61 protein-coding genes, 1 other RNA gene, 1 pseudogene and 1 other annotated feature (1 of these 64 running past the window's edge) are annotated in these 57671 nt (G+C 35.9%); of the genes and pseudogenes, 57 read left to right on the top strand and 6 right to left on the bottom strand.

Going from position 1 to position 57671, the window contains the following annotated elements; translation table 11 throughout:
- Positions 1-124: 124 nt before the first annotated feature.
- The gene (locus tag FD20_RS07325) at positions 125-796 is read right to left on the bottom strand and encodes a DUF1361 domain-containing protein (protein WP_057737363.1); all 672 of its coding nucleotides are present in this window, start codon (positions 794-796) and stop codon (positions 125-127) included.
- A gap of 161 nt (positions 797-957) precedes the next feature.
- On the opposite strand from FD20_RS07325, the gene cdaA reads away from it, so the two are divergent.
- The 15 genes from cdaA (at position 958) to FD20_RS07390 (ending at position 14827) form a co-directional block, all read left to right on the top strand.
- Positions 958-1800, top strand: a complete 843-nt coding sequence (gene cdaA / locus FD20_RS07330) for a diadenylate cyclase CdaA (protein ID WP_057737240.1) — start codon at positions 958-960, stop codon at positions 1798-1800.
- On the top strand, positions 1797-2975 hold the full coding sequence (locus tag FD20_RS07335) for a CdaR family protein (RefSeq protein ID WP_057737242.1): 1179 nt from the start codon (positions 1797-1799) through the stop codon (positions 2973-2975). The genes cdaA and FD20_RS07335 overlap by 4 nt, the downstream gene beginning before the upstream one ends.
- A gap of 33 nt (positions 2976-3008) precedes the next feature.
- The gene (gene glmM / locus FD20_RS07340) at positions 3009-4364 is read left to right on the top strand and encodes a phosphoglucosamine mutase (RefSeq protein ID WP_057737244.1); all 1356 of its coding nucleotides are present in this window, start codon (positions 3009-3011) and stop codon (positions 4362-4364) included.
- A 649-nt stretch (positions 4365-5013) separates the two neighbouring features.
- Complete coding sequence (locus FD20_RS07345; protein WP_057737246.1) at positions 5014-5325, top strand: hypothetical protein; 312 nt, start codon at positions 5014-5016, stop codon at positions 5323-5325.
- Between the two features lie 250 nt (positions 5326-5575).
- Positions 5576-6463, top strand: a complete 888-nt coding sequence (locus FD20_RS07350) for a phosphate ABC transporter substrate-binding protein PstS family protein (RefSeq protein ID WP_057737248.1) — start codon at positions 5576-5578, stop codon at positions 6461-6463.
- A gap of 17 nt (positions 6464-6480) precedes the next feature.
- Positions 6481-6648 (top strand): hypothetical protein, encoded by a 168-nt coding sequence (locus FD20_RS13315; protein ID WP_157060873.1) that lies wholly within the window; start codon positions 6481-6483, stop codon positions 6646-6648.
- A 75-nt stretch (positions 6649-6723) separates the two neighbouring features.
- Positions 6724-7641, top strand: coding sequence for a phosphate ABC transporter permease subunit PstC (gene pstC, locus FD20_RS07355; RefSeq protein ID WP_057737250.1), 918 nt, complete (start codon positions 6724-6726; stop codon positions 7639-7641).
- 1 nt (position 7642) lies between these two features.
- Positions 7643-8530 (top strand): phosphate ABC transporter permease PstA, encoded by an 888-nt coding sequence (gene pstA, locus FD20_RS07360; protein WP_057737252.1) that lies wholly within the window; start codon positions 7643-7645, stop codon positions 8528-8530.
- Positions 8531-8548: 18 nt separating this feature from the next.
- Positions 8549-9358, top strand: a complete 810-nt coding sequence (gene pstB / locus FD20_RS07365) for a phosphate ABC transporter ATP-binding protein PstB (protein ID WP_057737254.1) — start codon at positions 8549-8551, stop codon at positions 9356-9358.
- Between the two features lie 12 nt (positions 9359-9370).
- Positions 9371-10126 (top strand): phosphate ABC transporter ATP-binding protein PstB, encoded by a 756-nt coding sequence (pstB, locus tag FD20_RS07370; protein ID WP_057737256.1) that lies wholly within the window; start codon positions 9371-9373, stop codon positions 10124-10126.
- 15 nt (positions 10127-10141) lie between these two features.
- Positions 10142-10795, top strand: a complete 654-nt coding sequence (gene phoU, locus FD20_RS07375) for a phosphate signaling complex protein PhoU (protein ID WP_057737258.1) — start codon at positions 10142-10144, stop codon at positions 10793-10795.
- A 204-nt stretch (positions 10796-10999) separates the two neighbouring features.
- A complete protein-coding gene (locus FD20_RS07380; protein WP_057737260.1) occupies positions 11000-11485 on the top strand; it encodes a FeoA family protein in 486 nt (161 codons plus the stop codon).
- Positions 11482-13614, top strand: a complete 2133-nt coding sequence (gene feoB / locus FD20_RS07385; RefSeq protein ID WP_057737262.1) for a ferrous iron transport protein B — start codon at positions 11482-11484, stop codon at positions 13612-13614. Before FD20_RS07380 ends, feoB begins: the two co-directional genes overlap by 4 nt.
- Positions 13614-13784, top strand: a complete 171-nt coding sequence (locus tag FD20_RS13320) for a FeoB-associated Cys-rich membrane protein (protein ID WP_157060874.1) — start codon at positions 13614-13616, stop codon at positions 13782-13784. The genes feoB and FD20_RS13320 overlap by 1 nt, the downstream gene beginning before the upstream one ends.
- Before the next feature lie 179 nt (positions 13785-13963).
- Positions 13964-14827 (top strand): class II fructose-bisphosphate aldolase, encoded by an 864-nt coding sequence (locus FD20_RS07390; RefSeq protein ID WP_057737264.1) that lies wholly within the window; start codon positions 13964-13966, stop codon positions 14825-14827.
- A gap of 320 nt (positions 14828-15147) precedes the next feature.
- Here FD20_RS07390 and FD20_RS07395 read toward each other — a convergent pair whose 3' ends face one another.
- Entirely contained in the window at positions 15148-15669 is a 522-nt protein-coding gene (locus tag FD20_RS07395) for a DUF1836 domain-containing protein (RefSeq protein ID WP_057737266.1), read from the bottom strand.
- 205 nt (positions 15670-15874) lie between these two features.
- On the opposite strand from FD20_RS07395, the gene trhA reads away from it, so the two are divergent.
- From trhA to ssrA, 7 genes are all read left to right on the top strand, one after another.
- A complete protein-coding gene (gene trhA / locus FD20_RS07400; protein ID WP_057737268.1) occupies positions 15875-16510 on the top strand; it encodes a PAQR family membrane homeostasis protein TrhA in 636 nt (211 codons plus the stop codon).
- Positions 16511-16640: 130 nt separating this feature from the next.
- Positions 16641-17348: a ribonuclease H family protein gene (locus FD20_RS07405; RefSeq protein ID WP_057737365.1), complete on the top strand. Its 708-nt coding sequence runs from the start codon at positions 16641-16643 to the stop codon at positions 17346-17348.
- Between the two features lie 13 nt (positions 17349-17361).
- Positions 17362-18057 (top strand): NAD(P)H-dependent oxidoreductase, encoded by a 696-nt coding sequence (locus tag FD20_RS07410; RefSeq protein ID WP_057737269.1) that lies wholly within the window; start codon positions 17362-17364, stop codon positions 18055-18057.
- Positions 18047-18226, top strand: a complete 180-nt coding sequence (locus FD20_RS07415) for a hypothetical protein (protein WP_157060875.1) — start codon at positions 18047-18049, stop codon at positions 18224-18226. The genes FD20_RS07410 and FD20_RS07415 overlap by 11 nt, the downstream gene beginning before the upstream one ends.
- A gap of 246 nt (positions 18227-18472) precedes the next feature.
- Positions 18473-19933 carry an NCS2 family permease gene (locus FD20_RS07420; protein ID WP_057737273.1) on the top strand — a complete coding sequence of 487 codons (1461 nt, stop codon included), beginning with the start codon at positions 18473-18475 and terminating at the stop codon, positions 19931-19933.
- A 188-nt stretch (positions 19934-20121) separates the two neighbouring features.
- Positions 20122-21549 (top strand): L,D-transpeptidase, encoded by a 1428-nt coding sequence (locus FD20_RS07425; RefSeq protein WP_057737274.1) that lies wholly within the window; start codon positions 20122-20124, stop codon positions 21547-21549.
- A 64-nt stretch (positions 21550-21613) separates the two neighbouring features.
- Positions 21614-21981: a transfer-messenger RNA gene (ssrA, locus tag FD20_RS12970) on the top strand.
- Between the two features lie 116 nt (positions 21982-22097).
- Here the strand turns inward: ssrA and FD20_RS07430 are convergent.
- On the bottom strand, positions 22098-24260 hold the full coding sequence (locus tag FD20_RS07430; RefSeq protein ID WP_057737276.1) for an LTA synthase family protein: 2163 nt from the start codon (positions 24258-24260) through the stop codon (positions 22098-22100).
- A 227-nt stretch (positions 24261-24487) separates the two neighbouring features.
- Here FD20_RS07430 and FD20_RS07435 point away from each other — a divergent pair, with 227 nt between their 5' ends.
- The 16 genes and pseudogenes from FD20_RS07435 to FD20_RS07510 all read left to right on the top strand — a co-directional run bounded on the left by FD20_RS07435 (position 24488) and on the right by FD20_RS07510 (position 39198).
- On the top strand, positions 24488-25663 hold the full coding sequence (locus FD20_RS07435; protein WP_057737278.1) for an RsmD family RNA methyltransferase: 1176 nt from the start codon (positions 24488-24490) through the stop codon (positions 25661-25663).
- Between the two features lie 92 nt (positions 25664-25755).
- Positions 25756-26616, top strand: a complete 861-nt coding sequence (locus FD20_RS07440) for a GRP family sugar transporter (protein WP_057737280.1) — start codon at positions 25756-25758, stop codon at positions 26614-26616.
- Between the two features lie 219 nt (positions 26617-26835).
- On the top strand, positions 26836-28185 hold the full coding sequence (locus FD20_RS07445; protein ID WP_057737282.1) for a glucose-6-phosphate isomerase: 1350 nt from the start codon (positions 26836-26838) through the stop codon (positions 28183-28185).
- Positions 28186-28481: 296 nt separating this feature from the next.
- A pseudogene (locus FD20_RS07450) lies at positions 28482-29413 on the top strand (alpha/beta hydrolase).
- Positions 29414-29445: 32 nt separating this feature from the next.
- Positions 29446-30282 carry a histidinol-phosphatase HisJ gene (gene hisJ / locus FD20_RS07455; protein WP_057737284.1) on the top strand — a complete coding sequence of 279 codons (837 nt, stop codon included), beginning with the start codon at positions 29446-29448 and terminating at the stop codon, positions 30280-30282.
- 70 nt (positions 30283-30352) lie between these two features.
- Positions 30353-30590 (top strand) — a binding site (T-box leader).
- A gap of 45 nt (positions 30591-30635) precedes the next feature.
- Positions 30636-31808, top strand: a complete 1173-nt coding sequence (locus FD20_RS07460) for an ATP phosphoribosyltransferase regulatory subunit (RefSeq protein WP_057737286.1) — start codon at positions 30636-30638, stop codon at positions 31806-31808.
- Positions 31783-32439: an ATP phosphoribosyltransferase gene (hisG, locus tag FD20_RS07465; RefSeq protein ID WP_057737288.1), complete on the top strand. Its 657-nt coding sequence runs from the start codon at positions 31783-31785 to the stop codon at positions 32437-32439. The genes FD20_RS07460 and hisG overlap by 26 nt, the downstream gene beginning before the upstream one ends.
- Positions 32436-33722 carry a histidinol dehydrogenase gene (gene hisD, locus FD20_RS07470; RefSeq protein WP_057737290.1) on the top strand — a complete coding sequence of 429 codons (1287 nt, stop codon included), beginning with the start codon at positions 32436-32438 and terminating at the stop codon, positions 33720-33722. The genes hisG and hisD overlap by 4 nt, the downstream gene beginning before the upstream one ends.
- Entirely contained in the window at positions 33723-34307 is a 585-nt protein-coding gene (gene hisB / locus FD20_RS07475) for an imidazoleglycerol-phosphate dehydratase HisB (RefSeq protein ID WP_057737292.1), read from the top strand.
- A 2-nt stretch (positions 34308-34309) separates the two neighbouring features.
- A complete protein-coding gene (hisH, locus tag FD20_RS07480; RefSeq protein WP_057737294.1) occupies positions 34310-34921 on the top strand; it encodes an imidazole glycerol phosphate synthase subunit HisH in 612 nt (203 codons plus the stop codon).
- A complete protein-coding gene (gene hisA, locus FD20_RS07485) occupies positions 34918-35643 on the top strand; it encodes a 1-(5-phosphoribosyl)-5-[(5-phosphoribosylamino)methylideneamino]imidazole-4-carboxamide isomerase (RefSeq protein WP_057737296.1) in 726 nt (241 codons plus the stop codon). Before hisH ends, hisA begins: the two co-directional genes overlap by 4 nt.
- On the top strand, positions 35633-36391 hold the full coding sequence (gene hisF / locus FD20_RS07490; protein WP_057737298.1) for an imidazole glycerol phosphate synthase subunit HisF: 759 nt from the start codon (positions 35633-35635) through the stop codon (positions 36389-36391). The genes hisA and hisF overlap by 11 nt, the downstream gene beginning before the upstream one ends.
- A complete protein-coding gene (gene hisI, locus FD20_RS07495) occupies positions 36388-36699 on the top strand; it encodes a phosphoribosyl-AMP cyclohydrolase (RefSeq protein WP_057737300.1) in 312 nt (103 codons plus the stop codon). The genes hisF and hisI overlap by 4 nt, the downstream gene beginning before the upstream one ends.
- 20 nt (positions 36700-36719) lie before the next feature.
- Positions 36720-37040, top strand: coding sequence for a phosphoribosyl-ATP diphosphatase (gene hisE / locus FD20_RS07500; protein ID WP_057737302.1), 321 nt, complete (start codon positions 36720-36722; stop codon positions 37038-37040).
- Positions 37041-37060: 20 nt separating this feature from the next.
- The gene (hisC, locus tag FD20_RS07505; RefSeq protein WP_057737304.1) at positions 37061-38137 is read left to right on the top strand and encodes a histidinol-phosphate transaminase; all 1077 of its coding nucleotides are present in this window, start codon (positions 37061-37063) and stop codon (positions 38135-38137) included.
- An 89-nt stretch (positions 38138-38226) separates the two neighbouring features.
- Entirely contained in the window at positions 38227-39198 is a 972-nt protein-coding gene (locus tag FD20_RS07510) for a Gfo/Idh/MocA family protein (RefSeq protein ID WP_057737306.1), read from the top strand.
- A gap of 237 nt (positions 39199-39435) precedes the next feature.
- On the opposite strand, the gene FD20_RS07515 is transcribed toward FD20_RS07510, so the two are convergent.
- Positions 39436-40170, bottom strand: a complete 735-nt coding sequence (locus tag FD20_RS07515; RefSeq protein ID WP_057737308.1) for an MIP/aquaporin family protein — start codon at positions 40168-40170, stop codon at positions 39436-39438.
- Between the two features lie 147 nt (positions 40171-40317).
- Between FD20_RS07515 and cbpB the strand changes: the two genes are divergently transcribed.
- The 3 genes from cbpB (at position 40318) to FD20_RS07530 (ending at position 42823) form a co-directional block, all read left to right on the top strand.
- A complete protein-coding gene (gene cbpB / locus FD20_RS07520; RefSeq protein WP_057737310.1) occupies positions 40318-40824 on the top strand; it encodes a cyclic-di-AMP-binding protein CbpB in 507 nt (168 codons plus the stop codon).
- A gap of 24 nt (positions 40825-40848) precedes the next feature.
- Positions 40849-41556: a 2,3,4,5-tetrahydropyridine-2,6-dicarboxylate N-acetyltransferase gene (gene dapD / locus FD20_RS07525; RefSeq protein ID WP_057737312.1), complete on the top strand. Its 708-nt coding sequence runs from the start codon at positions 40849-40851 to the stop codon at positions 41554-41556.
- A gap of 112 nt (positions 41557-41668) precedes the next feature.
- Positions 41669-42823, top strand: a complete 1155-nt coding sequence (locus FD20_RS07530; RefSeq protein ID WP_057737367.1) for an N-acetyldiaminopimelate deacetylase — start codon at positions 41669-41671, stop codon at positions 42821-42823.
- Between the two features lie 271 nt (positions 42824-43094).
- Here the strand turns inward: FD20_RS07530 and FD20_RS07535 are convergent, their stop codons facing one another.
- A complete protein-coding gene (locus tag FD20_RS07535) occupies positions 43095-44006 on the bottom strand; it encodes a mechanosensitive ion channel family protein (RefSeq protein ID WP_057737314.1) in 912 nt (303 codons plus the stop codon).
- Positions 44007-44167: 161 nt separating this feature from the next.
- Here FD20_RS07535 and FD20_RS07540 point away from each other — a divergent pair, with 161 nt between their 5' ends.
- Both FD20_RS07540 and FD20_RS07545 read left to right on the top strand, forming a co-directional pair.
- Complete coding sequence (locus tag FD20_RS07540) at positions 44168-44575, top strand: DUF948 domain-containing protein (RefSeq protein WP_057737316.1); 408 nt, start codon at positions 44168-44170, stop codon at positions 44573-44575.
- Between the two features lie 25 nt (positions 44576-44600).
- Positions 44601-45065, top strand: coding sequence for a hypothetical protein (locus FD20_RS07545; RefSeq protein ID WP_057737318.1), 465 nt, complete (start codon positions 44601-44603; stop codon positions 45063-45065).
- Positions 45066-45248: 183 nt separating this feature from the next.
- On the opposite strand, the gene FD20_RS07550 is transcribed toward FD20_RS07545, so the two are convergent.
- On the bottom strand, positions 45249-46352 hold the full coding sequence (locus tag FD20_RS07550) for a M24 family metallopeptidase (protein ID WP_057737320.1): 1104 nt from the start codon (positions 46350-46352) through the stop codon (positions 45249-45251).
- Positions 46353-46532: 180 nt separating this feature from the next.
- Here FD20_RS07550 and ccpA point away from each other — a divergent pair, with 180 nt between their 5' ends.
- The 14 genes from ccpA to FD20_RS07620 all read left to right on the top strand — a co-directional run.
- The gene (gene ccpA, locus FD20_RS07555; RefSeq protein WP_057737370.1) at positions 46533-47534 is read left to right on the top strand and encodes a catabolite control protein A; all 1002 of its coding nucleotides are present in this window, start codon (positions 46533-46535) and stop codon (positions 47532-47534) included.
- A gap of 180 nt (positions 47535-47714) precedes the next feature.
- Complete coding sequence (locus FD20_RS07560; RefSeq protein ID WP_057737322.1) at positions 47715-48215, top strand: VanZ family protein; 501 nt, start codon at positions 47715-47717, stop codon at positions 48213-48215.
- A gap of 97 nt (positions 48216-48312) precedes the next feature.
- Positions 48313-49041, top strand: coding sequence for a YebC/PmpR family DNA-binding transcriptional regulator (locus FD20_RS07565; protein ID WP_057737324.1), 729 nt, complete (start codon positions 48313-48315; stop codon positions 49039-49041).
- A 165-nt stretch (positions 49042-49206) separates the two neighbouring features.
- On the top strand, positions 49207-50127 hold the full coding sequence (gene rbsK, locus FD20_RS07570) for a ribokinase (RefSeq protein WP_057737326.1): 921 nt from the start codon (positions 49207-49209) through the stop codon (positions 50125-50127).
- A 431-nt stretch (positions 50128-50558) separates the two neighbouring features.
- Positions 50559-51545, top strand: coding sequence for a competence type IV pilus ATPase ComGA (gene comGA / locus FD20_RS07575; protein WP_057737327.1), 987 nt, complete (start codon positions 50559-50561; stop codon positions 51543-51545).
- Positions 51490-52554 carry a competence type IV pilus assembly protein ComGB gene (comGB, locus tag FD20_RS07580; protein WP_235807735.1) on the top strand — a complete coding sequence of 355 codons (1065 nt, stop codon included), beginning with the start codon at positions 51490-51492 and terminating at the stop codon, positions 52552-52554. The genes comGA and comGB overlap by 56 nt, the downstream gene beginning before the upstream one ends.
- Complete coding sequence (gene comGC, locus FD20_RS07585; protein WP_057737332.1) at positions 52551-52871, top strand: competence type IV pilus major pilin ComGC; 321 nt, start codon at positions 52551-52553, stop codon at positions 52869-52871. The genes comGB and comGC overlap by 4 nt, the downstream gene beginning before the upstream one ends.
- Entirely contained in the window at positions 52861-53280 is a 420-nt protein-coding gene (locus FD20_RS07590; RefSeq protein WP_057737334.1) for a hypothetical protein, read from the top strand. Before comGC ends, FD20_RS07590 begins: the two co-directional genes overlap by 11 nt.
- Positions 53267-53560, top strand: coding sequence for a hypothetical protein (locus tag FD20_RS07595; RefSeq protein ID WP_057737336.1), 294 nt, complete (start codon positions 53267-53269; stop codon positions 53558-53560). The genes FD20_RS07590 and FD20_RS07595 overlap by 14 nt, the downstream gene beginning before the upstream one ends.
- Complete coding sequence (locus tag FD20_RS07600) at positions 53535-53987, top strand: competence type IV pilus minor pilin ComGF (protein ID WP_057737338.1); 453 nt, start codon at positions 53535-53537, stop codon at positions 53985-53987. The genes FD20_RS07595 and FD20_RS07600 overlap by 26 nt, the downstream gene beginning before the upstream one ends.
- Complete coding sequence (locus tag FD20_RS07605) at positions 53984-54313, top strand: hypothetical protein (RefSeq protein WP_057737339.1); 330 nt, start codon at positions 53984-53986, stop codon at positions 54311-54313. The genes FD20_RS07600 and FD20_RS07605 overlap by 4 nt, the downstream gene beginning before the upstream one ends.
- A 53-nt stretch (positions 54314-54366) precedes the next feature.
- Positions 54367-55377: a class I SAM-dependent methyltransferase gene (locus tag FD20_RS07610; RefSeq protein WP_057737341.1), complete on the top strand. Its 1011-nt coding sequence runs from the start codon at positions 54367-54369 to the stop codon at positions 55375-55377.
- Positions 55378-55396: 19 nt separating this feature from the next.
- Positions 55397-56596 (top strand): acetate/propionate family kinase, encoded by a 1200-nt coding sequence (locus FD20_RS07615; RefSeq protein ID WP_083489080.1) that lies wholly within the window; start codon positions 55397-55399, stop codon positions 56594-56596.
- 375 nt (positions 56597-56971) lie between these two features.
- Positions 56972-57671: the 5' portion of an amino acid permease gene (locus tag FD20_RS07620; RefSeq protein WP_057737343.1), read on the top strand. It continues 668 nt past the right edge of the window; 700 of the gene's 1368 nt are visible here — the first part of the coding sequence; it begins with the start codon at positions 56972-56974; its stop codon lies off the right edge, out of view.

A 57671-nucleotide genomic window follows, 5' to 3' on the forward strand; every position in this document is an offset into this window, starting at 1 on the left:
AAAATTCGGTTTCTCGTCCTATTTGCTTATACAGAGGCTAGTTATGTCACAGCCTCATTTTGATAAACTCTTTTTTGTACTTTTGCTTCAAGGGAAGATGTAAATTGAAAATTACTAATTTATATTAAACAGTCTTTTCTTCGTTGTTTAGTGAAAAGCGTGAGATGTAGATTGCTCCCCATAATATAATTTGGATAATGAACATAAAGGCGACAAAAACCAGCATCCGTGGACTCCACATAATCACTAATTGGTGAACCACCCATTGTGGGTTGAAGAAAAGGTATGCCGTGTGTAATCTTAAAAAACGTCCAACATATACACCTACAGAGGCAATAATTGTCAGAATAAGAATAAGAGCAGGTTTATAGAATCTTTTTTTTAGTTGAAAACGTATCAGAATTATATTAGTGATGTGTTCTAGACTCCATATACCCATTACCGAACAAGCAATCGCACTAGAAAGCAAGTTCGTGAAGTTCAACCATAAATGCAGGTTGAATTCCATTAGTCCAGTAGTGTGATTGTACGGATTCAGCATAGCTAAATGAAAAAGATCAGTCAAAACATATGGTGCATTTGGGTAGAATAGCAGCCACAGGACGAAGAAAGAATAAAAAAAGAGTTTTGATCGTTGAGGGGTGATATGCATTGCCAATTCAATTGGAATATAGCCTAGAAAGGTATTCAGCAATAAGAAACTGTATACACCGCTTTCAGAATACACTGTCGCGTATATATATATCATAAATGAAATAAAACTCATACGTACTATCCATTGGTATTTTTTTAACATAGTATCACCCATTTCTTTTATGACTACATTGTAACAAATTGAATGTTGCAATCCGAGCGTTAAATGCAAAATTTGCCACTATTTTAATTTTTATTTTTGTAGAAAGAGAATATAAAGATATCGTGATATACTTAGATTATAATCTTTAGGAGGTAAAATTAATGTCCGTAAACTGGGCCGAGTTAGTTTCTTGGAAGAACGCAATTAATATTTTAGATATTTTAGTTGTTTGGTATGTAATATATAAGTTAATGATGCTTTTGAAGGGGACCAAAGCGGTCCAACTTTTCAAGGGTGTTATTATGATTGTCATAATCAAATTTGTCAGTTGGTATGTCGGTTTGGAGACCGTGTCTTGGATAATGAACCAAGTAATAAATTGGGGAATTATTGCGATTATTGTAATCTTTCAACCAGAAATCAGACGCGGCTTGGAACATTTGGGGCGCGGTTCATTATTTCTACACAATAAGAAGCAAAATGAAGATGGTAAGAAAATGATTGCTGCACTTGATCAGGCAATTAAATATATGTCAAAGCGAAGAATCGGTGCTTTAATAACAATTCAAATGAATACGGGATTAGAAGATTACATTGAAACAGGTATTCGGCTTGATGCTGATATTACTGGTGCACTGCTAATCAATATTTTTATTCCCAATACTCCTCTGCATGATGGTGCAGTTATTATTAAGAATAACAAAATTGCTGTTGCAGCTGCTTACCTTCCTTTGTCTGAGAGTAATTTAATTCCTAAGGCACTGGGAACTAGACATCGGGCCGCAGTAGGGATTAGTGAGGTAACAGATGCTTTAACGATTGTTGTTTCTGAAGAAACTGGTGGGGTCACCATTACAAAAAATAATGAGTTACTGCGTGATTTAACGCGCGAGGATTATATTAAATTGCTGGAAAAAGAATTGATTATCTCTCCAGAATCAGGAAAAAGCAATCGTTTCGTAACGCTCTTTGAGGAAGTATTCAAAGGGGGAAAAGGGAGATGAACCTTAACAAGTTATTGGACAATCGTATTGTGTATCAGGTTTTGGCACTGGGATTTGCTATTTTATTGTTTGCGTATGTCAATTCAGATAAATTAAATACGACGCGCAATAATACAAACAGTACTGATACAACAATGATGTCAGCAGATAGAAGTGAGACTCTAAATGTTGACCTGAAATTAAACGTGGATAGTGATAAATATTTTGTGACAGGATATCCATCAAAGGTTAAAGTTAAGCTTAGTGGTCCAAGTGCATTAGTAACAACAACTGCTAACACTAGAAACTTTAGTGTCTATGCAGATTTGACTAAACTCAAACCTGGGACACACACTGTTAAGCTAAAACAATCTGGAATAAACAAAGATTTGAATTATGAGGTCAGTCCGCAATCGATAAAAGTTACGATTAGTCGACGTAAAACAGCAAGTTTTCCAGTTCAGTTCAAATATGACTCAAGCAGACTTGCAAGTGAGTATAGTGTTGGTAAACCTTCAAGTGATCAGCAAGTAGTAAGTGTAACAGGAGCAAAAGAAGATATTAATAATATTGCCGAAGTTGTTGCTGCAATTGAGATTCCTCAAGGAACACGGCAAGCAATTACACGGCAAGTTTTGTTGCAAGCTGTCGATAATAGCGGTAAAATTCTCAACGTAGTCATTACTCCACAGACAGTAAGAGTTAAATTACCTGTTTACAGCACCAGTTCGTCTAAAAAAGTGACACTTAACTTTGTTTCAAGCGGTGACGGTGCTAGCGGAAAAAGTTACAAATTTTCAAGTAATGTGAAAGAGGTAACTTTGCAAGGAACCAAGTCTGCTTTATCAGGTATAAGCAAGTTGGAAGTACCGGTCTCAATCGACAATGTAAGTACAACTACAACAAAAACGGTAACTCTTGAGAGTTCCAACAATGGTGTAACAAAAATTACACCTCAAACGGTCAAAGTGGAGATTGAAGTTAGTGATTCAAATAGTGATGATGATGAATCAACGTCTAATGAAACGAGTTCTGCATCAACGGCGAGCAGTGATGACACAGTTTCTGATAGCTCAAGTCAAGAAGAAAGCAGTACTGATAATAGCAGTTCATCGAGCAGATCAGATAGTTCAAGTACCTCTACAAGCAGTTCATCAAGTACTTCGAGCAGTATAAGTAGTCAAGATAGTGAGTAAATAGAAAATAGTATTGGAAATGAGGATCAAATAATGAAATATTTTGGAACTGATGGTGTAAGAGGAATAGCAAATGAGGGGCTTAGTCCGGAGTTAGCTTTTAAGCTGGGCCGGTGTGGCGGATATGTTTTAACAGAACATGCAAAAAGTGATTCTAAACCTCCTCGTGTTTTGGTAGCTCGTGATACACGAATTTCAGGACAAATGTTAGAACAAGCATTAATTGCTGGTCTTTTGTCAGTAGGTATTGAAGTTTTCTCTCTCGGTGTTATCACAACACCAGGTGTTGCTTATTTGATTCGTGTTCAAGATGCAGATGCAGGTGTAATGATTTCTGCATCACATAATCCTGTTCAGGATAATGGAATTAAATTTTTTGGTGGTGATGGCTACAAACTCTCTGATGAAAAGGAAGAAGAAATAGAACAGCTTTTGGAGAGCAAAAAGGATACGCTACCTCGTCCATCTGCAGAAGGCCTAGGGGTGTTGAATGATTACCACGAGGGAGTACTTAAATATACTCAATTTCTAGAACAAACTATTCCTGATGATTTAGAGGGACTGCATATTGCTGTCGATGGCGCTAACGGTGCAACTAGTGGAATTGTTGCACGTTTATTTGCTGATTTGGGGGCAGAATTTGATACGATGGCTATAAGTCCTGATGGTCTTAACATCAACAAGAATGTAGGATCTACGCATCCAGAAGGTCTCTCACAATTTGTCGTTGAAAGCAGGGCTCAATTAGGAGTGGCTTTTGATGGCGATGGCGATAGATGTATTGCCGTTGATGAGTTAGGAAATATTATTGATGGCGATAAATTAATGTTTATCTGTGGAAAATATTTGAGCCAACGTGGTCGTCTTAAAAAAGATACGATCGTTACAACGGTTATGAGTAACATTGGGCTTTATAAAGCAATGGAAGCAAACGAACTCAAATCAGTTAAAACGCAAGTGGGCGACCGTTATGTGGTCGAGGAAATGAGAAAAAGTGGCTATAATGTTGGAGGAGAGCAATCAGGACATGTTGTTTTCTTAGATTTTAATACTACTGGTGATGGGATGCTTACAGCATTGCAATTAATGAATGTTGTCAAGCAGACTGGAAAAAAGCTTTCGGAGTTAGCTGCTGAAGTTACGACATATCCTCAAGAACTAGTTAATGTTGAAGTTACTGATAAAAAAGCAGCTATGAAGAATGAAACAATTCAAACAGCTATAAAAAATGTTGAGGCTAAAATGGGAAATGATGGTCGTGTCTTAGTTCGACCAAGTGGTACTGAAAACTTACTACGTGTTATGGCTGAAGCACCCACCAAAGAACAGGTTCACGAATATGTAATGGAAATAGTTAAAGTTGTTAAAGACCAACTAGGAATTGACTAAGTTACGAATATTTTCATTGCTGAAAAGTTTAACAAAATAATTAAAGCAATAAAAAGAGAACGGCTCAAACTTGAGTCAGTTCTCTTTTTTGTGAAGTTGCAAAACAGGAGGATAGCCATTAGTGAATAATGACACGTATAAAAAAATTAATAACGCGAAAAATAATATAAAGGCTGAAAAAAACTAGAAAAAAGAACATTAAACTCCAAATTATAGGGAGATACCAGTACGATGTTTGAAGCAATAAGAAGATGGTATCAAAGTTTTGCATAGTGTTTTCATAGTGATCTATAAATAAAAAAATAGGTGTCAGAACACAAATAATAACACTTAGTAGAAAGCTTAGAATTAATTGTTTTTTATTGACCAAGTCGGATCCGCCTCACTTTTAATACTACTTCTATTATAAATGAACCGAAGGACAATTTAAACAAAATCGTTAAAGTTATTGACAGCGCTATCTGAAAGCGTTATTATGAATAAGTAAGGTAATTGTTTTTTTACCTTTTAATCAATTCTCTTTCTCTCTTATGCTAGGAGGTATTATGGGGCAATCCCCATGATACTTCCTTTTTTCTTGTTATCCTCCAATTGACAGGTTAAAGCGGAATTAATTATACTGAAGAGCGAAGAAGAAGGAGTGCTCAGAATGGCAAAAAGTCATGAAAGATTAGATTTGATTGAAGAGATAAGAAGAAATGATGGGACGAGATATTTCGAAATATCCAATATGGTTCAAAATGGACGAGCTGAATTAGCAGTACAAAGAGGCTTTATAAAAAGTGTTAGAATTTTACAGTTGAATATTCCACGATCCAGTAGTGTAATCGAGTACGAAAAATATATAAATGAACACTTCGAAATGCCTGCGGAAGATTTTGATCATTTTGAAGAATGGGGGAAGACGGAAAAAATCAAGCAAACGCTTGATCAAATTCTGCGAGAAAATCATATCGCATGACCAAGATATTTTACGAGGATTAAAAGACATAAAATTAGTGTCTGCGCCGCATATCGACTTATGGATACAATTGCATGAAATACGTTAATTGTATAGTATAAAATAAAAAAAGAACTGAGCCACAATAATTTGGCGCAGTTCTTTTTTTGATTTGCAGATTTTCTTTACATAACCGTTACAAAAAAACGTATTCGTTCTTTACAAACAAATATTAGAATACAAATGTAGTTAGGAAAGGAAGAAAAAATAAATGAAAAATCTTACAAAAATTACCGCATTAATTATTGCGAGTTCAGCTTTACTTGTGGGGTGTGGAAAATCAGGTTCGGGCAGCTCTGCTTCTTCCAGTTCTGAAACATCTGGGAAGATAACAGTTGTAGGTTCAACAGCATTGCAGCCTTTAGTAGAAAAAGCAGCTGAAAACTATCAGACGGATAATTCAAAAATAAGCATCACCGTGCAAGGTGGAGGATCAGGAACAGGATTGAGCCAAGTCCAATCAGGTGCCGTTACTATTGGTAATTCAGATATTTTTGCAGAACAGCAAAGCGGAATAAAAGCGGATAAATTAGTAGATCATAAAGTGGCTGTTGTTGGAATGGCACCTGTTGTTAACAAAAATGCTGGAGTTAAAAATGTTACGATGAGTCAGCTGCGGGATATTTTTACTGGAAAAATTACTAATTGGAAAGAAGTCGGTGGAAAAGATGAAAGCATAGTTTTAATTAATCGTCCTGAAGGGAGCGGGACGCGAGCAACCTTTGAAGCTGCAGTTATGAATGGTGAATCAGCAAAGAAATCACAGGAACAGGATTCAAATGGAACAGTGCAAAAAATGGTTGCGCAAACACCTGGAGCTATTAGTTACTTGGCATTTTCTTATGTGAAATCTACGATTCAAGAGCTGTCAATCGATGGAGTGAAACCAACAGATGAAAATGTAACTAACGACAAATGGAAAATCTGGTCATATGAACATATGTATACAAAAGGTCAGCCAAACAAAGTAACGAAAAAGTTTTTGAAATATATGAAGTCTGACAAGGTCCAAAAAGGATTGGTTAAAGATTTGGGATATATTTCAATCAGTCAAATGAAAGTTCAAAAAGATGCTAATAATAAAGTCACCTCAAATTAAATGAAAAGGTGATTTAAATGACAATTGTATTATCAATAATACAGATTGTTCTGCTCATATTAGCGGCAATTGGTTTAGCTGCCTATATTCATCAAATAAAGTTGTGGTCACAATTTATTGAGGTTAGCAGCATAATTATTATTGTTGTGGCAACTTCGTACTTGATTTGGAAGGTAATTAATTAAAATATCAATGGGGGCGAACAAACGAATTAATATTCGTTTGATTTACTCCCAAATTTTGATAGAAAGGTGTTTTTTATGGATCCTATTAAGAAAAAAATCCAAAGTAATTCAAGAGAAACACGGCAGGATCTTTTTGGGAAAATTGTCACATACACGTGTATTGCACTAATCGTTTTGGTTGTGCTATCAATTTTTGTATTCGTAGCTTCAAAAGGAATGGCAACGTTTTTTGTAAATAAAGCTAATTTTTGGGATTTCTTATCAGGGAAAAATTGGAATCCTACAATGCTTGATTCAAAGGGGAGTCCTATGTTAGGAGCATTGCCAATGATAACAGGATCATTTGGGGTCACGATCCTGGCTGTTTTGTTTGCAACTCCTTTTGCGATTGGGACTGCACTATATATGACAGAAATTGCTTCAGGTAAAGGTGAGCGTATTTTGCAGAGTGTTATTGAATTGTTAGTCGGAATACCGTCTGTTGTTTATGGCTTTATCGGTCTATCAGTTATTGTTCCCTTTGTCAGAAATTATATCGGTGGTTCTGGATATGGAATTTTATCAGGTTCTTTTGTTTTGTTTGTGATGGTTTTACCCACTGTAACATCAATGACTGTTGATAGTTTACGTGCAGTGCCTCGCTTTTATAAGGAAGCCTCGCTTGCATTAGGGGCAACAAAATGGCAAACAATCTACAAAGTTATTTTGCGATCTTCAACTTCAGGAATTTTAACAGCAATTATTTTCGGAATGGCCAGAGCATTCGGTGAAGCTTTAGCAGTTCAAATGGTAATCGGAAATGCCGCTATTATGCCGACTAGTTTACTTTCTTCGGCTTCGACACTTACTAGTGTGTTGACGATGGGAATTGGAAATACGGTCATGGGAACAGTCGCTAATAATGCTTTGTGGTCACTTGCATTGATATTGTTGCTGATGTCTTTATTCTTTAATATTGTAGTACGTTTAATCGGTCGAAAAGGGAGAATGTAAAATGAAGACAAAATTGCAAAATAAAATCGCGCTTAATATCATCAGAATTATTGCGGCGCTAGTCGTTCTTATTTTACTTTTCTTATTGGGAGATATTTTAATTTCAGGTGTACCACATATTTCATGGCACTTTTTAACCTCAGCATCGCAGTCTTTTGAGAGCGGCGGTGGAATTGGAGTTCAATTGTTTAATTCTATTTATCTGCTCTTGTTGACTTTAATTATCTCTTTTCCAATTTCTTTAGGTGCCGGTATTTTTCTGTCTGAGTATGCGCCTAAAAATTTATTTACGTCAATTGTGCGGATGGCGATCGAAGTGCTGAGTTCTTTACCATCCGTGGTAGTCGGATTATTTGGATTTTTGCTTTTCGTTGTACAATTCCAGATGGGATTTTCGATTTTGTCAGGGGCCATTGCATTGACTTTTTTCAATTTGCCTTTATTAACTAGAAATATTGAAGAGTCCTTAAGAGCAGTTCCTGATTTGCAGCGCGAAGCGGGCATGTCATTGGGATTGTCTAAATGGAGAACAGTGATGCGAGTTATTCTTCCTGAGGCGCTTCCAGGAATTGTTACAGGTGTGGTATTAGGTGCCGGCCGTGTCTTTGGTGAAGCGGCAGCCTTAATTTATACAGCTGGTCAAAGTGCGACTAACATCGATTTTGGAAATTGGAATCCTTTCAATGCTGCAAGTCCATTGAATCTAATGCGTCCAGCGGAAACTTTAGCTGTTCACATTTGGAAAATCAACTCAGAAGGGGTTATGCCTGATGCTAGTGCTGTTTCAGCGGGTGCATCTGCTGTTCTGATTATAGTTGTGCTTTTATTTAATATATTTGCACGAATCATAGGCAATAGCCTATATCGAAAATTAACGGCTACTAAATAAAATAGGGGGCTATAATTAATGAGCATTGAGAAATATAATTTTAGCGAAAAGAACATTTTGCAATTTGACACTTCCAAGCATCAGCTTGCAATAGTTACACAAGGATTGCAAGTCTACTATGGTGATAAACATGCATTAATTGATGGGGATCTTGAATTTGAACGTTATAGGATAACATCATTGATAGGTGCGTCTGGCTCAGGAAAGTCAACTTATTTGCGTTCATTGAATAGAATGAATGATAATGTAGCTAAGGTGGAAGGAAAAATCTTATACCGCGGTTTAGATGTTAACTCCTCCATGATCAATGTTTATGAAATGCGCAAGCATATCGGAATGGTTTTCCAACGACCTAATCCATTTTCAAAATCAATAAAATCCAATATAACATTTGCGCTTAAGGAGCAAGGCTTAAAGGATAAGAAAAAATTAGATGAAATTGTAGAATTAAGCCTTAAAGATGCTGCATTGTGGGACGAGGTTAAAGATGATTTGGATAAAAGTGCTTGGTCACTCTCTGGTGGACAGCAGCAGCGGCTATGTATAGCGCGGACAATAGCTATGAAACCTGATATTCTTCTGTTGGATGAACCAGCTAGTGCGTTGGACCCAATCTCGACAAGTAAAATTGAGGAAACTTTGGTCGAATTAAAAAAACGTTACACGATTATAATCGTTACTCATAATATGCAACAGGCTTCACGCATAAGTGATTATACTGCCTTTTTTCATATGGGTCATATCTTAGAATACGGCAAAACAAAAAATGTTTTTACGACCCCACAGATCAAGGCAACAAACGATTATATTTCTGGAAACTTTGGCTAGGAGGAACAAATTATGGATGAGTTTATCACAACAAACGATGTACACCTCTATTATGGAAAAAAGGAAGCTTTAAAAGGGATCAATCTTTCATTTCCAGCAAAGGGGATTAATGCATTGATTGGTCCTTCCGGTTGCGGTAAATCAACGTATTTGCGTGTATTAAATCGAATGAATGATTTAATTCCACAAGTGACGATGACGGGAAGTGTCAAAATAAACGGGGTGGATATTTATAGCCCTAAAACTGACACAGTTGATCTTCGTAAAAAAGTGGGGATGGTTTTTCAGCAGCCTAATCCGTTCCCCTTTTCAATATATGAGAATGTGACTTATGGATTACGTATTGCAGGTATAAAAGATAAGCAGGTTTTGGATGAAAGAGTTGAACGTAGTTTAAAACAAGCTGCTGTTTGGGATGAAGTTAAGGATGATCTTCATAAGAGTGCATTATCACTTTCTGGCGGACAACAGCAGCGTGTGTGTATTGCACGTGTCCTCGCGGTTCAACCAGATGTGATTTTGCTAGATGAGCCCACAAGTGCGCTTGATCCAGTTTCGAGTGGATTGATTGAAGATATGCTGCTAACGATACGTGATAGATATACAATTATTATTGTGACACACAACTTACAGCAAGCATCGCGTATTTCAGATAGAACTGCCTTTTTTTTAAATGGTGAATTAATTGAAGCGGGCAAAACCAAAAGTGTATTCTTAAATCCGCAGCATCAAGCAACAGATGATTATATAAGTGGACGGTTTGGATAATAGAGGAGTGATTTTATGCGTAAAATTCTAGAAAGACAATTAGAAAATTTGCACAAAGATTTTGCTAATATGGGATCTGATGCTGCATCTGCAATTCAAAATGCGATAGAGGCTTTTGAAAGTAATGATGAGAATCTCATCCACAAAGTCATTGATAATGATCAAAATATCAATGAACAGGAAATATATTTGGAACGAAAAGCTGCACAAGTTATTGCACTCCAGCAACCAGTCGCTAGTGATTTGAGAATTTTGATAACTATTTTAAAAGCTAGCTCAGATTTAGAACGGATCGGCGATCATGCGATCAGTATTGCACGCGCAGGGTTAAGGATTAAAAAAGAGGAAAAAAATGCATTAATTGAAGAAATAATTAGCGATATGAGTCATCATGCGTATGAGATGCTTAAACAAATAATAAAAGCCTATGTAGAAAATGATGAAAAATTGGCACGAAAAATCGCTTTGTCTGATAAAAAAACTGATGAATACTTAAAGAAAATCAGAAAAGAATCGTTTAGTTCAATGCAAAATGATTCAAAATTTATTAGTTCAGGGACTGAGTACATTGTAGTTGCCAGCCATATAGAACGAATTGGCGATTATGTCACGAATGTCGCAGAATGGATTGTTTATACAAATACTGGAAGAATTACTGAATTAGGTTAGGATATGTTTCTTCTCTAATAGGCTTAGCTAAAATGCTAATATTACAGCATTTTAATTATGTTTTTATAAAAATTAAAAATCAAATAGAAAACATTGTGCGCGAGGCTATTGGCTTTAGCGCATTTTTTGTGTTGAATTTATTAAAATTATGTGATATTTTTAGATAAATGAGAGTGATTCTCAACTATATGGAAGTGATGTAAAATGGAATCTTTGGCTAAGATAAGTAATAAGGGCCAATATGTTATTGTTGATGTTTTAGGGGAGCATAGATTGGCAAAAAGGTTAGCAGAAATGGGAGTCGCCCCCAATGGTGTTTTGACAGTCATAACCGTTTCAAAAAATGAAAGTGGCATGGTGATTTATCTGCGTGGTCAAAGATTGGCAGTAAGTTATTCAATGGCGCAAAGTATCATGGTAAAAGGGATTAATGAAAAAGATAACGAAAAGTTGGTTTCGCTATCGCGTGTTAAAGTCGGAAATTCTGGAATTGTGAATAAAATTATTGGTAATAAAGCACTGCGAAAAAGATTGATGGATATGGGACTTACAAAAAATACGGTTATTAAAATTCATCAAATTGCTCCTTTAGGAGATCCGATTGAATTGATCGTCCGCAATTACAAATTGAGTATCAGGAGAAATGAGGCTGATTTTGTATTGGTCAGCGAGATGGAGGTAGCAGAATGACAGTAATTGCCCTTGCAGGAAATCCTAATAGCGGTAAAACGACTCTTTACAATCGACTGACTGGGTCAAATCAGTATGTCGGTAATTGGCCAGGTGTGACGGTTGAGCGCAAAGAAGGAAAGTTGAAAAACGATAAATCAGTTACTGTGCAGGATCTTCCTGGAATCTATTCTCTTTCGCCATATACAGCTGAAGAGGTTGTCACGCGAAAATATTTATTGGATGAGACTCCAAGTCTGATAGTTGATACTGTAGATGCAACTAACATTGAAAGAAATCTTTACCTAACACTCCAATTGATGGAAACCGGGGTACCATTGGTATTGGCTTTGAATATGATCGATGTTCTAAAAAAGAATGGTCGTAAAGTAAATGTTAAGAAACTCTCTTATATGTTATCTGTTCCTGTTGTGGGAGTTAGTGCGTTAAAAAAGACCAATGTTGATAAACTAGAAAATGAAATTAAACGGTCATTAAGCAAAGAAGAAAAGTACCCGATTCCTGAGTATGATGAACGTCTTGAATCTGCACTGGAAATGATTTGCAATGATATCCAAGGACTTGTTCCACCGGAGAGTATTCGCTGGTATGCTATTAAGTTTTTTGAGCGTGATGAGCGAGTTTGGAATGAAATAAAGCTTGATGCTACGCGAAAAGAAGATATTGAACGTGTTATTGAGACAGCAGAAAAACTTTTTGAAGACAATAGCGACAGCATCATTGTTAATGCTAGGTATGAGTACATTGCACGAATTATCGAGATGTGTGTTATTGATGAAAAAGATTTTACAATGAGCATGAGTGACCGGGTAGATGAAATTGTAACGAATCGCTGGCTTGCTTTCCCAATTTTTATGGGGGTCATGTGGGCTGTATATTATTTGTCCATTCAAACCATTGGTACCATGGGAAGCGACTGGGTCAACGATATTTTATTTGGAGAATGGATACCAAATTTTGCAGATGGTCTTTTAAAGAGCTGGAATGTTGCTCCTTGGATGAATGGGTTGGTTGTTGAAGGCATTATTGGTGGTATTGGGTCTGTTTTGGGTTTTGTTCCACAGATAATGATGCTTTTTCTTTGTTTAGGTATTTTAGAGGATTGTGGATATATGGCCAGAATAGCCTTTGTAATGGATCGTATTTTCCATCGATTTAATCTTTCGGGCAAATCATTTATTCCAATGCTGATTTCTACTGGTTGTGGTGTTCCAGGAATAATGTCGACAAGGACAATTGAAAATGATAAAGACAGACGGATGACTATTATGTTAACAACATTCATGCCTTGTTCCGCTAAGTTAGTTGTTATTGCAATGATCGCGGGGACGTTTTTTTCAGGTCAAAGTTGGGTTGCTCCGTCAGCATATTTTCTAGGAATGTTAGCAGTTGTTATTTCGGGAATTTTCTTGAAAAAGACAAAACTATTTGCAGGCCCACCACTACCATTTGTGATGGAACTTCCAGCGTATCATCTTCCTAAACCGGGCAATGTTTTACGACAGGTTCAGAGTAGGGCAAAAGGTTTCATTCAAAAAGCAGGTACAATCATATTTGCATCATGTGTATTGATTTGGTTTTTAGTGAACTTTAATTTTAAATTGCAGATGACAAATCAAAATCAAAGTATGTTGCGGTATATGGGCGAATTCCTTGCACCGGTCTTTGCACCCTTAGGCTTTGGCGACTGGCATGCAACAGTAGCAGTTATTGCAGGATTAATAGCTAAAGAAAATTGCGTTGGAACGCTGCGTATAGCTTTTGGGGGTGGGAGTACCGAGGCCTTTACAAATGCTTTACAAAGCACCTATAGTTCAATGGGTGCCTACGCGTTCTTAGCCTTTAATCTGCTATGCGCTCCTTGTTTTGCTGCTATTGGAACAATGCATAAGGAGTATGGTGACATAAAGTGGACTTTGTATGCCTTGGGATATCAGACGGGATTAGCTTACTTGATCTCAATGTTTATTTATCAGGCGTCACAAATCGTACAATTGCATATTACGCTTGAGAGCGTGTTGCTTAGCCTGTTTGTGATTATTCTAATTATTTATGCACTTTTTGTTAAGAAAGATGAGAACGAGAAACTTTATAGTGTCGAAAAAATGGCCGTGGGAGGTAAGGTATAATGGTAGCTACAATTATTTTAGGCATCGTTATTTTTGGAGGCTTTAGCTACGTGGTTTATACAAGATTTATCAAACGTCAAGGCGCAAAGGGTTGTCACAACTGTGATGATGTCGGATGTCCTCTTGTAGATCCAGTTAAGATCAATCAAAAAAGGAATGCGGGCAATTAGAAAGCATATTTTTGAAGAATAAATGATTTGACTAGTGCCTTTAGAGAAAAGGGATCTTCATTACTCTTTGTTGAATTTGTTTTAGTGAAAAAACTTGCAAATATTAATGCGATTTGTTTGTAAACTGTGTTAGAATATAAACGTACTCAAATGAGTAATATATTTTAGGAGGCTGTTTTATGTCAATCGTAAACGGTAACGAAATCTTTGCTGCTGCTCGCAAAGGTCATTATGCAGTTGGGGCATTCAATATTAATAACTTGGAATGGACTCGTTCTATTCTTGCTGCTGCTCAAGAAACAAACACACCAATTTTAGTTCAAACTTCAATGGGTGCTGGTAAGTACATGGGTGGTTATGAATTATGTCTTAACTTGGTTCAACAAACGGTTAAATCAATGGGAATCACAACTCCAGTTATCATGCATCTTGATCATGGTAATTATGAAGCTGCTAAAGAATGTATTGAAGTTGGTTATACTTCTGTTATGTTCGATGGCCATGATTTACCTTTTGAAGAAAACTTAGAAAAAACAAAAGAAATCGTTGCATTAGCTCATGCAAAGAACATTTCAGTTGAAGCTGAAGTTGGTTCTATTGGCGGCGAAGAAGACGGCATCATCGGTGAAGGCGAATTAGCTGACGTTGAAGAAGCTAAGAAGATTGCTGCAACAGGCGTTGATTACTTAGCATGTGGTATTGGTAATATCCATGGTAAATATCCAGCAAACTGGAAGGGACTTCATTTCGATCGTTTGAAGGAACTTGCAGCTGAGATTTCAACACCACTTGTATTACATGGTGGTTCTGGTATTCCTAAGGAACAAATTCAAAAAGCTATTTCATTAGGTGTTTCAAAAGTTAATGTTAATACAGAATGTCAATTAGCATTTGCTGATGCAACTCGTAAATACATCGAAGCTGGTAAAGACCTTGAAGGCAAGGGATACGATCCTCGTAAGTTACTTGCTCCTGGTGCACAAGCTATTACAGATGTTGTTAAGGAACGTATCGAATGGTTCGGTACACCATCAGCTAAATAATAATAGTTTGGTTATATATCTGAGTCTGGAGACTAAAATGTCTTCAGGCTTTTTTGTATTTAAAATGCCTAAGAGTATTTACAACAGAAACACCTAGAAATAGTTCTTTTCTTGATATAATTTTTTCTATATGCGCGAAAAATTATTTTGGGGAGTACACCTAAATAGACTATCTTACGCATTAGTTTAAAAAAAGCTAAGATAGTCTATATTTGAGGTATAAAGTTTAGTGTTGGGGCCTTAAATCTGAACAAGCATAAAGCTCATACCAGTAGTAAAGTTGTCTTAAATTGCTAGAGAAGTTATTAATAGTTTTGGTGCTAATCTTCATTTTTTTGCGCATGTTGTAATTCAATTAATTTTTGACCGATAATCTTATAAACAACGGAATGAATGGAAAACTGCACTGTTAAAAGTATAAGTTCTTCATTGTAGCTGAAGTTGACCGTTGAATTTTCAAGATTGCTTTTTTTTAAAGTTAAATTGAAAAGATTTGCAAAAAAACTGTAGGATTCTTCGACGGAATTGTTTTTTAATGATTGTTTGATTCCATCTCTAATTGTTTCAAGCGGATAAATTGACTTTAATAGGCTTATGACAACTAATTCGGCCAAGTTAGAAGTAGTATATTTTTTTTTAGTGGGCCGCTGCATAAGTCCTTTCTTAACATAACTGTTTATCATGGATGGTGTTATCTCACTTTCGATTAAAGGTGAAAGATAACGATTTCCTAAATTAACTAATTGATCCATATAAAGTTCCAAATCTGGAAATTCAGTCCATAATGGGAGTCGGAATTGACTGAACTTCTCTAACCATATTTTAAAATTATCGTCGTTCATTTCTATGCCCTCGCTCAGATATAATGTTTTTTGTGGATAATAGTCTCTGTTAATTATACCATATCAATCTAGCATAAGAATATTAATCAGTTATTACTTCGTACTTCAAATTATATTATCTAGACTTAAAAACTATATAATGTTGATTAGCAAGCTATATTATACTAAAATAAGGGTGGTAAGTTAAAGAAGGGATTGAATAAAAATGATATTAGATAAAAAAGAGCGTTTAATCAATGAAATATGGAGCGGAATAACACACGGGATAGGTTTGCTTTTGAGCATTGTTGCTCTCGTTTTGCTGATTGTAAAAGCTGCTGGCAGCACGGAATTATTATATCTTGTAGCTTTTGTTATCTATGGAATATCGTTAATGGTTTTATATGCGGCTTCAATGTTTTTTCACTGTTTGTATTTTACACGAGCTCAGAAAGTTTTCAGAGTATTAGACCATTGTAGTATTTTTATGCTGATTGCCGGGACATATACGCCGTACTGCCTGCTTGCGATAGGCGGAGTTAAAGGCATTTTACTTTTGAGTTTAATCTGGTTTTTAACAATAGCTGGGATTTTATATCATATCCTTTCAAAGGGGAGACAGCAAAAAATTGAGACGATCATATATGTGGTGATGGGATGGTTATGTTTACTGGGGATAAAGAATTTGTTTGCAGCTTTGGGTTGGGGGGGATTTATACTTTTACTAATTGGAGGAATAATGTTTACGTTAGGAGCACTGATCTATAGCATAAAGGGAGTCAAATATGCTCATGTTTACTGGCATTTGTTTGTTATTTTAGGCTCAGCAGCAATGTTCTTCTCAATTTATTTTTATATTTAGAGTTGTAAAAATGATGTTCATTGCATTCTAAGTTAATAATAACCGTTTGCTGACCGATAATTGTTAGTCCCAAAATAATTTGTGTATTATAATAGTTGGTAAATAATGATGTTGATTGGAGGAACAGACTATCGCCTATAGATTTTATGCGGTTGCGCGTGGGAGAAACACGGGAATATATACTGAATGGTCCGAATGTTTAAAACAAATTAATGGTTTTAGACAGGCAAGGTACAAGGGTTTTCAGGATAAAAGAGCAGCCAAAGAGTGGATCAAAACAGTTAGTACCACAGAAAAACCGGCAGTAACTGATCATAATCAAGAAAAAAGAAATAGCATGTATGATTCTTTAGAAGCAGAAATTCGTTTGTGGACAGATGGTGGTTCGCGTAATCATGGAAACAAATTAGGACAGCATGTTAAAAAGGACGATAGGGCTGCATGGGCTTTCTTAATCGAGATGAAAGGGAAAAAAATTTCACGATCTGGTGGTGAGTTTGGGGCAACCAATAACAAAATGGAAGTGATGGCTCTTTTGCGTGCATTGACTTACTTAAATGAAAACCATTGCCAGGAAAAATCAATTTTAGCAACGTTAGATTCAAGATATGTTCTAGATGCAATTCAAAAAAAGTGGGTTTTCGGTTGGAAGAAACGTGGGTGGAAAACTTCTGCTGGGACAGAGGTTGCAAATAAGGAACTTTGGATGAAAATGGTGGCTATTCTTCCACAGTTTTCTCGATTGACTTTTCAATGGACAAAAGGTCATCAAAAAAATGAAGGAAATATTTTTGTGGATCAATTATTAAACCAAACGATGGATGAAATGGATGAGTAGGAGATGTTAATTGATGAAAACAATAGTCATTGTTGCACATCCTCAGCTTGAAGATTCAGGTACACAGCGTTTTCTAAAAGAGGCAACGACTTCTCTTAAAAACGTTGAGCGGCATGAATTGAATATAAATAAGAAGGGGCATTTTGATACAGCGGCTGAAAAAGAGTTGTTAAAAAGAAAAGGGAGAATTATTTTTCAATTTCCTCTATATTGGTACAGTGCACCAGCAATTTTGAAGCAATGGATGGATGAGGTTTTCGATATAACAGATGCTGCATGGCTACAAGAAAAAGAGTTAGGGTTGGTTGTTTCATTAGGTCAGCCTTTGAGGGAGTATCGTCTGGGTGGACGTGAAGGTTTATCGCTTTCTAACCTACTGAGTCCCTTCCAAGCGTTTGCCCAACGCTTGAAAATGCAAATGATGCCACTCTTTATTATTGAACAATTTATTTATCAAACTGAGGAAGAGCATCAGGAACTGTTGATTAAATATCAACAGTTCCTTGAACTTCCAATTGATTTTAGTTTCGACCAGTGTCAAAGTTGGTTTGAAGATAAGTTAAAGGAAATAATGGAAAAAAGTAGTATTGAAGACAGAAAAAATTTAAAAATGCTACTCGACAGTTTTGGGGAGCGGCATGAGCAACTAAATGAATTAAAAAGGGAAGTAAGTTTAATAAGACGAGAGGATGGCTACTATGGAGAATAATAATGATTGGCTTGCACAGCGTTTAGAAGAGCTATCGTTTAGTAGTACAGATTACAAAAGACGTGCTTTTTTCAAGAGCATGTATTTGAATGCTCTCCAACAACATAAGCGGATTGAACAGGCTCAAAATGAACTTGATGGCAGATTGTGGAATCCTAGTCGCTGGTAGGATAAGTAAGATTTTAGCGATTTGAAACGAATTTATTCAAAAAAGACATTTTCAAATGAATGAAGTTGTCTTTGAATGAAAATTGTCGTCCTTTTAATTTAAACATTTGTTTTATTTATGCTAAAATAATTCGTTTTTTTATTTGAAAACAAATTAAAAGTTCATCATTTATAAAAGAAACTCATTGAAAGACGAATTATTTTTGCTATAATTAAAATGTTTAAAAAGAAAGGGAGTTTGTTGATTATGAATAAGTTCTTCAAGCTTGAGGAGAACAAGACGAATGTTACTACGGAGATTTTAGCGGGTCTGACAACTTTTTTTGCTATGTCATACATATTATTTGTGGCACCAAATATATTAGGATTGACAGGGATGCCAACGCAAGCAATTTTTCTAGCGACTATTATATCTTCAGCTGTTAGTACACTTATTATGGCTCTTTTTGCTAATGTCCCATATGTTCAAGCACCAGGACTTGGATTAGCGACTTTTTTTACGTATACAGTTGTTTTACAGTTAGGTTTCTCATGGCAGCAGGCATTAGCTCTTGTCTTTTTATGTGGAGTGATTAATGTTATTGTCACTGTAACAAAAATAAGACGTTTGATAATCAAATCAATTCCTGATGTTTTACAACATGCTATTGGTGGTGGAATAGGTATTTTTGTTGCCTATATTGGGGTTAAAAACGCAGGCTTTCTTAAATTTATCACTGATAAAGACGGAATACTTTCTATTAATGGAACGGCGTATAATGCAGGAACGACGCATTTCAAGGGAGGAGTTTCATCGATTGTTTCAAATAGTAGTGTAACTCCTGCGCTAATTAATTTTAATCAGGCTGCTCCTTTGTTAGCTTTGATAGGATTAATCATTATGATCTTTTTGGTAGTTAAAAATTTTCGAGGGGCTATTTTGATTGGTATTGTCCTAACAACTATTATCGGAATTCCGATGGGGGTTACACACACTGAATTGGCAGGCGGAAATTCATTAGGAGAATCTTTCCGGCAGTTAGGGACAACAGTTGGAGCGGCATTTGGGTCTAAAGGAATGGGTTCGCTTTTTGCTGATCCGGGACGAGTTCTATTGGCAATAATGACTATCTTTGCGTTCAGTCTGACTGATATTTTTGATACAATAGGAACATTCATTGGAACAGGGAAGAGGACCGGCATCTTTTCGGCAAAAGATGAAGCTGAATTCTTTAACGGGCATGGTTTCAAGTCTAAAATGGATCGTTCGTTGTTTTCTGACGCTATTGGCTCAGTCATATCTGCGATTTTCGGGACATCTAATGTTACTACCTTTGTTGAAAGTGCTTCAGGAATTGGGGTAGGAGGACGAACTGGACTAACTAGCCTAGTCGCAGCGATTATGTTTTTGCTTAGCAGTTTATTAGCTCCATTTATTGCAATTATTCCAGATGTGGCTACTGCACCTGCTTTAATCGTGGTTGGTATCATGATGATGGCTTCGTTCAAAAATATTGATTGGAATAATTTAGAGGATGCAATTCCGGCTTTTTTTGCTTCAGTTTTCATGGCTATATGCTACAGTATTTCTTACGGAATTGCAGCTGGTTTTATTTTTTACATTGGCGTTAAAGTTGCTAAAAACAAATTTAAAGAAATTCATCCGATGATGATCGTTTGTACATTACTGTTTATTTTGAATTTCATTGTGCTGGCATTAATTGAATAGAGGTAAAATTTAATAATTTTTAGTTCAAGGTCTAATCAATGACCTTGAACTTTTTTGTAATTAGGCTTATTTTAAATGGAGTGAAATATAATTTTGTTTATTAAAATTATTTTAATTTCACGAATATAAGAGGCCTTTTTAGTTTAGAATGATTAACCTTTATTTCGAAGTGTGATATGCTAAGACCTATGTTTAAGGGTTCGATTTTTGATGAGGTGATTAAAATTAAGCGCAAAAAAATATTAATTGCAGTAATAATAGGTATTATAGGTATTTTTGTGGGAAGTAGTTACACGTATTATCGAATGACACATTTTAATAAAAATGTTGAAATAAATGGTATTAATGTTGGAGGCTTGAATAAGAAACAGGCAACGAAAAAGTTAAAGAGTAAAAGTGTCAGTAATGATGTCTATTTAAATAATAAACTTTTTTACAGCGGCAAAAAAACTGTTTCAGGATTTTCGAGTCAAGACCAGCCTAAAATTCAAAAATTATTAAAAAAGCAATGGACTTTTTGGCCCTCCAAGAAAAGTGTCAGCTATAAGGCGATTCCAAGCAAAATGGGAAATTATCGTCAAAGAGAGATTCGAAATGCAGTTGCAGAAAAGCTAAAGAGTGAAAATGAAAAAAGAGAAAAAGCAGTTGATGCAAAGGCTGTTTTAAGAGATGGGAAAGTCGGAGTTGATAAAGCACAAAAGGGAAATCAATACGATATAGCACTGATTTTGAAATCATTTAATAAACAGAAATATGAACAGAATGTTTATTTAAAAAGCAAAATAGCGCAACCTCTGAGTGCAAAAAGCAAAACTGTAAAACATGAGAAAAAGATGCTTGAAAAATTGCTTGCTAAGAAAGTTGAGTATACTGTTCAAAATACCAAATATGATTTTGATGCAAAGCAGGTCTTAAATGAAGCAACTTATGCAAATGGCAACTATCAAATCAGTCAAACTGGTATTAATAAAAAGATTGATGAAATAAATAAAGCTCAAGCTACTTTAGGAAAATCAATCAACTTTAAAACACATGCTGGGAAAAGTGTAACGGTTGCTAGTGGGGGGACTTATGGTTGGGCTATAAAAAATAGTGATGCTATAGCAAGGATTATCAGTGCTTTCAAGAAAAATAGTACGACAACGCAGCTGAATGCTAAGTCTGATATATATGGCACAGGTTATTTAACTTACGGTACAGGATACGACAATACGACTAACGAAGGTATTGGAAATAGCTATGCTGAAGTGTCTATTTCAGATCAGCATTTGTGGATCTACAAAGACGGAAAAGAGGTTGTATCAACGAATGTCGTTACTGGGAAAACCAGCACAAACGAAGATACGCCAAAAGGTCTGTGGTATGTGATGTATAAAGAATCTCCTTCAGTTTTGAAGGGTAGTGAGTCTGGCAGTGAAAATTATTCAGTCAAGGTAAATTATTGGGCTCAATTCACGAATAGTGGCTGTGGATTTCATGATGCAAGTTGGCGTACAAACTGGGCAAGCAATGCTTATTTAAATGACGGTTCAGGCGGGTGCGTAAATACCCCTGTTTCTCAAATGAAGAGTGTCTATGACAACCTGTCACAGGCAGAAGCCGTGGTTGTATATTAGGTTACTAGCTAGTGATGACTAAAAAGCTTTCATGGAAACTTGATTTATGTTAGAATCGTGTCATGGGGATGTTTTGGATTCGACAGGTATAGGTCGAGCTTGAATTGCATCTCGTAGTTGCGCGACGTAAAGACGCTCAGTTAAATATAACTGCAAAAAATAATAACAATTCTTACGCTTTAGCTGCTTAATAACAGCTTAGCGTAGATCCGCCTAACATCGTCCATGTGTTGGTTACGGGTCTTAAATTAAGTGGACTTACGCCAGAGGCTCCCACCTGAAGTTGCTGGAAGAGAATAATCAGGTTAGTTGTCAATGCTGGCCATGCCATTCGGCGTAGTTGACAATGAATTTCAAATAGAATGACTATGGGTGTAGAGGTTTAAGTGCCGATATGCTTGGACGCGGGTTCGAGTCCCGCCATCTCCATTTAAAGCGTAAATAAAAGAACCCCGCAGGATCTTGCGGGGTTCTTTTTTATATAATTTATTATTATTTACTTAGGTTTTCTAATTAAGATAAGTGAGGAGCAACCAAAACGTCAGATTCTAATTTGCATCAGAGGAGACAGAACTACTGCTACTTGCGTTGATCGATGATGACGCACTAGATTGATTTTCTTTATCCGAATCGGTTGTGTTCAGTTCAGGCGCATCAGAGTTATAGTCATCAATGGTTGTTTTATTGCCATTGCGTGACCAAAGACTGGTTGAACTTGTTCCAAGCTGTTTTTGGAGTTGAGTGATTTGACCAAAATCATTTTTATAATTATAATTCTTGGGATTCACAGGTGTAAATCCATTAGGAATATAGAAACGCAATAGATTCTTATTGTTCAATGAATCAGAGAGTGATAACTCAGTATTAACCTTATTGCTTTCAGATTTGATCTTATTTGCCAGTGCAGTTGAAGGATGTGTTATTTGAACACCTGTTTTGTTATCATAGATGTTGCCGTCAACTACGGTGTAATTCGGAGTAACAAAATTTTCATTTCGGAATGCAACCACTTGATCATGCTGTTTTGAAAACAAATCTGTTCCAAATTGAATATAAGAACTTGTATCTACTCCTACCAAGTGAAGTAAGGTGGGGAGCACATCTATTTCTCCACCATATTGTTGCTGAATCCCGCCGTTTTTCTGGCCTGGAATATGAATCATAAAGGGAACGCGCTGAAGCTGGGCATTATCAAAATCAGTCCAGGTAGAAGACGATTTGCCTAATAAAGAAGCCAGCTTTAAATTTCGCGAGTTAGAGATGCCATAATGATCCCCATAAAGAACAATCATGGAGTTATTGTATAAGCCGCTTTTCTTTAAGTAATCAAAAAACTCTTTGATTGATTGATCAAGATAGTGCGCTGTAACAAAGTAATTATCCACGGAACTATCACCAGTATCAGCCGCTTTAAAATCAGTATTCTTTTTGTCTATTGTATAAGGAAAATGATTTGAGACAGTAATGAATTTTGCATAAAATGGCTGCTGTAGTCGTTCTAAATACTTAACTGAGTCATGAAATAATAATTTGTCTTTAAGACCATATTCAGTGAGATTATTTGAATCAGTATTAAAATAACTAGAATCAAAGAAGTATTGGTAGCCTAGATTCTTGTAGACGCTGTTTCGATTCCAGAAAGAGCCTTTGTTGCCATGAAAAACAGCACTTGAATATCCTTCTGTTTGATTTAGAATAGCTGGTGCACCTTGAAAGGTATTGTCTGTTCCTAAAGCTGAGAACAAGGATCCTTGTGGCAATCCGTAAACACTTGTTTCTAACATGTTTTCCGCATCTGATGTTTTGCCCTGGCCTACTTGGTTGAAGAAATTAGCAAAACTGTAAGTCGATTTATCATTGTATAGGCTATTTAAAAAGGGAGTAACTTCTTTGCCGTTAAGCCGATAATTGATCAAAAATTGTTGGAAACTCTCTAAATGGATGACGATAATATTTTTGCCCTTTGCGATTCCATACATTTGCGAATTTGGCTTGGCGTAGTGCTTTTGTGTGAAGTTTAGAACTTTGTTCAAATCTGAGCTGCTTGCTTCACTTCTAACGCGATTGTTTTTCGCAGTTTTGACGCCATCATAGAAAGTAAAAGCGTCAATTCCTAAGTATTTCACTAAGTAATTGCGGTCAAATGTGCGCGAAAGCAATTGTGGTCGATTAATTTCCCCAAGAGTAAGATTGAAAAAAATTAAAAATAGTGCGAAAGATGATACTGCAACAGCTTGTCTCTGCGGCAAGGGTTTTTTATCAAATTTAATGAAACGTGTCGCAAAAGCTAGTACAACAAAGATAATATCAATGAGCATAATAAAATCTTGAGGTTTCAGCAGTGCAAATGAACTTGAACTGAGACCTTCTGAAACAGACGAATAACCAAAGATAACGTTAATTGTCATAAAATCGGTGAATTCGCGATAATAAATAACGTTAAAAAGAAGTAATGCCGAGTTAGCGATGTAGATCATAAATAAAATTAAATATGAAGGCACAGGTCTTTTTATATACAATGAGACACTGAAAAATAATAAAGTTGTGGCGATAGGGTTAAATAACAAAACAGCGTATTGATAGAAACCTTCAACTCCCAGGCGAAAGTCAATGAGGTATACTAAAACTGTTTTTAACCAAAAAAGGAAAACTAATAAAGAAAAAAAGCCCCAACGCGTACTTAGATAATTTCTTGCTTTTGATAGGAACACGGCATGAACCGTCCTTTCCGATTAAATTCAACTAATGGTTCATTCTAAACCATAGTTTAAAATGAAGTCAATTTACCCACAACATATTATAAAAGTTTTACAAAGTAATGTGCTTAGACAACTAATAATATAGTTAAAATGATAGGATTTAGAGATAATTACCGAGCAAGTCTGGTATGATAAAGTGTAGTCCAGAATTTTTTGTATGCGAATAGGAGAACAAAAACGTGAAATCAATTGAAATAACAAATGAAGCAGCTCGCAAGTATAAAGATGGGTATCCGAAATTAGGTATCAAGGATTTTGTTGCACCTTATCAAGGAAACGATGGTGAGATCATCAAATTAGTTGTCAGAAACCAGTTTGTTGCATATGCATATTTAGGTAAACAGCGTAATAGCGATGGTTGGATACTCACGACAGAAGAAAAGTTTATTGATAATAATTTCTTTCGAAAACTATTTACAATGGCACAGATCAAGAGGTCGTCGTTTTACTATTCTGATGAAACAAATGTGTTTCGTTTCTTTAATGGGGTTGGTGATGGTTTAGGCGGATTAACGATTGATTATTATGCCGGTTATTATGTTTTTACTTTTGATAATAAGGGATTATATCAACACCGAAATACACTTTACAGTGCATTTGAAGAAGCAATAAAGGATTCTAAGGGAGTTTATGAAAAACTGCAATTTAATGTTCAAAGGGATGCATTAAAAAATCGGCATGTAAAGGGCGAAACTGCTCCTGAGACAATGGAAGTTATCCAGAATGGTGTCAAGTATCTGGTGTATTTAAATAGTGAAATCAATAATTTTGATCTGGATAAACGTGAATTATTGGCAGATTTAAAAGCAAAATATTCCGCAGAAAAGATTGTCTTTTCTGGTTTTAGCCGTAATGGAGCTGTAGGAGCAAATGCGATGTTAGGTGGTGCCTTTAAGACGACAAATGTTGATCTGACAGCCAAAGCCAGCGATCGATTGAAAAAACAATTTTTAGCAAATAATATTGATCCAGAAAAACAAGAAATTCGAACTATGGATGTTCAGGGATATCTAGATTATGCATTCAACCATCATATCGAATTTGATGTGACTTTTCTAGATCCTCCAGTATTTGTTCGTTCAAAGAAAAGAACATTTAATTTGAGTAAAGATTATCCTGATTTAATACAAGCGGCGCTCAAAGCAACTAAAGATGGTGGATTAATGATTTTGACAGCCAATTCTGCGAGTTTGTCTTTGAAGAAATTGAAAGAACAACTTAGTGAAGTGTTTGCAGAAAACAACAGCAAATTTGAATTTGTCCAGACTTATCATTCACCTCAAGATTTTGCAACATTAAAGCAATATCGCCAGAGTGACTCTTTCAAGGCGTTAGTTTTGAGAGTCCAACGTTAAATTTGCCCTATAAAGACTTGTTTATATCTGTGATGAACTGATATAATGTCTAAATTACAGAGAGAGAAAATGAGAAATGAGGTTATTATAGTATGTTAATCGCACTTATTCCCGCTATTGCATGGGGAAGTATTGGGTTGGTTAGCGGTAAATTGGGCGGTAACGCGAATCAGCAAACTTTAGGGATGACTTTAGGAGCTTTGTTTTTCAGTATACTAACAACGCTTCTTTTTTGGAATCACATACAAGATTATATGTCTATAGAGGTAGGTCTTGTCGGGGTTGTTTCAGGTTTATTTTGGAGTTTAGGTCAAAATCAGCAATTTCATTCAATGAAAGCAATTGGAATATCGAAAACAGTGCCATTATCAACAGGATTACAGTTACTGTTTAACGCTTTGGCTGGAATTATCCTTTTTCATGAATGGCAGACAGAGCATCAAATTTTACTTGGAACGACAGCATTGATTATTTTAATTGCTGGAGCTACCTTAACTTCATTACGAGATAACAAAGTAAGTATTACTAAAAAGCATGCTGAAAATATTGGTGCTGGAATCAGGGCCCTAACGTTGTCTACGATTGGATATGTTGGGTATACTGTGATTGTAAATTTGGCTGGAGTCGATGCTAAAGCAATGGTCTTGCCACAAGCGATTGGAATGGTAATCGGTGCAAGCTTTTTTGCTCGTGGAAAGAATGCCTTTCAAAGAGAGACTTTTAAAAATGTTATTACGGGTCTAGTTTGGGGTACAGGTAACATATTCATGTTTTTAGCTATTCCTGCAGTTGGCTTAGCAATTAGCTATTCTTTTTCCCAAATGGGAATTATTATATCAACGTTTGGAAGCATATTACTGCTAGGGGAAAAAAAGACGAAAAAAGAGTTTATATATATCACCATTGGTTCTGTAATGATCATAGTAGGTGGTATTTTGTTATCAAGACTTTGATTTCGAATTATAGCCTAGTAGGATATTTCAGTGAAATTTTGGAATACAGCTAAGAATACGCTTAACTAAGTTTTTATAGACCATTTTTCAAGTTATTATACTGTTTTAGTAAGTGATTTTAAGTATAAATCATAATTTATCGTCAAAATATACTTACAAGACAGTTAAATTATTGTATAATGATAGCGGTTAGATAAAACTCTAAAAGGGGAGATACTAATGGCACATATAACATTTGATAGTTCAAATTTAAAGAAGTTTGTTCAAGATAACGAGTTGGGTGAAATGCAAGCGCTTGTCACAGCTGCTGACAATGAGGTACGTGAAGGAACAGGTGCTGGTAAAGATTTTCGTGGCTTTTTGAATTTGCCGGTCGATTATGATAAAGAAGAGTTTGCACGTATTAAAAAGGCTGCAAAAAAAATTCAATCTGATTCAGATGTTTTAGTAGTGATTGGAATTGGAGGATCATATTTAGGTGCGCGAGCAGCTATTGAATTTTTACATCATGGATTTTTCAATTTATTACCTGCCGAAAAAAGAAATGCACCGCAAGTGTTTTTTGCTGGAAACTCGATTAGCTCATCGTATGTACATGATTTAATTGATTTAATTGGTGATCGCGATTTTTCAGTTAACGTTATTTCTAAATCCGGGACAACAACTGAACCCTCTATTGCGTTCCGTGTCTTTAAGCAGAAATTAATTGAGAAGTATGGTAAACAGGGTGCCAAGGAACGTATCTATGCCACAACAGATCGTGCCAAGGGAGCTTTGAAGAAAGAGTCAAACGCAGAAGGGTATGAGACTTTTGTAATTCCAGATGATGTAGGTGGAAGGTTCTCCGTCTTATCACCTGTTGGTTTGTTGCCTATAGCGGCTTCAGGAGCAGACATTGATGCATTGATGCAGGGTGCCGCTGATGCACGCTCTGAGTACAACAAAGCTGATCTAGATAAGAATGAGGCCTACCAATATGCAGCTTTGAGAAATATTTTATATCGTAAGGGATATACAACAGAAATTCTTGAAAATTATGAACCATCACTGCAATACTTCTCTGAATGGTGGAAACAATTAATGGGTGAGTCTGAAGGGAAAGATCAAAAGGGAATTTATCCTTCATCAGCTAATTTTTCGACTGATTTGCATTCTTTAGGACAATATATCCAAGAAGGTCGTCGCAATCTTATGGAAACGGTAATTAAAGTTGGCAAACCCAACCATGATGTTGAAATTCCAAAAGAAAAAGAAAATCTTGATGGATTAGGTTATTTGGAAGGCAAATCAATGGATTTTGTAAACACTAAAGCTTTCCAAGGAGTAGTTTTAGCGCATACTGACGGTAATGTACCTAACATGATTGTTAATATTCCTGACCAGACTGCTTATACTTTAGGTTATACAATTTATTTCTTTGAAATTGCGGTTGCTATTTCTGGTTATTTAAATGGTATTAACCCATTCAACCAGCCAGGTGTAGAAGCATACAAGCATAACATGTTTGCTCTTTTGAATCGACCAGGTTTTGAAGAATTAAGCAAGAAATTAAACGACAGATTAAATTAATCGTCTTTTCGTTTTTGGTAGACAGTGTTTGCCGAAAATATTAACTGGATACTAATTAATAGATTAGATAAATCTAGTTTGTTTCTTGAGAAAGTTTAAACTTTAAAAAAAACAGTTAGGGGCTACGCCAAAATTTTATTTTGGTGTAGCCCCTAACTGTTTTTTTGCGGGTTAAGTTTTTTGTATTATAATAAGGGGCAAGTCAATTGCTTAGAATGTGGCGGGTACTTACACCGGGCTGGGGACAAAAATACGTTAAGTTGAAGAATTTTTATTGTATATTTTTAGGAGGAATTATGAAGAATAAGAATATGCTAGTTAATGCAACCATGGGAGCAGCTGCAGCTTCGTTTTTAATAAGTGAATATTTATTTAAGATGGCTTTTAAACGCGTTGACCATGTTCCGGAAACCTCAGAAGGAAAGAAAAAATACGCGGAGAGTTATTGGAAATATGTGGACTGGTTCCAAAAGTGCAATAAAGAACACTGGTTTCTGAAAAATGAGGACGAGACAGAAAGAATGTCGGCTTGGTTTATTCCAGCTCGCAACGCTGCATCAAAAAAGGTAGCTGTTATTTCACATGGTTATAAAGGAAATGGTGAAACGATGGCTAACTTTGCTAAAATGTATTATGAAATGGGTTTTAGCGTTCTGCTTCCTGATGATCGCGGACATGGCGAAAGTGCTGGAAAATATATTAGTTTTGGGTGGTTAGATCGTTTAGATTATTTGCAATGGTTAAAAAAATTATCGAAAGAATAGGTAATGATACTCAGATTATCCTATTTGGTGTTAGTATGGGGGCTTCCACAGTCGCGATGCTGAGCGGAGAAAAAGTACCAGCGCAAGTGAAATGTATTATTGCTGACTGTGGTTACTCTAGTATTGAAGAAGAGTTGATGTTTCTACTTAAAAGACGATTTCATTTGCCTAAGTACCCATTCTACCCTTTTATAAATACAATCAATCATCATCGGCTAGGATATTATTTGGGAGACGTTTCATCTGTGACCCAGCTTAAGAAGAATAGAGTGCCAATCTTTTTTATTCATGGTGAAGAAGATGATTATGTGCCAAGTTACATGTCTTTGGAAAACTATCGAGCAACAGATGCTCCAAAAGAACTATGGATTGTTCCTAAGGCAACACATGCTGAAAGTTATTGGATAAATTCAGAAGTATATAAAAAGCATATTCAAATGTTTTTAGCTAAATATCTGAATTAACGAAAAAACGTTTCAAGAAAGGAAATGAGCACATGAAGATGGACGGGCATACACATACAGAATTGTGCCCTCACGGAAGTGGGGAGCCAGTTGAAAAAATGATTCAGAGGGCAATTGCGCTAGGGTTTGATCGCTATTGTATTACGGAGCATGCACCTTTACCGCATGGATTCTTAAAAAAATATAGAGGAAGTATAGAAGGGTTGACAACTGCTTCTCTAGCATGGGATGATTTAGAGACTTATTTTACATTGGCAGAGAAAATGAAAAAAAAATATGCAAGTCAAATTCAAATATCTATTGGTTTTGAAGTTGATTATCTGCCTGAATTTGAGGATGAAATAAAAGCTTTTTTGGATGAGTATGGTGCACGAACGCAGCAAAATATTCTTTCTGTTCACTTTATGCAAGGGAAGGAAGATGGATTATGGTGTTTAGACTATACAATTGACGATTTTGCAAATGGTTTTGAGCCTTTTCTTCGAGAACCGCAAAAACTATATCAAAAGTATTTGAATTTGGTATATCGGTCGGTAACTTCTGATTTAGGTAAGTATCGTCCTCAAAGGATCGGACACATGAGTTTAATTAAAAAATATCAAGACTATTTTCATCTGCCTGAATTATTTGATGCTGCCAATATAGAATTGATAAAAAAAATATTAGATATTCTAGTGGACCAGAAAAGAGAGATTGATTTTAATACTGCGGGGATGTATAAACCATACTGTAATGATTTTTATCCAGGAGAACAAATAAGTAAATTAGCATTCCAAAAAAAGATACCGTTGATTTTTGGGTCAGATGCACACAGTATTGAAGAAGTTGGGCGAGGATACCATTTGAAAAATATTTTTGCTAAGTCTTGACAACTAAAAAAAATGAAGTTAGAATTAGTTAAATTCAAATTGATTAATCAATTTTTAATTTAACATAATTTAACATATTATGATTAGAAGAGTAATTATTGACCGCTCATTTAAGAGAGTTCTCGGTGCTGGGAAGAGAATCGATGTTGATAGTGAAACACATCTATGAATTAATGAGCTGAAAAAGTTGTAGATACTTTATTAAGCTTATTCGACTAAGATCGTTATCCTGTTGATAAATTCAACATGAGATTTATTTTGTGAGAAATAAATAAATTGAGGTGGAACCACGGTAATTCGTCCTCTTAGCATTTTTGCTAAGGGGATTTTTTTTATTTTAAGGAGGTAATGCTATGCATAAAATAAACTTACCCTTAGGAACACGCGCCGAGTTCGGCGAACGTGCTGGTAGGAAGCAATTGTTAGTTAATGAGCTTCAAAAAAGTCTTCAAAAAAGGAATTTTATGAAAGTCGATACTCCATTGTTAGAATATCAAGAGGTTTTTGCAAATTTTGATTTAAAACAAATGCGAACTTATCAGTTGCTTGACAAGAATAACAAAACGGTTGTTCTTCGGCCGGATCTAACATTACCGATTGCACGTCTGTTAACAACAACAAATATCAAATTGCCGCAGAAATTTTACTATGTTGGTGATTTATTCAAAATAGCGAAAGAGCTTTCGGGACGTAATAATCAAATGACTCAAGCTGGAATAGAACTTGTTGGATACTCATCACTAAAGGCAGAGCTTGAATGTTTGCTTTTAATCAATAGAATAAGTCAAAAGTGGTTGAGAAATCGTGTCAAAATAGAAATAAGTCATGCGTGTTTTGCAGATAGTTTATTAGCGAGCGTGACTTCAAATAACGAGTTGAAAAATAAAATAAAACATGAACTTTATCGTAAAAAAATCCCAGAATATCAAAAAGCAATTAAGCAGTTTGAGAATACAGAAAATTATCCGTTTCTTCAAATGTGGCCGCGTCTTTTTGGTGAAGTTGGAGATATAACAAAGATGCTGGAAGGGATAGAGCTTCCAGCGCTAGCACGTTCTTCATTGCAGGAAACGATTAAAGTTGCAAAGTGGGTCTTGAAAATACCGAATCAGAAAGTGATTATTGATTTAAGTACGGCACCACCGCAACGCTATTATACAGGGATAACCTTCAAGGGCTTTGTCGATAACATCCCTGAGTACCTTTTCAGTGGGGGACGTTATGATCAGTTATTGGAGAGCTTTCAAGCACAGCCAGAGCCAGCGGTTGGAATGGGAATAGATATCGACTTGCTTACAGAAATAGCGGAAATCAAAAATGAAAAAGAAGAAAAGGAATATCTTTTCTTTGAACCCAGTCAGATAGAATATGCGGCTAAATTACTTTTGCAAAACGTAAATTATGAGCTATCTCTGGAAGATAATCTTGAAACAGCTAAGGAAAAAGCTCGTTTGGAAAAAGTCGGGTTATTAAAAATAAACAAGCAAGGAGAAATTGAGAATGTCGTTGAAAATAGCTCTTACTAAAGGTCGTGTTGAAAAAAAAGTTATCCCATTACTAGAGCAGACTGGCATTGATTGCACGCCTTTGAAGAATAAGAAAAGAAAGTTAATCATTCGAACTGATGATGATAAATTTGAGTTCATCTTAGCAAAGGGACCAGATGTTACAACATATTTGAATGCTGGAGTGGTTGATATCGGTATTGTCGGCAGCGATATTTTGGATGAACAGCAAAATGATCAGTATGAATTGCTTGATTTAGAAGTAGGAAAGTGTCAATTTGTTTTAGCTTCAACTGCTGATTTCGATGTAAATAGTCCTGAACGGAAAATAATTGGTACAAAGTATCCAATCATAACAAAAAAATACTTTGAATCTTTAGGGCAGGATGTTGAGATCGTTAAAATTGAAGGTTCTGTCGAATTGGCACCATTGATTGGTTTAGCAGATGCAATTGTTGATATTACAGAAACCGGAACGACTTTAAAAGAAAATAATCTATATGTATTTGATTATCTTGATAAAGTTTCAACGCGCTTAGTGGTTAACAGAATGTCACTCAAGCAACATTCTGCGGAAGTATTTAATTTAGTGGATAATCTGAAAGATGCTGTTTCAGAAAAAAATAAAGTGCAGGGAGAGAAAATAAAATGAAAATTTACAAAAAATCGTTAGCCGAAATGAAAAAAATAGTTGTGCGTTATACTACACAAACAACTGATCTGCAGATCGAAAAACAAGTTGCGGAAATTATTGAAAATGTTAGGGCAAAAGGCGATGAGGCAGTTAAATCTTATGAAAAAAAGTTTGATGGTGTTGATCTAGATGAATTGCGTATTTCTAATAACCAATTAGAAGAGGCCTATCAATCTATTTCTCCAGAACTAAAGGATGCTTTGAAACTCGCAGAAAAAAATATCAAAAACTATCATGAGATGGAATTACAGCATGGTTTTGTTGATGCTGCTCAACCTGGTATTATTCGGGGACAGAAAGTAACTCCATTGGAACGTGTAGGTTTGTATGTTCCAGGCGGAACAGCAGCATATCCCTCAACCATTCTGATGAATGCTCTTCCAGCAAAGATTGCAGGTGTTGACGAAATAGTAATGGTAACTCCGCCGCAAAAAGATGGAATTGCACCCGCTGTTTTAGCAGCAGCTAAAATCGCAGGTGTGACGGCTGTTTATCAAATCGGAGGTGCCCAAGCAATAGCAGCACTGGCATATGGAACTGAATCAGTTCCAAGAGTCAATAAAATAGTCGGGCCCGGGAATATTTTTGTAGCAACAGCAAAAAAACAAGTGTTTGGACAAGTTGCAATTGATATGGTTGCTGGTCCTTCAGAAATTGGAATTCTAGCGGATGAGACAGCAACTCCATATCAATTAGCTGCAGATTTGTTATCACAGGCAGAACACGACAAACGTGCTCGTGCAATCTTAATTACCAATAATGAAGAGTTAGCGACTGCCGTCAGCGATGAAGTTGAAAAACAACTTGCAGTTCTACCTAGAAAGGCAATTGCTGAAGTAGCAATTAAGGATCGTGGCTTTATTGCAATTATGGACTCTGTTCCAGAAATGTTTGCTTTAATGAATGAGGTTGCGCCTGAACATTTAGAAGTTCAGTTGGCAGATCCGATGCAGTACTTAAGTTCTATTCGGAATGCTGGTTCAGTTTTCTTAGGTAAATATGCTTCTGAACCATTGGGAGATTATGTTGCTGGGCCTAATCATGTGCTGCCAACGGGTGGAACAGCTAAATTTTCTTCGCCACTAGGTGTGTATGATTTCGTTAAGAAAACATCGTTTATTCAATTTTCAAAAGAGGCACTTCAAAAGGATCTTAAGGCGATAACCACCTTAGCACGAACTGAAGGTTTAGAGGCGCATGCACGTGCAGTTGAATCAAGATTTAAAGGAGATGCAAAGTAAATGAGAAGTGCTCAAATAACACGTAATACAAAAGAAACGCAAATTAGCATCAGCTTAAATCTTGATCAGCAGACAGGCATCGAAATTGAGACCGGTGTCGGATTTTTTGACCATATGCTGACATTATTCGCAAAACATGGTCGTTTTGGATTAAAGGTTGTCGCAAAAGGTGATCTAAATGTAGATCCACATCATACAGTTGAAGATACAGGAATTGTTTTAGGGGAATGTTTTAAACAAGCACTTGGTAAAAAGGAACAGATTGAAAGATATGGGACAGCATTTGTTCCGATGGACGAGACACTTGGTCGTGTCTGTGTTGATTTGAGTGGTCGTTCTTATCTTGTTTTTAATGCAGAATTAACTAATCCTCGTCTTGGAAGTTTCGAAACTGAAATTGTTGAAGATTTTTTTCAAGCTGTGGCCTTTAGTACTGAGATGAATTTGCATGCTGAAATATTATATGGGCGTAATACCCATCATAAAATAGAAAGCTTGTTTAAAGCATTAGGAAGATCAATGCGTAAAGCTGTTACCATCAATCCGGAAATACAAGGAGTTAATTCAACAAAGGGTGTGATTTAAATATGATAACGCTAGTTGATTATGATGCGGGAAATACTTATAATCTTCAAAAAGCATTTGCTTATCTGAATGTTAAAACAAATTTGACGGACGATCCAGAAGAAATTTTGGCAAGCGAAGCAATTGTTTTACCAGGAGTTGGTGCATTTCAAAGTGCAATGAAGATTTTGAAAGCCAAAAAATTAGATACAACACTCCAAAAGGCAGCTGAAAAGGGAATTCCCTTATTAGGGATTTGTTTAGGCATGCAATTGTTGTTTGATACTTCAAGCGAGTATGGAATGACAGAAGGACTTCATTTAATTCCAGGTGATGTAATCGAATTGCCAGAGAAAAAAGGATTTAAGGTTCCGCAGATGGGTTGGAACCAAAATAAACTTCTTCAGCCCAACTCTGAGTTTGCAATGCTAGCAGATAAATATACGTACTTTGTACATTCATATTATGCAGAATGCGAGTCTAAGTATGTTGTCTCAGAGGTTGAATACTCAGCTAACGTTCCAGCAGTTGTACAAAATAAAAATGTTTTTGGGATGCAGTTTCATCCTGAAAAAAGTGGGCATGTTGGGCTTGAAGTACTGAAAGCATTTAAAGAAAGGATAGTGTTTAAATGATTTTTCCAGCTATCGATCTGCAAGAAGGTAAAAGTGTCCGCCTTTTTCAAGGTGATTTTAAGAAAAAAACCTTAGTTAATGAGAATCCTCTAGAACAAGCAAAGAAAATTAATCAAAGCGGAATTCGTCAGCTACATTTAGTTGATTTGGATGGTGCTAAGATCGGCAAACCACAAAATCTAGACGCAATTAAAGAGATTCGCACCCATTTTGAAGGGGTGATTGAACTGGGGGGAGGAATTCGCAATTTTAAGCAACTTGAACGTTATTTTGAATTAGGTTTAGATCGCCTAATCATCGGGTCAGCGGCATTGAAAAATCCAGCTTTTGTAAGAAGTGCGCTTGCACAATATGGACCGGAAAAGATAGTCATCGGTGTTGATGGTGCAAATGGAAGAGTTGCTATCAATGGATGGCTAGAACAGTCAGAAACAACTATGACAGATTTGATAGCTGAAATGCAAATTGCAGGGGCACGACATTTTGTGGTTACCGATGTTGCACGTGATGGTGCAATGCAAGGGGCTAATACAGAGCTGCTTACAGATTTAAAAAATACTTTTCCTACGTGCAATATTATTGCTTCAGGCGGTATTCGTGATATCAATGATATTAAAGCTCTAACGGAAAGTGGAATAAGTGACATAATTGTTGGAAAAGCTTTGTATGAAGGCAGATTAACATTGGAAGAGATTGCCGAGGTGGAGAAAAATGTTGGCTAAAAGAATTATTCCATGTTTAGATATTGATGATAACAGGGTAAAAAAAGGAGTAAATTTTGTCAATTTAGAAGATGTCGGTGATCCAGCCAAAATTGCTGCTGAATATGAACGGCAAGGAGCCGATGAATTAGTTTTTCTTGATATAACAGCAACCAATCAAAAAAGATCAACTATGATAGATGTTGTTGAAAATGTTTCACGTCAAGTTTTTATGCCATTAACTGTTGGTGGTGGGATTAAGAACTTGGACGATATGCAAAAACTACTTAAGGCTGGGGCCGATAAAATTTCATTAAACTCGGCAGCTGTTGCTAATCCTAGTTTAATTCAAGCAGGAGCAAAAAAATTTGGTAACCAGTGTATTGTGGTTGCGATCGATGTGAAGAAGAATCAAAATAATGGACAAAAATTAGTTTACACACATGGTGGAAAACAAGCGACAAAGCTGAATGCAATTGAGTGGGCTAAGAAAGTAGTAGATTTGGGAGCAGGAGAGCTTTTAATTACAAGTATGGATAAGGATGGAACTAAATCTGGGTTTGACATTGAATTATACCAAGAAATAGGCGCAACTGTGGATGTTCCAATAATTGCATCCGGTGGAGCTGGCAATATTGAAGATTTTGTTCAAGTTTTCAAAGAGGCTCCTGTTGACGGGGCATTAGCGGCTTCAGTGTTCCATTTTGGAGAATTAACTATACCGCAGGTTAAGAGAAGATTGGAATTAGCAGGGGTGAATGTTAGATGAACTATCCAAATTTCGAAAAGGGACTCTTGACTACGGTTGTTATTGATTCAACTACACGCGATGTTTTAATGGTTGCTTGGATGAATGAAGAAAGTTATCGCAAGACGCTCGCAACTCAGCAAACTTGGTTTTGGTCGCGTTCGCGTCAGAAGCTTTGGCATAAAGGTGAGGAAAGTGGCAATACGCAAAAAGTTAAAAAAATGACTTTAGACTGCGATGCAGATACATTACTGGTTGAAGTAATTCCCAACGGACCCGCGTGCCATACAGGGAACATCAGTTGCTTTTTTAACAGTGTTGATTTATAAAACATAGGAGGAATTTTGAAATGCAAGATTTAGAAGAATTATACAAATTAGTTTTAGAAAGAAAAAGTAACCCTAAAAAAGGATCATATACAGACTATCTATTTACAAAAGGTCTGGACAAAATTTTAAAAAAGGTCGGTGAAGAGTCAACCGAGGTTGTGGTAGCGGCCAAGAATCCAGATCGAAATGAGTTAATTTATGAAACCTCGGATTTACTGTATCATTTAATGGTATTACTTGTGGAACAAGGAGTTTCGTATGATGAAATTAAAAAGGAGCTTGCTGGAAGAGAAGGTCTAATGAGCAAGACGAAAGATCGCCCCGAAATTAAGGATTTATAAATCGGAAAGAGGTTTTCTGTATGAAAAAGCAAATTCAGGCAATTCAAAGTTATATTCCAGAGGAGCCGCTTAGTGAAGTTAAAAAAAGATATGGTATAAAAAAATTGGTTAGATTATCAGCTAACGAGAATCCTTATGGAACATCTAAGCGAGTGAAAGAAGCAATTTTGAAATGGAATTTTGGAGAAGAAAATCGTTATCCGGATGGTTATGCCCTGAAATTGAGGACAGAGGTGGCGAATAAATTAAAGGTTGATGCTAAAAAGTTGGTTTTTGGTGTTGGACTCGATGAGATAATCGCTATGTTTTCTCGAATTTTCCTTGAGTCAGGTGATGAAGTATTAGTGACTAATCCGACTTTCTCTGAATATGCGCTTCATGCTGAAATTGAGGATGCCAAAGTCATAAAAATTGATTGCAATGAGCGAAACGGAAAATATGATTTTGACAGTTTCCTGAAAAACATTACTTCAAGGACAAAAATAATTTGGATCTGTAATCCAAACAATCCTACTGGAACCTATGAAAAAGTTAGCGATATACGGCATTTTGTTGAAAATGTTCCAAGTTCAGTTTTGGTTTTGATTGATGAGGCCTATATTGACTATGCCACCGATACGGACGAGACAAGTGCTCTAAAATTAGTTGAAAAATTTGAAAATGTTGCAGTGTTAAGAACTTTTTCTAAGGTTTATGGGCTTGCAAATTATCGCATAGGTTATGCAGTGGTTTCTGAAAAGATTGTTAATTACATGGAAGCGGCTAGACTTCCATATAATTTAAGTTCAATTGCACAGGTAGCGGCCCTTGCAGGATTAAGGGATCAGCAATTTATTGATGATTCGATCGCGAAAAATAAGAAAGAAAGAGACAAGTGGGAAAGCTTTCTAGCAAATAATGAAATTGAATTCTATCGCAGCCAAGCAAATTTTGTCTTTTTTCGATATCCAAACGCAACGTCCTTGGCCGAAAAATTATTGGCAAATGGTTATCAAGTGCGACGTGGTCTGCGACCAGATTGGCTCAGAGTAACAATAGGCGAAGCAGAAGATAACCTGAATATTCAAAAAGTTATGTTGTTAGAAAAAAATAAATGAATTGGATATTATTTTAATGCGAATATCTCAGTTTATTTGATACAATAGAGATGAGGTTCGAAGTTTCTATTCCAGATGAGGTGAGAGGTATGGCAGGTAAGATTCGTTATGGTATTATAGGAGCGACATCGCAGGCAGCGAAGTTTGTTAGAGCACTGAATATGAGTTCCAATAGTGTTGTTGTTGGGATTGCTGATGCTGATCAGGCGTTGAGTAAAAAATTTGCAGCTGAGATGGTTGTGCCAGAAGTTTATGAGAATTATGTACAGCTATGCCAGTCAAATAAAATTGACATTGTGTATATACCGGTTAAAAACAAAGAGCGCTATGACTGTGCTAAAATGGCTCTGGACAATGGGAAAAATGTTCTTTTGGAACGTCCGTTTACACGGCATAAAGTGGGAGCGAGCGAACTTTTCCAACTAGCTTCTAAAAAAAAGTTGTTCATAATGGAAGCTCAAAGTGCACTCTTCCTGCCAATTATGCGCAAAGTCAAGAAAATGCTTGAGGACAAAACTATTGGTGAAGTGAAATTTATTGATGTTAAAGAGAAACATGATATTGGTGATAAGCACGGTTGGTTCTCTGAACTTTCAGCTGGTGGCGGTGCATTCTTCAATGGCGGATCAAATTTGTTAAGCGTTATTGAATTTTTATTGAACGATTCAATAAAAAAATGGTCCGGGTTTGAATACAATCAAGTTGGTGAGGCAGATACAAGATGTGCTCTGACTCTAAAGTGTGGTAATGTTTTAATCAACAGTTTGATTACGACTGACTTTGACATAGAAAGTAAGTTAGTAATTTATGGGACCAAAGGCAAAATTAAAATTCCTAACTACTGGGAGGGGTCTGCTGCGATTTTAGAGAATGAATTGGGCACAAAACGTTTTGTGCTCGAAAATCAGGAGAATGGGGTAGTGTATGAAATTGAGCATGTAGCGAGTTGCTTGAATTCAGGTGCTACTTCAAGCCCGGTTGCCACCCCAGAGTTGACTATGCAAACGATGAACATAATTCAAAGTTTATATCAAAAGTGGTATGGAGATCCTTTGAATTGACAAGATAGATTTTTTTGATGCAATGAAATGATTATAATACTTCTTGCCGAATTAGAAAGCAAAGCGTCACAGCATGCTCCCTAATTTGGCTTTTTATATTCTATGATAAATTAGTCGCATGGTTTTTTGTGCAAGTTAAAGTGTTGAATAAGTCTATTTTATGCTAAATATATTTTTTCGACAAAAAAAGTGAATGAGAATAAATTCTCATTCACAGGTAGAACAGTAGATGTTATTTTACAGAAAAACAGCTTTGAATAATGCTACAGCACAAATACCGGCTAAAAGTGGAGCAACAACAGGAACCCAGCTATAATCCCATTGTGAAGAACCTTTGTGTTTTAGCGGCAAAATTTGATGTAGTAACCGCGGTCCTAAATCTCGAGCTGGGTTTAAAGCAGGTCCTGTTGGTCCCCCAAAGGATGCAACAATGACCATCACAAGCAATCCAACTCCGATAAAACCTGATAATTGATTTCCTTTGGCAAAAGTCGGTGAATTAGTGATGCCAAGAGCACCAAAAACAAGTGTGAAAGTTCCAAAAAATTCGTTAATGAATCCATTGAGTTTGCCCTTGGTAGCATCTGTGGTAGAGAATGTTCCTAGGACACGGTTTGTATCAGCCGTTAAGTCGTAATGGGGCTTGAAGCAGGCAAAGACGACTAATTGTCCTACAATGGCTCCTAGTAACTGTACAACTATGTATGGAATGACTTCTTTCCAAGGAAAGAGCCCAGAAACGGCTAAGCCGATTGTAAAAGCTGGGTTGATATGGTTTCCTGAGATGCTTCCAAACATTAATGCTGGTATCATAACAGCAAAACCATATCCGACTGAAATAATAATCCAACCGCTGTTACTACCTTTGGTGCGTTCTAGATCAACAGTTGCGACTGAACCATTACCTAGAATGATCATGATTGCTGTTCCGAAAAATTCAGCCGCTAACCGTGTTGTTAGTGAATAATCCATGATAACCTCCTTAAAAATAATACTTTCTAATCTTATCATAAATTAATTCAAAGTAAATATTAGTAAACGCTTAATTTCAGATGTTATAGTTGGTTTTTGTTAAAAAATACCATAGAATATAATTAGTGACCGAAGGAGGTTAATAATGTGATAGCAAAACCGGTTGAGCATATGTTAAATGAACGACAAGATCATTTTCTGATTCCAGCAGAAATTGTTGCCAATGTTCAGGAGACTAATCACTTGGATCATGCATTTTTAGTTTTGACAAAGGTCCGTTATTCAAAAATCCCAGTTTTAGACAATGAGCAGCATTTCAAGGGATTATTGTCTTTGCCAATGATTACTGAAACAATGCTGGGCATGAATGGAATCGATGCGACCAAGTTGAGTCGAAAGACCGTTGGTGATGTCATGGAGAAGAACGCTCCAACCATTACCTTGCCTTATGATTTCGAGGAAATTTTACATATGCTGGTTAATCAACCATTTTTGATTGTGGTTAATCAGGATGGTGTTTTCACAGGAATTGTAACCAGACGCGAGGTTATGAAAAGCTTTAATTATGTTGCACATGATCTTGACAAGGATTATAATGTTTCAGAAAAAGATAAAGACGAGACGATTAATGGTGCTGACACACCTAAAAATTGATTGATATTATTAGGAGGAATTTTTGTGGCAAAATTGGATGCAAATGATATTATACGTACTATTGCTGAATCACAAAAAGAAACACCTGTTAAGGTTTATATTAAGGGACAGGTGGACAAATTAACAATACCAAGTAGTGTTGATGCATACTTAGAAAAGAATTCTGGTGTTTTGTTCGGTGATTGGAAATTAATTCAGCCATTATTGGAGGATAGCCAAAAAATTACTGGTTACCATATTGAAAATGACGGACGGAATACAGGTGTCCCATTGCTGGATAAGAAAAAGTTCAATGCACGTATCGAACCAGGATCTATTATTCGTGATCAAGTTGAAATTGGCGATAACGCTGTTATTATGATGGGAGCAGTTATCAATATTGGCGCTGAAATAGGTGCTAATTCAATGATTGATATGGGTGCCGTTTTAGGTGGTCGTGCTATAGTTGGTGAACATTGCCATATTGGTGCTGGTACTGTTTTAGCGGGTGTTGTTGAGCCGCCATCTGCACAGCCTGTTGTGATTGAAGATGGTGTTTTAATAGGTGCCAATGCAGTTGTTCTAGAGGGAGTTCGTATCGGAAAAGGTGCTGTTGTTGGTGCTGGATCGGTTGTTACCAAAGATGTTGCTCCGAATACGGTCGTTGTGGGAACACCAGCTAAAAAGATTAAGAACGTTTCAGATGTTGCAGCTGGGAAAACTGAGATCGTCGATGAGCTTCGTAAGATATAAGCAATAAATTTTTTGTGTAAATACTCGAAAATAATTATATTTTCGAGTATTTTTTTTTGAGTATGTGGTTTAATATAAGGAATGAAAATAATTTAGAATGGGAATTGATGATATGATACTTAACGAGAAAAAATTAATTGAGATCAGAAGAGAATTGCATAAAATTCCAGAAATAGGTATGGAGGAATTTAAAACACAAGCCAAACTGCTTAAAATTATAAAAAATTTTCCGCAGAATTTTTTAGAGATAAAGACTTGGAAAACTGCTATTTTAGTAAAAATTTCAGGAAAGAATCCAGGGTATACAATTGGGTATCGGACAGATATTGATGGTTTGCCAGTAGATGAGCAAACAAGACTGCCTTTTTCCTCTGAAAATCCTGGGAGAATGCATGCTTGCGGACATGATATTCATATGACAGTTGCACTCGGCATTTTAAGCTTTTTTGCTGATAATCAGCCAATGGTGGATATGACATTTATTTTTCAGCCGGCCGAAGAGAATGCAAGTGGTGGAAAGCAATTATATGAGAGTGGGGCTTTAGATAATTGGATGCCAGATGAAATATATGCTTTTCATGATAACCCACAACTTCCAATGGGAGCAATTGGGTGTCGTCAGGGAACATTATTTGCGGGGACTTGTGAAATACATGCACACTTTATTGGTGAAAGTGGACATGCTGCTTTTCCACAGTATGCTAATGATATGGTCGTTGCTGGAGCGCAGTTTGTTAATCAGGTTCAAACAATTGTTAGCCGTAATGTTGATCCGATTCAGGCAGGCGTAGTTACATTGGGTCACTTTGAAGCAGGAAAAACAGGAAATGTTATTGCAGGAAGTGCACAAATTGACGGTACGATTCGAGCATTGACACAAGATATGAACGTTATGATACAAAAGCGCGTTCGGAAAATTGCGGAAGGTGTTGCAGCGACTTATGAATGTCAACTTGAACTTGATTTACATCAAGGGGGTTATTATCCTGTTGAAAATAATTTGCAAACAACACTTGCTTTTATCAATTATATGAAAATGGCGGAAAATGTCGATTTTATTGAAACTAAACCTGCAATGACAGGAGAAGATTTTGGCTTTCTGCTGTCTAAAATTCCAGGAACAATGTTTTGGCTGGGAGTTGAAAGTAAATATTCGCTTCATTCCGAATTCTTTGCTCCAAAAGAAGGTGCAATTATCAAGGGGGTTGAGGCAATGACTGGTTTTTTGCAGGCCAGACAAAATGAAGTGGTACAAAAAAATAATTAGGACCAGGCAGGAAAATAGTAGTCCGATAATTTTGGGGTATGCACCCCAGCTTCAATCTTGACTTGGTTATAAGTAACTGGTATCCAGATAATTTAGGATGCATTAAGACGAGGAAGTCAATTAAACTGACGGTTTCTCTATGGAAAATTATTTGAAAAGAACAGTGTAGATATTATCCTCTAAATGCAGCATCAAAAAAGACTGAGATAAATTTTGAATGTTATTTTCAAAGTTTATCCCAGCTTTTTGTGTTTTCCAATCTATTTGCTGTTTAAGTAGTTGTAAGGTTGATTGGCGAGCTGTTAATTTTGAAGCCGGCTTTTGTAAGTTCCTCTAGATAAGCAGCTAGGAAAGTCCGTTGAATCTCATATTGAGCACCATTTTTAGTATAGATGATAACTCGTAGTGAAAGTACACCGCTACCATTATCTACAGTACCGAGCAGTGTTGGCTTTTTAGTTATATCGGGAAAATGTGGCGTTAAACGTTCATTGACTTTTTTAATAATAAGTGACATTGCCTTGATGTCTTCTGTTGGATCAAAATAGATGTCAATCAATGCACGCATGTCGTTACGTGAAAGATTACTGACAATCGTAATATTACGGTTAGGCACATAATGTAATGTACCATCGTAGCCAATGATTTGTGTTGTTCGCAGGCCGATTGCATGAATTGTCCCTTCTATCTGACCAATTTTAACATTGTCTCCAACATCAAATTGTTGTTCCAGAAGGATGAAAAAGCCGGTAACAACGTCAGTTACGAATCCCTGTGCACCTAAGCCTAGAGCAACACTCATAATTCCTGCACCTGCTATTAACGTTCCAACTGGAATTCCTAAAACCGACAAGATTGCGTAGAAGTAAAAAAACAATACGGAATAATGAAAAATGTTCAAAGATAATGTATAAATTGTATTGATACGATTAACCGTTAAATGTTCATTTTTACGGGTAGTCTTGAAACTCCGATAAATAATTCGTTTTCCAATCCAATTAACCAAAATAAAAAAAAGTGAAAGCAGAACTAATGATAAAAGTAATGTTACGGCTTTGCTGATAATCTGATTCCAATTAATACTTGAAAAATAAGTGGCTAAAAAATTTGTCTGACGGCTGACTTGATGTGAAACATCTGAAGTCAATGATGAATTGTTTGCGTTTAGAAAAAAATATTGCATTTGACAGCTCTCCTTTAACTATATCTATAATATCAAAAAAAAGGACTTAAGACAGAAATGATTTGAAATTAGTGTGTCAGCAGCTAATTTGTCTTTTAATTGAAGTTTTAAGGTGTCAATGCTATTCTAAGAGTAAGTAGTCAAAAAGAGGAGGCGTTTATATGACACTATCTTTGGGACAACTAGCGGGTTTGATAGCTGCATTAGCATTCTTGTTACTTGTCATTTTTATGTGTATTGTTTTGGTCAAAGTTGCGAAAACAATGGGAGAGGTAAATCAGAGCGTTAAGACATTACGGAATGATGCTGATGCAATTTCGAAAGAAGTTGAAGCTATCCTTGCTAAATCGAATGTATTATTAGATGATGTCAACGGAAAGTCGAAAAAAATAGATCCGCTTTTCCAAACGGTAGCGGATCTCAGCGAGAGTGTCTCCGATCTGAATAGTGCAAGTCGAAATTTAGTGGGGAACTTTTCATCTTCATCGAAAAATGTTGGCAAAGCAACACTCGCTGTTGGATTTCTGAAACGTATTTATAACATGAGACACAAAAAAGGCAAAAAATAAAAAATGAATTTAAGGGGATGGTCTGATGGGAAAGAAAACAGCAATAGCTGTTACTTTGGTGACAGGGGCTGCAGCTTATGGAGCGACAAGATACCTGCTTAAAAGTGAACATCGAGAGAAGGTTTTAAATAAATTTAGTGCGCTAACGGATGATGGGCGCGAAGCAGCATTAAAATATTATCAATTTGCTAAAGAATATTTCAAGGATGAAAATGAATTTCGTGATGATTTGGAAAATTTGAAACAAAAATTTTCTGAAACAGCTAAAGATTTGAAAAGTAATGAGAATGTAAATAAGGCTTTTGATTCTTTAAAAGAAGCTACGTCTGATTTAAAGCAGCAGTTCGAGAAGGAAAAAGTAGAGTATGATGATCTGGCTCCTGAGACAGACATTGTAATTGATGGGCGTTCTGCTTTTGGACAAGCAAAGCAGGCTGCGGAATCTGAAGATAATCCGACCGAAGTTTTTTATCCTAAAGAAGAAAATTAAAGTATGATTGATGTGGATTATTTTGAGTTATCAAAGTGTTTTGTTCATAATCCGGTAGTGGTCTTATTCCGTTGCGAATAGGGCTATTTTTTATCTTTAGTTAGTGTGATGAAAAAGATCCAGTTAGAAATTGATATGAGTCAGTTTCTAACTGGACCTAACTTTAAAAATTAATTTTTTAAATTAACGAACCGGAATAATTTGAAGTTCTTTAGGAGTATGCGTAAATGGTAAACAACCATTATCAGTGATATGGACACAGTCTTCTATTCTGACACCGGCAACGCCGGGAATATAAATACCAGGTTCAATTGAAAAACACATACCAGGTTGCAATTCCATTTTGTTTCCTTTCATAATTGATGGAAATTCATGTTCGCTTTGTCCCATCCCATGACCTAAACGATGAATAAAGTAGTCACCATAGCCAGCCTTGGTTATAATATCACGTGCTATGCTATCAAGATCTTCAGCTATGATGCCAGGTTTTGCAGCAGCTTGGGCTGTCAACTGAGCTTCAAGACAGACTTTGTATATATCTTGAGCTTTTTCATCTATTTTACCAAAAGCAACAGTTCGGCTTGCATCTGAGATGTATCCTTGATATATAACACCTAAATCAAATAGCACGAGTGCGTTTTCTTTGATTTTATCCGTTTTCGGGAATCCATGTGGTTCGGCCGCATTGGTGCCACTTTGGACTATTGTATCAAAACTGGTATGTGTAATACCTTTTTTCTTCAAAGCATACTCAATTTCAGCTACTATATCTTGTTCTGTACGGGATTTCCTAAGGGCATCAAAGCCAACTTTAAATGCAAAGTCAGCCCATTTGCCGGCCACTTCGAGTTTTTCAATTTCAGCGGATGTTTTAATCAATTGCTCATTCTGGATGAAGGGTGTGAGATTCCCGTCAAATTGGGCTTCAGGAAACAATTTTTTTAATGTTTCATAACGGATAACGTTCAAATTTCCTTTTTCAATTGCCCATTTATCAGGATTATTAATTCGCGCACGAATTTTGTCAGCTATAATTGCAAATGGTTTTTCATGGTCCAAGTAACCATAAACTGGGTAAGTCCAACCGGTATCTTTAATTGCTTCAACTTCAAGAGCTGGGGCAAATAAAAATGGATCTTTGTCCGGAAAAACTAAAAGTGCTAAGACACGTTCGACAGGATCACTCGAGAAACCAGTAAAATACTGAATGTTCTTAGGATCACTGATGTAACCGACTTGGTAATTATTACTGGCTAACCATTTTTGTACAGATTCAATGTGTGACATAATATCGCTCCCTTAATTTAATACATAAATTATAGCATAGCGTGCAGCTGTCAGACCTGTAGAAAATGAAAAGAGTATGAAAAGACAGTATCCAAGCTATGAAACGCTTGCATTTAGTCTTTTTTTTTGCTAAATTAGGTAACGTTAATGAAAATGAATGAAAATAAGAAAGGGTTAATTATGGAAAAACAAACAATTACAATTTATGATGTTGCGCGTGAGGCAGCAGTTTCGATGGCAACTGTTTCGAGGGTTGTAAATGGCAACCCCAATGTTAAGCCAGCAACACGCAAAAAGGTGCTTGAGGTGATTGATCGTTTAGATTACAGGCCTAACGCAGTTGCTCGCGGACTTGCAAGTAAGAAAACAACTACTGTGGGAGTTATTATTCCTGATGTTACAAATGTATATTTTTCATCACTTGCTCGTGGAATTGATGATGTTGCAACGATGTATAAGTACAATATCATTCTTGCAAATTCAGATGGAAATGCACAGAAGGAAATACAAGTTTTAAATACACTTCTGGCAAAACAAGTAGATGGAATTATCTATATGGGAAATAAAATTAGTGACGAGCTTCGAGTACAGTTTGAACGTAGCAAGACACCTATCATTTTGGCGGGTTCAGTTGATGACAAAGAAAAATTAGGTAGTGTTCATATTGACTATGTTGCAGCTGTTGAGGAAGCAATTTCCGATTTGATTAATCATGGAAATAAGAAAATAGCTTTTATTTCCGGTCCGTTAAATGAGCCAATTAACAGTGAGTATCGTTTAAAGGGGTATAAAAACGTACTTGCAAAGAACGGAATTGAATTTAGTTCAGATTTAGTATTTGAAACTGATTACAGTTATCATGCCGGAGAAATTCTATGGCCAGCAATTGTTTCAGCCGGAGCAACTGCTGCATTTGTTGGTGATGATGAACTGGCTGCGGGTGTGCTAAACGGAGCACAAGATGCGGGTGTAGAAGTTCCAGCTGATTTTGAAATTGTTACCAGCAACAACTCAAAAATAACCGAAATTGTCCGTCCAAAACTTTCATCGATAACACAGCCTTTGTATGATATTGGAGCTGTCTCAATGCGTTTCCTAACTAAACTGATGAATAAAGAAGATGTCATAGAAAAGACAGTCGAGTTACCTTATGGATATATCAAACGTTCTTCGACAAAATAGGTGCTGTTTTTTAATGCATAATTTTTTAGCTTTTGCAAATCGAAACATTTAGAGTAAAATAAATGATACTGTCATCTTTAGTGAAAGAAAGAGACAGTACATTTTTTTGTTGGATTAATAAAAATGATATTTTTTAGTTACTGCATCTTTTTAACGAAAACAATTTAGGGGTGTTTTTTGATGCGAATGAATAAACCAAGTGCAAATACCTATTTATTACTTGCATTGTTGATCATGATTATTTTGTTTGTCAGTTCTTCAATGACATATCATCAACAGACATCTGTTCCTTTTTTGGAAAAGTATTTTGCAAATAAACCATTTGATCAATTTTTGAGTCGCTTCTCATTTCAGTACGCTAACGAGACGATAAGCATCAATAAAATCGGTTATTTCAAGTTCTTTGAATTTTTCATTAGAAAAGGTGCTCATTTTACAATTTATCTAGGATTAGGTGGTTTTTTAGCAGCTGGATTGAAGGCAAGACTCCAGAATGCTTTTTTAACACTTACTATCTGTTCGCTGGCCGCTATAGGATATGCAGCACTTGATGAGTTTCATCAAATGATTACTGGTGATAGAACACCGCTGTTTCAAGATGTTATTTTAGATGGAATCGGTGCAATGTTAGGTGTTTGTTGTGTAGTTCTTTTGTCTTTAAAACGTAAAAAAGGACGTTAATTTTTATAAGTTGTTGCTTTAATTATAATGATTTGATATTATGAAAGTTGACTGTAACGTCAATTTTTCAAGAAATTATCGGAAAGAGGTATTAGAAATGTCAGGACATTCTAAATGGAATAACATCCAAGGCCGCAAAAATGCCCAAGATGCTAAGCGTGGAAAAATTTTCCAAAAATTATCACGAGAGATCTATATGGCTGCAAAGAGTGGTGGTCCTGATCCGGATTCTAACCCACAACTTCGTTTAATGATTGATAAGGCACGCGCGGCAAATATGCCAAAAGATAATATTAAGCGTGCTATTGATAAGTCTACTGGGGCTGATGGCGCGAACTATGAAGAGATTACGTACGAAGGTTATGGCCCAGGTGGTGTTGCAGTGATGGTTCATGCATTAACAGATAATCGTAATCGGACTGCATCAGCTGTTCGGGCAGATTTTACGCGTAATGGTGGAAATCTAGGAGAATCTGGTTCAGTCAGTTTCATGTTCGACCGCAAGGGCTATATTGCAATCGCACGTGAGGAACTTGACGTAGATGAAGATCAAATGTTTGAAGATGTTATAAATGCAGGTGCTGAAGATTTGCAAACTTCAGATGATGTTTTTGAAATCTATACTGATCCCAAGGATTTTACAGTTGTTCGGGATCAACTGCAAAAAAAATATGATCTTGATACGGCGGAGCTGACTATGGTTCCTCAAAATTATGTGCCTGTTCCTGAAAATAAAATCGAACAGTTTGAAAAAATGATTGATCGTTTGGAAGATGAAGATGATGTTTCTGCAGTTTATCATGCAGGAGAATTTCCAGAAGATTAGTATCTATCTTGAGTATTGATTTTTAACTAACACTAAATAAAAGAGCAGGACAATTCACTTTGCCCGTGCTCTTATTTTTTGTCCTTTTTGAAGAAAAGCACAAATAATTGAGCGCACATTTTTTTTGTGATACGGTTAGAAAGAAGAAGAAAGGAAAGAAGGAATATGCAAAAAAGAAAAAATGTTGTTGTTTTAGGAAGCATTAATGCTGACATCATACTGAAGCTTGCACGACTTCCAAAACCTGGGGAAACAATGAAATTGCAGGGGTTTGAAACGGCAGGTGGAGGCAAGGGAGCTAATCAAGCCATTGCCGCGGCACGTAGCAGTTCTGAGGTACATTTTGTTGGACGAGTTGGCGCTGATGCATATGGTAAGATGATGTGCGAGTTGCTGCAAAAAGATGGAATCAATATTGAACATATAAAAACAGATGCTAATAATCCTACAGGTCAAGCATACATCTTACTTCAAGATTCAGGGGAGAATAGTATATTAGTTAATAGTGGTGCAAATGTTTTTATTCAAGAAGAGGATGTTAAAGACGCACGTTATCTAATTGAAAAAGCAGATGTTATTGTCGCGCAGTTTGAAGTCCCGATTAATAGAATAATTGAGGCCTTTAAAATGGCACGAGCAGCTGGTGTTTCAACGATTCTGAACCCAGCGCCTGCAACTAAAGTGCCGGATAAGCTTTTAGAGTTGACCGACTTGATAACTCCCAATGAAGTTGAAGCCGAGATGTTGACTGATATTCATGTAGATAATCCAATATCCCAGCGTAATGCAGCAAGAATGCTACAAGCTAAAGGTGTAAAAAATGTGATCCTGACTTTGGGTAGTGAGGGAGCTTATTATTTAACTGAAAATAATCAAGAGCAAGCAGTTCCGGCATTCAAGGTTAAAGCAATTGATACCACAGGTGCAGGGGATACTTTTATAGGCTGTTTAGCGGCAAAGCTTAATCCGAATTTTGATAACATTTCTCAGGCGGTACATTATGCAAACAAGGCTTCATCGCTTACTGTTCAAAAAATTGGAGCAATTCCTTCCATCCCAACAGAAAAAGAAGTTACAAGACGATAGACCATTTTTTTAAACTATTTGCTAAGAAATAATGATTCCTTATCTATTATGAAAATGGTGATTATTGACTATTGTAAATGAACTTATAATTCTCTTCTTAATGAGGACAGAATTAACTTCACAAGAACCCCGTTAAATAAGTATTATGATAATTTTATATTTCTTTTCTGTGTTGGTATTGGATAATTCAGATTAAAATTACTTTTTTGAGATTTCAAGCCAAAATAATCCATGATAGACCCAGCTAAAAACTGACTAAAATCAGTTTTTAGCTGGGTCTTCTTGCGTGTATTAGAACAAGTTCTAAGATATCGTTTTCCTAATGATTTTTAAACATCAAACTAATAATACAAAAAAGCTCCATTTCTTGTTTAAAAAGATGGTCTTGTTAATTAACTTGCGTATTTATTTGACGAAGGAGGAATTAAAACATGTTTAAAGATCAGGTGGATAAAATAGTACAGACTGCGATTGAAAGAAGAGCGAGTGATATTTATTTTTTACCGCGGGAAGATAAGTACAGTATTAAAATTAATATTATGGGGATTGTGAAAGAAATATATTGTGTGCCATTTTCATATGGTTTACAGGTAATAAATTACTTGAAATTTAAAGCAGATATGGCACTGAGTGAACATCGAAGGCCGCAAATTGGTGCGTATTTATTAAAAGACATTCGAACAAAAAAAGTTTTCGGTCGTTTGTCCAGCATTGGGGATTTTTTAGGTCGTGAATCACTAGTTATTCGCTTGATTTATCAGGAGAAGGATACAAATGAAAAATACTTTTTCCCTAATCATTTGCAAAAATTGGAAAAAGTCTGTAATAAAAAAGGGTTGATACTTTTTTCTGGACCAGTCGGATCAGGAAAAACTTCAACAATGTATCACTTAGTTCGTTCCTTAAAAGATGTTCAAGTAATGTGCATTGAAGATCCTGTTGAGATTTATGAGCCCGGTTTTTTGCAAATTCAAGTGAACGAGAGAGCAAGAATGTCATATGCTGAACTTGTTAAAGCTTCTTTGCGCCATCGACCAGATGTCTTTATAGTTGGTGAAATACGTGATATGGAAACTGCAAAAATAGTAGTTACCGCAGCATTAAGCGGGCATTTGGTCTTGAGTACTGTGCATGCTCAAACTGCACTTGGAGTTATAAAAAGATTGTTTGATTTAGGTGTATCAAGGACAGATTTAGAACAAACACTGCAGTTAATAATATATCAACGCTTAATTCCAACTGTTACAGGAAAGGTCAAAGCGTTATTTGAACAGGTTGGTATTGGAGAATTATCTTGGGAAAAGTTAGAAAAAGTTGATACAAGAAAGATGACAGCGGGGTGGAGGGAAGATCTTGAAAAATGTGTTCAAAACAAATGGATTTCTGAAGAAACTTACAAAAAATACAGTGAAGGGTAGAAAAAAAAGATTAAGTGATCGGAAGCAGGCATTGTTTTTTCAAACATTAGCTGATTTGTTGAATGCTGGTTTCTCGATTCGACAAGCACTTGAAGATATTACGATCTTTTTTCCGGAAAATAAAAGCGCTTTAGATTATATACAGCGTGAATTAGCAGAAGGGAAAATGCTAAGTACTGCATTTAAACCATATGTCAGGCAAAATATTTTTAACCAAATTTATATAGCAGAGAAGCACGGGAAACTAAGTGAGAGTATAAAACAACTGGGCAAGACTCTTGAAAGAAAAGTTCAACAAACAGACAAGTTAAAGGCTATTTTGTTGTATCCAATAATGCTGTTAATTCTTCTTGGAGGGTTAATGATTGCCATTCAAATTTGGTTAAAACCTGAACTAACAAAATTTCAAAATCTGCAAGATTTAAATGCTGACTCATGGCAAGAATATTTATATCCATTTATTTTAGGAGGAGGTATTTTTGCGGCAGGCGTTTTTTCATTTAGATTAGTACATTGGTTAATCAAGCAGCCAGTTTTGTCACGTCAAGAATTTTATTGTCGTATTCCTTTCTTAGGAACTGCTTACCGTCGTTATTGCCATTATTACATTGCATTTAACTTTGGACTGCTTTTAAAAAGTGGTCTTGAAATACGTGAAATTTGTCTCTTTCTAGAGGAGTTTGATGAAAGCTCTTTGCTTGCTAGTTTTGGAAGGGAGCTAAAAAATAATCTTTTGGGTGGCAATGAATTGACATATTTTGTTTCAAAATATATGTTTATTCCGCAAGAACTGAACCTTTTTTTTAGTAAGGGAAGTACTCTTGATGAATTAAGCTCGGAGTTGCTGCTATTTTCAGAATTAGCATATGAAAAACTAATAAGACAAATCGATAGGATGATTAACTGTGTTCAGCCAATCTTATTTTTGCTTATAGCTGTTGCTATTATTTTAATGTATCTAAGCATGCTAATGCCAATGTATAACAATTTAGGAGGAATTTATAAATGATAAAAAAAAGCCGATTAGCATTAAATGAAAGATGGCCTGCCTTCACCTTAATTGAAATGGCGGTAGTAATGTTTATAATAAGTTTACTTATTTTGATAATTCTTCCTAATATCGGAAAGCAACGCGATAATGCACGTGGTATTGGTAATCAAGCTTTGGGGGATGTTGTTCAAACACAAGCCGATCTTTATCAAAATGAAACAGATAAAGAAAGTGTAACTCTTGAAGATTTAAAAAGTAGTGGGTATCTAAATGAGAAGCAATATAGTGAAGCCAAAAAGGCTAAAATAAAAATTCAGGTAGAAAATGAGGAATAAACAACCGGCTTTTTCATTAATTGAAACAATAGTGGTCTTAGCCTTAAGTGTGTTTACATTACTATTAATTGTAAGACCACTTGAAAGTTCAATCAGTGTTTTACAGGAAAAAATATTTTGGCAATCATTTAAACAAACTTGGACAAGAGAGATAATTTCTTCAACAAAATTTATAAAGGTACACACAATCATATTTAAAAATAAGAAAATTATTTTCAGCGAACAAAATAACAAAAAAGTTACAGTCGAGCTACCTAAGACAATGACGATTAGAAGATATGAATCAATAAATGTTAATGATACTGGCAGTATAAGCGGAAGAACAATTATTGTTGATTCAACTTTGCAGGATAAACCGTATTATATTTTGATTCAGCTTGGTTGGGGGAAATACCATGTTACACATTAAGAAAATAGAATCATATTCGTTAGCCGAAGCAATAATAGGTTTGCTTTTTATTAGCGTCGCTGTTATCTTTTTCTGTGAAAATGAGCGTTATTTTGCTCAAAATAAAAAGAAAGCAGTAGCACAGTATGAAGCTACGGAAAGGCTCGACAACATAAGTAAAAAAATATTGATCGATAATGAAAAGAAGGTGCTTTCGAAAAATGAGGCGAATCATCTTCAGAACAAAGTATCTGTTAAAAATCGCTATGGAACGCTTGAAGTTAAAATTAAAAATCATTAAAAAGATGTCTGGTTTTACGATGATTGAAAGTGTAAGTGCGCTTTTTATAACAGCATTGGCATTTAGTGTTTTGGAAATCGCACTAAAAAGTTCAAGTACTATGATAAAGCAAACAAAGGCAAGCGATAATTATGAGTGGGCACAGTTTGTTGACTTAATTGGTTCAGATAATTTGTCATTAGAGTATGTGACCGGAGAGAATTTAATCAGATTTTATAGTCCAACAAAGGAAAAAATATATCGACTGTTTTGTGAGGATAAATTAATTAGAATGACAGGAGTTGAGTCGGGCTATATACCCTTGTTGTATGATGTTAATAGTTTTACGACAAAGTATGAAGATACCACTTTAACAATTATGGTTGAAATGAAAGGACAGAGTTATATTTGTCACATTGTTATGCCAAAGAGGGAGATGGGTGAGTGAAAGGGGCAAATGGACATCTAATTTATTCAGGAATGATGGGAATATTTTTTCTGGGAATGATTTTTAGTGCACAAACTTTATATTATCATGAACAGATATTAGGGTATCAGAATTTGAAGAATTATAATATAGCTCGAACGATGAGAAATTTAGCTTTAGCTAATAGAATTAGCAATAATGAAGTTATGTGGTTCAATCAGGGGAGTGTTACAAAAAAGTCAGAATATTTTGTAATAAAAATGAATAATAGGAAGCCAATCGAATTAAAAACTTTGGTTAAATATGACCTCAAATATCAAGAACAAAAGCTGCGGGACTTGAAATAATGTAGAAGAATCGTTAAACTAAGACAAGTAATTTAATACTTGGGGTGTGCTAATTGACATTGGAAAAGATAGAACAATTTTATAAAAAATTTGAACAAGCTGTTGATCTTCTTCAAAAAGATTTAGCTGTTTCTTACCTAGATGCAATAATTGAAACAGGAGATAATCTTGCAGAGGGTGGAGAACTTTTGATAGAAGATGGGAAACCATCACTAAAAGTTAGGGATCAGCTAGTAGAACTGTATAAGCAGTTGGAAAATTTTTCTATGACACCAGAGGAACTGCGGCAGGTTATTCAATTTGCGCTTGTAAAAGCTAACCAAACAGATAAAATACAAGCTAATCATCAAATGACACCTGATACAATTGGTTTTTTAGTTGAGTATCTTTTGAATAGAGTACTTATTAAAAAGTCAGATTGTAAAATTCTAGATATTAGTGTAGGAACTGGAAATTTGTTAAGCACAGTTTACCATAAGCTGAAAAATGATGGGTACAAGAATATGAAGCTTTACGGAGTGGATAATGATGATACACTGTTGTCTATTGCAAGTATGAGTGCACGTTTACAAAAAATTCCAGCCGAGTTTTTTCATCAAGATGCAATAGATAATTTGGTAACACCCAAAGTTGATGTTGTTGTTAGTGATTTGCCTGTTGGGTATTATCCGGTTGACAAAAAAGTTGTTAATTTCAAGACACATGCAGAAAAGGGCCACTCATATGTTCATCATTTACTTGTTGAACAAGCCTTATTACAGCTTGTTCCAGGAGGTTATGGGCTGTTCTTAGTGCCACGTGGGTTATTTGAAACAAAAGAGACACAAGGACTGCTGCATGTAATTAAAGATCAGGCATATTTTCAAGGAATGTTGAATTTGCCAGAAGATCTATTTTTGAATAAAAAAAGTGAAAAGGCCCTCTTGTTGCTTCAAAAACACGGTGGTGAAGGAAAACAAGCAGAACAGGTTCTTATCGGTGATTTTCCACCATTAAAAGAAAAAAAAGAATTCGCTCATTTTCTTGAACGGATTGATAGTTGGGTCGCGGAAAATTTAGATTAGTTATTGGAGAGAGAAGAAAATGATTAAAATTTTAGCAGTGAATGCAGGCAGCTCCACACTAAAATGGAAGTTATTTCAAATGCCGGGAGCAGAAGTTATTGCAAAAGGGCAGATTGAACGTATTGGTTTTCAAAATGCACAGTTGTCTGTTGTAACAAAAGAAAATGAATTTTGTGAGGAATTAACAATCGAGAATCATCAGCAAGCAGTTGACAAACTTCTGGTAATTTTAACAGAATATCAAGTAGTTGATAGACTGGATGAAATAAAGGGAATAGGTCATAGATTTGTCAATGGAGCAGGACATTTTTCAAGTTCGGTGGTTATTGACGAGGCTGTTTTGGATGAAATGGAGAAGCTGATTGAGTTTGCGCCTTTGCATAATCCAGCTAATATTATGGCGATTAAGGCTTTTAAGGCTGAATTGCCGAATGCTTTAAGCGTGGCTGTTTTCGATACTGGATTTCACCAAACAATTCCTGAAGAAAACACAGTGTATGCGATACCATATGAATATTATCAGAAATTTCATGTACAAAAGTTCGGGGCACACGGAATAAGCTATCGTTATGTGTTACAACGTTTTTTGAAAGTTGCTGGTCGTGAAAGGGCAAAAACAAATGCCATTATTTTGCACCTTGGTTCCGGTGCTTCTGTGTGTGCGATTCGAAATGGCAGATCTTTTGATACGAGTATGGGTTTTTCACCTGTTTCTGGAATAGCTATGCAGACAAGGTCTGGGGATGTTGATCCATCAATGTTAATTTATCTTGAAAACAAACTGGGTGTCGATTCCCAAGCTGTACTTCAGATGTTAAATAACAAATCAGGCATTTTAGGTATTTCTGGTGTATCCTCAGACATGAGGGAAATTATGGAGATACATAAGGAAAATGCACGGGCTGATCTAGCATTGAAAATTTTTGTCAATCGTATTGTAAAATATATTGGTGCTTATGCAGCTGAATTAGGAAGAGTTGATGCTTTGATTTTTACTGGGGGAATAGGCGAAAATATTCCATATGTTAGAAAATTGATTTGTGATAAATTAACAATATTTGGTATTAAAATTGATAATAATTTGAACGAAGTCAAGTCTAAGGAAGCAAGGGTCAGTATGCCTGATTCAAAATCTGAGATTTGGACAATTCCAACTAATGAGGAATTAATGATTGCCGAAGATGTTGAAAAATTGTACGGTAAGGTAAAAGCAAATTAAATTTTATTTAATCAAGCTCGTTAAGAGAATCCCTAATTTGACAATTTAAATCTGAAATAAAAAGTAAGCTTAAAAGCTTTAGGCTATTAAAAAAATAGTTTTGATGAAGTAAAAGTCGATGATAAATATATGTCTCGGCTTTTTTGTTGTGAGAGAAATATTTATTTGAAACGAAAGAGCTGTCAAAAAGAAAATCAGGAAATTTTACAGGCACAAATCAGTAAAAAATAACTAACTAAGATGAATTTAAATCATTGTAAAATGAACTTGTTGAATTTTACTTCAATTAATAATTAGTTTACACTGTTAATTGTGTGTGTTATAAACAGACAGCTTGTTAGAAATATTTAGTTGATATTAGTTAGGAGTTTTTTTATGGCCGCGAAGCAAGAATTTTCAAGAGAGTTAAAAAGTCGACATGTTCAATTGATCGCCTTAGGTGGAACCATTGGAACTGGTCTCTTTCTAGGGGCCGGTAAATCTATTCATTTAGCAGGTCCTTCAATTGTGCTAGCGTATTTAATTACAGGGACTATTTGTTTTTTGTTGATGCGGGCGATGGGAGAATTATTGCTTTCAGATCTGAAAAAAAATTCCTTTATTGATTTTATCCGTACATATTTGGGTGAGAGTATAGGTTTTGTAACAGGATGGACATATTGGATATGCTGGATAACAATTGCAATGGCAGATGTTACTGCAACTGGGCTGTACGTGAGATACTGGTTTCCAAACGTTCCGCAATGGCTGCCGGGGTTGATCGTTGTGGCTATTTTGTTGGTCTTAAACTTGATTACAGTTGGATTGTTTGGTGAAACTGAGTTCTGGTTTGCCTTGATTAAAATTGTAGCCATTATAGCGTTGATCTTAGTTGGCATTCTACTCGTAATAATCGGATTTAAAACGCCATTAGGGAAAGCTAGTTTAGGAAATTTGCTGAATTATGGAGGGCTTTTTCCAAAAGGATTAAAGGGCTTTTTGTTATCATTTCAAATGGTTACGTTTGGTTTTATTGGAATTGAGTTAATAGGTGTAACGGCTTCAGAAGCAGAAAATCCGACTAAGGTTATTCCAA

The organism is Liquorilactobacillus uvarum DSM 19971 (genome assembly GCF_001434935.1).
GTDB classification, from domain to species: domain Bacteria; phylum Bacillota; class Bacilli; order Lactobacillales; family Lactobacillaceae; genus Liquorilactobacillus; species Liquorilactobacillus uvarum.

Coding starts and splice junctions, on each gene's coding strand:
- FD20_RS07325 (WP_057737363.1), bottom strand. CDS start 796: ATGTTAAAAAAATACCAATGGATAGTACGTATGAGTTTTATTTCATTT.
- cdaA (WP_057737240.1), top strand. CDS start 958: ATGTCCGTAAACTGGGCCGAGTTAGTTTCTTGGAAGAACGCAATTAAT.
- FD20_RS07335 (WP_057737242.1), top strand. CDS start 1,797: ATGAACCTTAACAAGTTATTGGACAATCGTATTGTGTATCAGGTTTTG.
- glmM (WP_057737244.1), top strand. CDS start 3,009: ATGAAATATTTTGGAACTGATGGTGTAAGAGGAATAGCAAATGAGGGG.
- FD20_RS07345 (WP_057737246.1), top strand. CDS start 5,014: ATGGCAAAAAGTCATGAAAGATTAGATTTGATTGAAGAGATAAGAAGA.
- FD20_RS07350 (WP_057737248.1), top strand. CDS start 5,576: ATGAAAAATCTTACAAAAATTACCGCATTAATTATTGCGAGTTCAGCT.
- FD20_RS13315 (WP_157060873.1), top strand. CDS start 6,481: ATGACAATTGTATTATCAATAATACAGATTGTTCTGCTCATATTAGCG.
- pstC (WP_057737250.1), top strand. CDS start 6,724: ATGGATCCTATTAAGAAAAAAATCCAAAGTAATTCAAGAGAAACACGG.
- pstA (WP_057737252.1), top strand. CDS start 7,643: ATGAAGACAAAATTGCAAAATAAAATCGCGCTTAATATCATCAGAATT.
- pstB (WP_057737254.1), top strand. CDS start 8,549: ATGAGCATTGAGAAATATAATTTTAGCGAAAAGAACATTTTGCAATTT.
- pstB (WP_057737256.1), top strand. CDS start 9,371: ATGGATGAGTTTATCACAACAAACGATGTACACCTCTATTATGGAAAA.
- phoU (WP_057737258.1), top strand. CDS start 10,142: ATGCGTAAAATTCTAGAAAGACAATTAGAAAATTTGCACAAAGATTTT.
- FD20_RS07380 (WP_057737260.1), top strand. CDS start 11,000: ATGGAATCTTTGGCTAAGATAAGTAATAAGGGCCAATATGTTATTGTT.
- feoB (WP_057737262.1), top strand. CDS start 11,482: ATGACAGTAATTGCCCTTGCAGGAAATCCTAATAGCGGTAAAACGACT.
- FD20_RS13320 (WP_157060874.1), top strand. CDS start 13,614: ATGGTAGCTACAATTATTTTAGGCATCGTTATTTTTGGAGGCTTTAGC.
- FD20_RS07390 (WP_057737264.1), top strand. CDS start 13,964: ATGTCAATCGTAAACGGTAACGAAATCTTTGCTGCTGCTCGCAAAGGT.
- FD20_RS07395 (WP_057737266.1), bottom strand. CDS start 15,669: ATGAACGACGATAATTTTAAAATATGGTTAGAGAAGTTCAGTCAATTC.
- trhA (WP_057737268.1), top strand. CDS start 15,875: ATGATATTAGATAAAAAAGAGCGTTTAATCAATGAAATATGGAGCGGA.
- FD20_RS07410 (WP_057737269.1), top strand. CDS start 17,362: ATGAAAACAATAGTCATTGTTGCACATCCTCAGCTTGAAGATTCAGGT.
- FD20_RS07415 (WP_157060875.1), top strand. CDS start 18,047: ATGGAGAATAATAATGATTGGCTTGCACAGCGTTTAGAAGAGCTATCG.
- FD20_RS07420 (WP_057737273.1), top strand. CDS start 18,473: ATGAATAAGTTCTTCAAGCTTGAGGAGAACAAGACGAATGTTACTACG.
- FD20_RS07425 (WP_057737274.1), top strand. CDS start 20,122: ATGTTTAAGGGTTCGATTTTTGATGAGGTGATTAAAATTAAGCGCAAA.
- FD20_RS07440 (WP_057737280.1), top strand. CDS start 25,756: ATGTTAATCGCACTTATTCCCGCTATTGCATGGGGAAGTATTGGGTTG.
- FD20_RS07445 (WP_057737282.1), top strand. CDS start 26,836: ATGGCACATATAACATTTGATAGTTCAAATTTAAAGAAGTTTGTTCAA.
- hisJ (WP_057737284.1), top strand. CDS start 29,446: ATGAAGATGGACGGGCATACACATACAGAATTGTGCCCTCACGGAAGT.
- FD20_RS07460 (WP_057737286.1), top strand. CDS start 30,636: ATGCATAAAATAAACTTACCCTTAGGAACACGCGCCGAGTTCGGCGAA.
- hisG (WP_057737288.1), top strand. CDS start 31,783: ATGTCGTTGAAAATAGCTCTTACTAAAGGTCGTGTTGAAAAAAAAGTT.
- hisD (WP_057737290.1), top strand. CDS start 32,436: ATGAAAATTTACAAAAAATCGTTAGCCGAAATGAAAAAAATAGTTGTG.
- hisB (WP_057737292.1), top strand. CDS start 33,723: ATGAGAAGTGCTCAAATAACACGTAATACAAAAGAAACGCAAATTAGC.
- hisH (WP_057737294.1), top strand. CDS start 34,310: ATGATAACGCTAGTTGATTATGATGCGGGAAATACTTATAATCTTCAA.
- hisA (WP_057737296.1), top strand. CDS start 34,918: ATGATTTTTCCAGCTATCGATCTGCAAGAAGGTAAAAGTGTCCGCCTT.
- hisF (WP_057737298.1), top strand. CDS start 35,633: ATGTTGGCTAAAAGAATTATTCCATGTTTAGATATTGATGATAACAGG.
- hisI (WP_057737300.1), top strand. CDS start 36,388: ATGAACTATCCAAATTTCGAAAAGGGACTCTTGACTACGGTTGTTATT.
- hisE (WP_057737302.1), top strand. CDS start 36,720: ATGCAAGATTTAGAAGAATTATACAAATTAGTTTTAGAAAGAAAAAGT.
- hisC (WP_057737304.1), top strand. CDS start 37,061: ATGAAAAAGCAAATTCAGGCAATTCAAAGTTATATTCCAGAGGAGCCG.
- FD20_RS07510 (WP_057737306.1), top strand. CDS start 38,227: ATGGCAGGTAAGATTCGTTATGGTATTATAGGAGCGACATCGCAGGCA.
- FD20_RS07515 (WP_057737308.1), bottom strand. CDS start 40,170: ATGGATTATTCACTAACAACACGGTTAGCGGCTGAATTTTTCGGAACA.
- FD20_RS07530 (WP_057737367.1), top strand. CDS start 41,669: ATGATACTTAACGAGAAAAAATTAATTGAGATCAGAAGAGAATTGCAT.
- FD20_RS07535 (WP_057737314.1), bottom strand. CDS start 44,006: ATGCAATATTTTTTTCTAAACGCAAACAATTCATCATTGACTTCAGAT.
- FD20_RS07540 (WP_057737316.1), top strand. CDS start 44,168: ATGACACTATCTTTGGGACAACTAGCGGGTTTGATAGCTGCATTAGCA.
- FD20_RS07545 (WP_057737318.1), top strand. CDS start 44,601: ATGGGAAAGAAAACAGCAATAGCTGTTACTTTGGTGACAGGGGCTGCA.
- FD20_RS07550 (WP_057737320.1), bottom strand. CDS start 46,352: ATGTCACACATTGAATCTGTACAAAAATGGTTAGCCAGTAATAATTAC.
- ccpA (WP_057737370.1), top strand. CDS start 46,533: ATGGAAAAACAAACAATTACAATTTATGATGTTGCGCGTGAGGCAGCA.
- FD20_RS07560 (WP_057737322.1), top strand. CDS start 47,715: ATGCGAATGAATAAACCAAGTGCAAATACCTATTTATTACTTGCATTG.
- FD20_RS07565 (WP_057737324.1), top strand. CDS start 48,313: ATGTCAGGACATTCTAAATGGAATAACATCCAAGGCCGCAAAAATGCC.
- rbsK (WP_057737326.1), top strand. CDS start 49,207: ATGCAAAAAAGAAAAAATGTTGTTGTTTTAGGAAGCATTAATGCTGAC.
- comGA (WP_057737327.1), top strand. CDS start 50,559: ATGTTTAAAGATCAGGTGGATAAAATAGTACAGACTGCGATTGAAAGA.
- comGC (WP_057737332.1), top strand. CDS start 52,551: ATGATAAAAAAAAGCCGATTAGCATTAAATGAAAGATGGCCTGCCTTC.
- FD20_RS07590 (WP_057737334.1), top strand. CDS start 52,861: ATGAGGAATAAACAACCGGCTTTTTCATTAATTGAAACAATAGTGGTC.
- FD20_RS07595 (WP_057737336.1), top strand. CDS start 53,267: ATGTTACACATTAAGAAAATAGAATCATATTCGTTAGCCGAAGCAATA.
- FD20_RS07615 (WP_083489080.1), top strand. CDS start 55,397: ATGATTAAAATTTTAGCAGTGAATGCAGGCAGCTCCACACTAAAATGG.